The sequence below is a fragment of the Streptomyces sp. Y309 genome (assembly GCF_056712025.1).
In genome coordinates, this window is record NZ_CM160048.1 from 5,111,717 (window position 1) to 5,167,417 (window position 55,701).

Annotated in this window: 51 protein-coding genes and 2 pseudogenes (1 of these 53 running past the window's edge); 33 read left to right on the plus strand and 20 right to left on the minus strand. The window is 72.2% G+C overall.

Going from position 1 to position 55,701, the window contains the following annotated elements; translation table 11 throughout:
* Nucleotides 1-40 precede the first annotated feature (40 nt).
* Nucleotides 41-382 (minus strand): annotated as a pseudogene (locus AC0KTA_RS20815) (MarR family winged helix-turn-helix transcriptional regulator); the annotation flags it as partial.
* Between the two features lie 23 nt (nt 383-405).
* On the opposite strand from AC0KTA_RS20815, the pseudogene AC0KTA_RS20820 reads away from it, so the two are divergent.
* Nucleotides 406-636: pseudogene (locus tag AC0KTA_RS20820) on the plus strand (carboxymuconolactone decarboxylase family protein); the annotation flags it as partial.
* Here the strand turns inward: AC0KTA_RS20820 and AC0KTA_RS20825 are convergent.
* From AC0KTA_RS20825 to AC0KTA_RS20835, 3 genes are read right to left on the minus strand one after another with little or no spacing between them, the layout of a single operon-like run.
* Nucleotides 620-1,918, minus strand: coding sequence for a DUF418 domain-containing protein (locus AC0KTA_RS20825; RefSeq protein WP_481049718.1), 1,299 nt, complete (start codon nt 1,916-1,918; stop codon nt 620-622). The pseudogene AC0KTA_RS20820 and the gene AC0KTA_RS20825 sit on opposite strands and share 17 nt — an antisense overlap.
* A 48-nt stretch (nt 1,919-1,966) precedes the next feature.
* Nucleotides 1,967-2,221 (minus strand): DUF397 domain-containing protein, encoded by a 255-nt coding sequence (locus tag AC0KTA_RS20830; protein WP_481049719.1) that lies wholly within the window; start codon nt 2,219-2,221, stop codon nt 1,967-1,969.
* Complete coding sequence (locus tag AC0KTA_RS20835) at nt 2,218-2,994, minus strand: helix-turn-helix domain-containing protein (protein WP_481049720.1); 777 nt, start codon at nt 2,992-2,994, stop codon at nt 2,218-2,220. Before AC0KTA_RS20835 ends, AC0KTA_RS20830 begins: the two co-directional genes overlap by 4 nt.
* A gap of 119 nt (nt 2,995-3,113) precedes the next feature.
* Between AC0KTA_RS20835 and AC0KTA_RS20840 the strand changes: the two genes are divergently transcribed.
* The 3 genes from AC0KTA_RS20840 to AC0KTA_RS20850 all read left to right on the plus strand — a co-directional run bounded on the left by AC0KTA_RS20840 (nt 3,114) and on the right by AC0KTA_RS20850 (nt 6,347).
* Complete coding sequence (locus AC0KTA_RS20840) at nt 3,114-3,533, plus strand: hypothetical protein (RefSeq protein WP_481049721.1); 420 nt, start codon at nt 3,114-3,116, stop codon at nt 3,531-3,533.
* A 106-nt stretch (nt 3,534-3,639) separates the two neighbouring features.
* Nucleotides 3,640-4,590, plus strand: a complete 951-nt coding sequence (locus AC0KTA_RS20845; RefSeq protein WP_481049722.1) for a hypothetical protein — start codon at nt 3,640-3,642, stop codon at nt 4,588-4,590.
* Between the two features lie 137 nt (nt 4,591-4,727).
* Complete coding sequence (locus AC0KTA_RS20850) at nt 4,728-6,347, plus strand: carboxylesterase/lipase family protein (protein ID WP_481049723.1); 1,620 nt, start codon at nt 4,728-4,730, stop codon at nt 6,345-6,347.
* A gap of 94 nt (nt 6,348-6,441) precedes the next feature.
* Here the strand turns inward: AC0KTA_RS20850 and AC0KTA_RS20855 are convergent, their stop codons facing one another.
* Together AC0KTA_RS20855 and AC0KTA_RS20860 are read right to left on the minus strand one after the other, a co-directional pair.
* Nucleotides 6,442-7,884, minus strand: a complete 1,443-nt coding sequence (locus tag AC0KTA_RS20855) for an FG-GAP-like repeat-containing protein (protein ID WP_481049724.1) — start codon at nt 7,882-7,884, stop codon at nt 6,442-6,444.
* A gap of 106 nt (nt 7,885-7,990) precedes the next feature.
* Nucleotides 7,991-8,989: a cupin domain-containing protein gene (locus AC0KTA_RS20860; protein WP_481049725.1), complete on the minus strand. Its 999-nt coding sequence runs from the start codon at nt 8,987-8,989 to the stop codon at nt 7,991-7,993.
* A 183-nt stretch (nt 8,990-9,172) separates the two neighbouring features.
* Here AC0KTA_RS20860 and AC0KTA_RS20865 point away from each other — a divergent pair, with 183 nt between their 5' ends.
* A complete protein-coding gene (locus tag AC0KTA_RS20865; protein ID WP_481056506.1) occupies nt 9,173-10,042 on the plus strand; it encodes an MBL fold metallo-hydrolase in 870 nt (289 codons plus the stop codon).
* A 19-nt stretch (nt 10,043-10,061) separates the two neighbouring features.
* Here the strand turns inward: AC0KTA_RS20865 and AC0KTA_RS20870 are convergent, their stop codons facing one another.
* On the minus strand, nt 10,062-10,742 hold the full coding sequence (locus AC0KTA_RS20870; protein WP_481049726.1) for an SGNH/GDSL hydrolase family protein: 681 nt from the start codon (nt 10,740-10,742) through the stop codon (nt 10,062-10,064).
* 112 nt (nt 10,743-10,854) lie between these two features.
* Here AC0KTA_RS20870 and AC0KTA_RS20875 point away from each other — a divergent pair, with 112 nt between their 5' ends.
* A complete protein-coding gene (locus AC0KTA_RS20875; RefSeq protein ID WP_481049727.1) occupies nt 10,855-11,874 on the plus strand; it encodes a TolB-like translocation protein in 1,020 nt (339 codons plus the stop codon).
* A 120-nt stretch (nt 11,875-11,994) separates the two neighbouring features.
* On the opposite strand, the gene AC0KTA_RS20880 is transcribed toward AC0KTA_RS20875, so the two are convergent.
* Nucleotides 11,995-12,426 carry a PPOX class F420-dependent oxidoreductase gene (locus tag AC0KTA_RS20880; RefSeq protein ID WP_481049728.1) on the minus strand — a complete coding sequence of 144 codons (432 nt, stop codon included), beginning with the start codon at nt 12,424-12,426 and terminating at the stop codon, nt 11,995-11,997.
* Nucleotides 12,427-12,457: 31 nt separating this feature from the next.
* Nucleotides 12,458-13,210 (minus strand): TetR/AcrR family transcriptional regulator, encoded by a 753-nt coding sequence (locus AC0KTA_RS20885; RefSeq protein ID WP_481049729.1) that lies wholly within the window; start codon nt 13,208-13,210, stop codon nt 12,458-12,460.
* An 85-nt stretch (nt 13,211-13,295) separates the two neighbouring features.
* Here AC0KTA_RS20885 and AC0KTA_RS20890 point away from each other — a divergent pair, with 85 nt between their 5' ends.
* A complete protein-coding gene (locus AC0KTA_RS20890; RefSeq protein ID WP_481049730.1) occupies nt 13,296-14,303 on the plus strand; it encodes an ATP-binding cassette domain-containing protein in 1,008 nt (335 codons plus the stop codon).
* Nucleotides 14,300-15,163, plus strand: a complete 864-nt coding sequence (locus AC0KTA_RS20895) for an ABC transporter permease (RefSeq protein ID WP_481049731.1) — start codon at nt 14,300-14,302, stop codon at nt 15,161-15,163. The genes AC0KTA_RS20890 and AC0KTA_RS20895 overlap by 4 nt, the downstream gene beginning before the upstream one ends.
* 74 nt (nt 15,164-15,237) lie before the next feature.
* Here AC0KTA_RS20895 and serC read toward each other — a convergent pair whose 3' ends face one another.
* Nucleotides 15,238-16,356: a phosphoserine transaminase gene (gene serC / locus AC0KTA_RS20900; RefSeq protein WP_481049732.1), complete on the minus strand. Its 1,119-nt coding sequence runs from the start codon at nt 16,354-16,356 to the stop codon at nt 15,238-15,240.
* Between the two features lie 191 nt (nt 16,357-16,547).
* Here serC and AC0KTA_RS20905 point away from each other — a divergent pair, with 191 nt between their 5' ends.
* The gene (locus AC0KTA_RS20905) at nt 16,548-17,117 is read left to right on the plus strand and encodes a DinB family protein (RefSeq protein WP_481049733.1); all 570 of its coding nucleotides are present in this window, start codon (nt 16,548-16,550) and stop codon (nt 17,115-17,117) included.
* 51 nt (nt 17,118-17,168) lie between these two features.
* Here the strand turns inward: AC0KTA_RS20905 and AC0KTA_RS20910 are convergent, their stop codons facing one another.
* Nucleotides 17,169-18,086 (minus strand): EamA family transporter, encoded by a 918-nt coding sequence (locus AC0KTA_RS20910; protein WP_481056507.1) that lies wholly within the window; start codon nt 18,084-18,086, stop codon nt 17,169-17,171.
* 330 nt (nt 18,087-18,416) lie between these two features.
* Nucleotides 18,417-21,248, minus strand: coding sequence for an FAD-binding and (Fe-S)-binding domain-containing protein (locus AC0KTA_RS20915; RefSeq protein ID WP_481049734.1), 2,832 nt, complete (start codon nt 21,246-21,248; stop codon nt 18,417-18,419).
* A 170-nt stretch (nt 21,249-21,418) separates the two neighbouring features.
* On the opposite strand from AC0KTA_RS20915, the gene AC0KTA_RS20920 reads away from it, so the two are divergent.
* The 6 genes from AC0KTA_RS20920 (at nt 21,419) to tgmC (ending at nt 26,251) form a co-directional block, all read left to right on the plus strand.
* A complete protein-coding gene (locus AC0KTA_RS20920) occupies nt 21,419-22,621 on the plus strand; it encodes a helix-turn-helix domain-containing protein (protein WP_481049735.1) in 1,203 nt (400 codons plus the stop codon).
* A gap of 94 nt (nt 22,622-22,715) precedes the next feature.
* Nucleotides 22,716-23,219: a hypothetical protein gene (locus tag AC0KTA_RS20925; protein WP_481049736.1), complete on the plus strand. Its 504-nt coding sequence runs from the start codon at nt 22,716-22,718 to the stop codon at nt 23,217-23,219.
* Nucleotides 23,216-23,680: a hypothetical protein gene (locus tag AC0KTA_RS20930; RefSeq protein ID WP_481049737.1), complete on the plus strand. Its 465-nt coding sequence runs from the start codon at nt 23,216-23,218 to the stop codon at nt 23,678-23,680. Before AC0KTA_RS20925 ends, AC0KTA_RS20930 begins: the two co-directional genes overlap by 4 nt.
* Nucleotides 23,677-24,090, plus strand: coding sequence for a putative ATP-grasp-modified RiPP (gene tgmA / locus AC0KTA_RS20935; RefSeq protein WP_481049738.1), 414 nt, complete (start codon nt 23,677-23,679; stop codon nt 24,088-24,090). The genes AC0KTA_RS20930 and tgmA overlap by 4 nt, the downstream gene beginning before the upstream one ends.
* Nucleotides 24,091-24,101: 11 nt before the next feature.
* On the plus strand, nt 24,102-25,055 hold the full coding sequence (tgmB, locus tag AC0KTA_RS20940) for an ATP-grasp ribosomal peptide maturase (protein WP_481049739.1): 954 nt from the start codon (nt 24,102-24,104) through the stop codon (nt 25,053-25,055).
* A complete protein-coding gene (gene tgmC, locus AC0KTA_RS20945; RefSeq protein ID WP_481049740.1) occupies nt 25,052-26,251 on the plus strand; it encodes an ATP-grasp peptide maturase system methyltransferase in 1,200 nt (399 codons plus the stop codon). The genes tgmB and tgmC overlap by 4 nt, the downstream gene beginning before the upstream one ends.
* Here tgmC and AC0KTA_RS20950 read toward each other — a convergent pair.
* Complete coding sequence (locus AC0KTA_RS20950) at nt 26,199-26,996, minus strand: ArsR/SmtB family transcription factor (protein ID WP_481049741.1); 798 nt, start codon at nt 26,994-26,996, stop codon at nt 26,199-26,201. The two genes, tgmC and AC0KTA_RS20950, sit on opposite strands and share 53 nt — an antisense overlap.
* 230 nt (nt 26,997-27,226) lie before the next feature.
* On the opposite strand from AC0KTA_RS20950, the gene AC0KTA_RS20955 reads away from it, so the two are divergent.
* From AC0KTA_RS20955 to AC0KTA_RS20985, 7 genes are read left to right on the plus strand one after another with little or no spacing between them, the layout of a single operon-like run.
* The gene (locus tag AC0KTA_RS20955; protein WP_481049742.1) at nt 27,227-28,060 is read left to right on the plus strand and encodes a TIGR03084 family metal-binding protein; all 834 of its coding nucleotides are present in this window, start codon (nt 27,227-27,229) and stop codon (nt 28,058-28,060) included.
* Nucleotides 28,057-29,781: an acyclic terpene utilization AtuA family protein gene (locus AC0KTA_RS20960; RefSeq protein WP_481049743.1), complete on the plus strand. Its 1,725-nt coding sequence runs from the start codon at nt 28,057-28,059 to the stop codon at nt 29,779-29,781. The genes AC0KTA_RS20955 and AC0KTA_RS20960 overlap by 4 nt, the downstream gene beginning before the upstream one ends.
* Nucleotides 29,782-29,797: 16 nt before the next feature.
* The gene (locus AC0KTA_RS20965; RefSeq protein ID WP_481049744.1) at nt 29,798-31,399 is read left to right on the plus strand and encodes an acyl-CoA carboxylase subunit beta; all 1,602 of its coding nucleotides are present in this window, start codon (nt 29,798-29,800) and stop codon (nt 31,397-31,399) included.
* 39 nt (nt 31,400-31,438) lie between these two features.
* On the plus strand, nt 31,439-33,370 hold the full coding sequence (locus AC0KTA_RS20970; RefSeq protein WP_481056508.1) for an acetyl/propionyl/methylcrotonyl-CoA carboxylase subunit alpha: 1,932 nt from the start codon (nt 31,439-31,441) through the stop codon (nt 33,368-33,370).
* Complete coding sequence (locus AC0KTA_RS20975) at nt 33,367-34,530, plus strand: acyl-CoA dehydrogenase family protein (protein ID WP_481049745.1); 1,164 nt, start codon at nt 33,367-33,369, stop codon at nt 34,528-34,530. Before AC0KTA_RS20970 ends, AC0KTA_RS20975 begins: the two co-directional genes overlap by 4 nt.
* A gap of 25 nt (nt 34,531-34,555) precedes the next feature.
* Complete coding sequence (locus tag AC0KTA_RS20980) at nt 34,556-35,317, plus strand: enoyl-CoA hydratase family protein (RefSeq protein WP_481049746.1); 762 nt, start codon at nt 34,556-34,558, stop codon at nt 35,315-35,317.
* Nucleotides 35,305-35,913 carry a TetR/AcrR family transcriptional regulator gene (locus AC0KTA_RS20985; protein WP_481049747.1) on the plus strand — a complete coding sequence of 203 codons (609 nt, stop codon included), beginning with the start codon at nt 35,305-35,307 and terminating at the stop codon, nt 35,911-35,913. Before AC0KTA_RS20980 ends, AC0KTA_RS20985 begins: the two co-directional genes overlap by 13 nt.
* Nucleotides 35,914-36,286: 373 nt before the next feature.
* Here the strand turns inward: AC0KTA_RS20985 and AC0KTA_RS20990 are convergent, their stop codons facing one another.
* Nucleotides 36,287-37,369, minus strand: a complete 1,083-nt coding sequence (locus AC0KTA_RS20990; RefSeq protein ID WP_481049748.1) for a citrate synthase 2 — start codon at nt 37,367-37,369, stop codon at nt 36,287-36,289.
* 390 nt (nt 37,370-37,759) lie between these two features.
* On the opposite strand from AC0KTA_RS20990, the gene pdxH reads away from it, so the two are divergent.
* Entirely contained in the window at nt 37,760-38,434 is a 675-nt protein-coding gene (gene pdxH / locus AC0KTA_RS20995) for a pyridoxamine 5'-phosphate oxidase (protein WP_481049749.1), read from the plus strand.
* Nucleotides 38,435-39,068: 634 nt separating this feature from the next.
* On the opposite strand, the gene AC0KTA_RS21000 is transcribed toward pdxH, so the two are convergent.
* Nucleotides 39,069-39,935, minus strand: coding sequence for an alpha/beta fold hydrolase (locus AC0KTA_RS21000; RefSeq protein ID WP_481049750.1), 867 nt, complete (start codon nt 39,933-39,935; stop codon nt 39,069-39,071).
* Nucleotides 39,936-40,538: 603 nt separating this feature from the next.
* A complete protein-coding gene (locus tag AC0KTA_RS21005) occupies nt 40,539-41,231 on the minus strand; it encodes an iron-dependent transcriptional repressor DtxR (protein WP_030361523.1) in 693 nt (230 codons plus the stop codon).
* Nucleotides 41,232-41,420: 189 nt separating this feature from the next.
* Here AC0KTA_RS21005 and AC0KTA_RS21010 point away from each other — a divergent pair, with 189 nt between their 5' ends.
* Complete coding sequence (locus AC0KTA_RS21010; RefSeq protein ID WP_481049751.1) at nt 41,421-42,221, plus strand: SIS domain-containing protein; 801 nt, start codon at nt 41,421-41,423, stop codon at nt 42,219-42,221.
* A 24-nt stretch (nt 42,222-42,245) separates the two neighbouring features.
* Here AC0KTA_RS21010 and AC0KTA_RS21015 read toward each other — a convergent pair whose 3' ends face one another.
* Nucleotides 42,246-43,874, minus strand: coding sequence for a sensor histidine kinase (locus AC0KTA_RS21015; RefSeq protein ID WP_481049752.1), 1,629 nt, complete (start codon nt 43,872-43,874; stop codon nt 42,246-42,248).
* Nucleotides 43,871-44,539, minus strand: coding sequence for a response regulator transcription factor (locus AC0KTA_RS21020; RefSeq protein WP_481049753.1), 669 nt, complete (start codon nt 44,537-44,539; stop codon nt 43,871-43,873). The genes AC0KTA_RS21015 and AC0KTA_RS21020 overlap by 4 nt, the downstream gene beginning before the upstream one ends.
* Before the next feature lie 140 nt (nt 44,540-44,679).
* On the opposite strand from AC0KTA_RS21020, the gene AC0KTA_RS21025 reads away from it, so the two are divergent.
* From AC0KTA_RS21025 to AC0KTA_RS21040, 4 genes are read left to right on the plus strand one after another with little or no spacing between them, the layout of a single operon-like run.
* A complete protein-coding gene (locus AC0KTA_RS21025) occupies nt 44,680-45,192 on the plus strand; it encodes a hypothetical protein (RefSeq protein ID WP_481049754.1) in 513 nt (170 codons plus the stop codon).
* Nucleotides 45,189-46,259 (plus strand): efflux RND transporter periplasmic adaptor subunit, encoded by a 1,071-nt coding sequence (locus AC0KTA_RS21030; protein ID WP_481049755.1) that lies wholly within the window; start codon nt 45,189-45,191, stop codon nt 46,257-46,259. Before AC0KTA_RS21025 ends, AC0KTA_RS21030 begins: the two co-directional genes overlap by 4 nt.
* Complete coding sequence (locus tag AC0KTA_RS21035) at nt 46,256-47,080, plus strand: ABC transporter ATP-binding protein (RefSeq protein WP_481049756.1); 825 nt, start codon at nt 46,256-46,258, stop codon at nt 47,078-47,080. Before AC0KTA_RS21030 ends, AC0KTA_RS21035 begins: the two co-directional genes overlap by 4 nt.
* A 4-nt stretch (nt 47,081-47,084) precedes the next feature.
* Entirely contained in the window at nt 47,085-48,293 is a 1,209-nt protein-coding gene (locus tag AC0KTA_RS21040) for an ABC transporter permease (RefSeq protein ID WP_481049757.1), read from the plus strand.
* A 216-nt stretch (nt 48,294-48,509) separates the two neighbouring features.
* Here AC0KTA_RS21040 and AC0KTA_RS21045 read toward each other — a convergent pair whose 3' ends face one another.
* Nucleotides 48,510-49,877 (minus strand): PAS domain-containing protein, encoded by a 1,368-nt coding sequence (locus tag AC0KTA_RS21045; protein ID WP_481049758.1) that lies wholly within the window; start codon nt 49,875-49,877, stop codon nt 48,510-48,512.
* 448 nt (nt 49,878-50,325) lie between these two features.
* Here AC0KTA_RS21045 and AC0KTA_RS21050 point away from each other — a divergent pair, with 448 nt between their 5' ends.
* Complete coding sequence (locus tag AC0KTA_RS21050) at nt 50,326-52,194, plus strand: AfsR/SARP family transcriptional regulator (RefSeq protein ID WP_481049759.1); 1,869 nt, start codon at nt 50,326-50,328, stop codon at nt 52,192-52,194.
* Here AC0KTA_RS21050 and AC0KTA_RS21055 read toward each other — a convergent pair.
* Nucleotides 52,154-52,915, minus strand: coding sequence for a TetR/AcrR family transcriptional regulator (locus AC0KTA_RS21055; protein WP_481049760.1), 762 nt, complete (start codon nt 52,913-52,915; stop codon nt 52,154-52,156). The genes AC0KTA_RS21050 and AC0KTA_RS21055 overlap by 41 nt on opposite strands.
* Nucleotides 52,916-53,005: 90 nt before the next feature.
* Here AC0KTA_RS21055 and AC0KTA_RS21060 point away from each other — a divergent pair, with 90 nt between their 5' ends.
* The 4 genes in view from AC0KTA_RS21060 to AC0KTA_RS21075 are tightly spaced (at most 15 nt apart) and all read left to right on the plus strand, a layout consistent with a single transcriptional unit that may run on beyond the window.
* Entirely contained in the window at nt 53,006-53,962 is a 957-nt protein-coding gene (locus AC0KTA_RS21060) for an ATP-binding cassette domain-containing protein (protein ID WP_481049761.1), read from the plus strand.
* The gene (locus AC0KTA_RS21065) at nt 53,959-54,714 is read left to right on the plus strand and encodes an ABC transporter permease (protein ID WP_481049762.1); all 756 of its coding nucleotides are present in this window, start codon (nt 53,959-53,961) and stop codon (nt 54,712-54,714) included. The genes AC0KTA_RS21060 and AC0KTA_RS21065 overlap by 4 nt, the downstream gene beginning before the upstream one ends.
* 15 nt (nt 54,715-54,729) lie before the next feature.
* Nucleotides 54,730-55,380 carry a dTDP-4-dehydrorhamnose 3,5-epimerase family protein gene (locus tag AC0KTA_RS21070; RefSeq protein WP_481049763.1) on the plus strand — a complete coding sequence of 217 codons (651 nt, stop codon included), beginning with the start codon at nt 54,730-54,732 and terminating at the stop codon, nt 55,378-55,380.
* Nucleotides 55,377-55,701 carry the 5' end (the start) of an NAD-dependent epimerase/dehydratase family protein gene (locus AC0KTA_RS21075; RefSeq protein ID WP_481049764.1) on the plus strand. It continues 707 nt past the right edge of the window, so 325 of the gene's 1,032 nt are visible here — the first part of the coding sequence; the start codon lies at nt 55,377-55,379; its stop codon lies beyond the right edge, outside the window. The genes AC0KTA_RS21070 and AC0KTA_RS21075 overlap by 4 nt, the downstream gene beginning before the upstream one ends.

Below are 55,701 nucleotides of genomic sequence, written 5' to 3' on the forward strand. Positions count from 1 at the left end.
GCCGCAGCCGCGCAGTACAACGATACGCACGGAGGCAAGGTCACGCCCCGCCCAGCCACCCCGCCGCGTCCAGCCGGAACGCCTCCGGCGGGACGACCGTGCGCAGGTCGACCTCCAGGGCCCGCACCCGTTCGGGGCCCAGGGACGCCGCCCACTCCGCGCGCAGCTCGTCGAAGATCGCCGCCGAGCGGGCCAGGGCGTCCAGGCCGTGCGGGGTGAGGCGGAGCAGTTTGCGGCGGGCGTCGGTGGGGTCGTCGGCGCGTACGGCGTAGCCGAGGGCGACGAGGCGGTCCACCGTCTTGCCGGCCGCCTGCTTGGTGACGCCGAGGCGGCGGCCGACCTCGCTCGCGCTCGTCCCGCCCGCGCCGATGGCTTGCATCGCGGGGACGGGATGTTCACCGCAGGCTCGTGGCGGCGCTCCGGGAGGGCCGGGAGCTGCCCGAGGGGCATGAACGCCTCGAAGCGGTACGGCAGTTCACGCTCCGGGTCGTCGAGCGCGCGGGCGGTGTGGACGACGGCGACCTGAAAGCGTTCCTCGGCCACGGCTACACGGAGCGGAACGCCCTGGAGGTGGTGATGGGCATCGGTACGTACACGATGTCGACGCTGGCCAACCGCCTCACGCGAGCGGTCTGAGTTCTGAGTCGGGCCGGCGGCCGCCATCCGGTGGCCGAAGCTGCCGCTGCCGACGGCCTCCGTACATGAGGCGCCGCAGCACCGCCTCGGCGGGCCCGCGCTTCCCCCGCACCTCCAGGGCGTACGCGCCCGCGACTGTCACCAGCCACACCCCCACTGCCACGAGCACCATGCTCGCGCTCGTCAGGTGCTCGCCGAGGCCCAGGCCCCAGGCCGCGAGGAGCGGGGCGAAGAGGAGGGAGTGGGCGAGGTAGCAGGACAGGGACCGCTTGCCGACCGCCGACACCGCCGTGACCGCCTTCACGCCCCGGGTACGCGGCCGCCGCGTCCACCAGTGCGCGAACAACGCGACCAGGGCCACGTACCCGAGACCGGCCGCGTTGCCCGTCACGTCGCGCAGGACGGTGAGCGCGCCCGTCTCGCTCTCCGCGTCCGCCGGTACGTCGAGCCAGCCGACGTGGGCCATTGCCGCGGGCAGCGCGCCCAGCCAGCCGACCGCTATGCCCAGCACCGCTGTGCGGCGGAGCAGCTTCAGGTACTTCCCCGGCTCCTCCAGGACGCGGCGCCGTGCCGCCCAGAACCCGATCAGGAAGATGACGCAGCCACCGGAGACCAGCACGAGGGGTGCGGCGACGCCTATCAGGAAGAGGCTGGTGGACATGCGGGTGCCCGCCGCCGTGAGCCAGCTCTCCTCGTCGGCCCCGTACGCCGAACTGCCCGGGTCCGCGCCCGCGTCCCCCAGCGAGCCCAAGTCGCCCTGCAGCGCCGCCGATATGACGGATTGCGCCGACACCACCACGAACAGGGTCGCCGCTATCCCGATCCACCACTTCAGCGCGCGGTCGCTCCGCCGCAGGAACAGCCAGCCGAGGGCCAGGCTGATCAGCCCGTAGTAGCCGACGATGTCCCCCGCCATCAGCAGGCACGCGTGCGCGAACCCGATGACGATCATCCACAGGCTGCGCTTGCGCAGCAGCGTGGTCGCCTTCCGCTCGGAGGTGCCGCCGGCCGTCTGGCGCAGGTACATCTGCGTCATGCCGTAGCCGAAGAGGAACGCGAACAGTGGGTAGATGCGCAGGTCCAGGCCCACGATCATCCCGAACTGCACCGTGTGGTCCAGCCACGAGCCGTTCACCGGCTGCCAGCCGGACGGCCCGTACTCGGAGTTCCACAGATGGAACGCCGTGTTCGACATCGCGATGAACAGGAGCATCAGCCCGCGCCCGAGGTCCGGCGCGAGGGCGCGCTCGGCGGCGCGGATGCCTGTGGGCAGTTGCGTCATGTCATCGACGCTAGGGATCACCCCCGGGCGCGGGGATCGTCCATATGGCTATGGACGGCTACCCGAAGGAGAGTGTGCGGCGAGGAAGGCGGTCCAGGTGGCCCGCTTTATGTGGACGGTCGGACCGGCGGGGTTCTTGGAGTCGCGTATGTGGACGGCGGTGGGGCGGAGGGCTACTTCGAGGCATTCACCGCCCTGCTCGCTGCTGTAGGAGGCTCTGGTCCAGGACCAGGCCACTTCCAGGCATTCCCCGCCTTGGCTGCCGCTGTAGCTGCTCTTGAACCAGTTCAGGTCGGTGCTCATTGGGCCAGTGCCACCTGTTCGATGAGTTTGGCGGACTCTTCGGGGCTGAGAGCCTGAGCTCGCAGAATGCCATACCGTGCGAACAGGTTTCCCAGCTCGGGGTGTTCGCTGACGAAGTAGCTGCCGCTCGGGCCCTCGACGTAGGCGAGGTGCTTGTGCTCGTCGGTCTCCAGCAGAATCATCGGTCCGTCCAGCCCGGCGTGTACTTGCCGGTCGTGCGGCATCACCTGGATCTCGACATTGCGCCTGCGCCCGACGTCGAGCAGATTCTCCAGCTGCCCTTTGAGGGCCTGTCGGCCACCGAGCGGGCGGGTGAGCGTGGTCTCTTCCAGAACGAAGCCGACCATTGGCGCGGGCTTGCGACGCAGAACGTGCTGGCGCTCCAGCCGAGCCGCTACTCGGGCGTCGATCTCCTCGTCCTCCATGGGAGGGCAGTGGCTGCCGAAGATCGCCCGCGCGTATGCCTCGGTCTGGAGCAAGCCCGAGATCACGTGGTTCGCGTACATGTAGATGCCGACTGCCTTCGCCTCCTCGTCGGCGTAGTCCTCGAACCATGCAGGGAAACGGCTGACCTTCAAGTTCGCGCCCGCAGCGAGAAGTGCACCTTGTGCACCCAACACGTCGTCCGCGATCTCCACGAACTGCCCCTTCGGCGGCCGCTCGCCCCGCTCCACCATGGCCACTTGGGACTTGGAGTACTTCACGTACGCCCCGAGACCGTCCTGGGTCATCCCGGCCCTCTCACGGAAGAAGCGCAGCAACGCGCCGAACATCTTGAGGTTCCCCGAACCTCGTTCACCGGAGTGCACAGCGTCCTCCCCAGGTGCACAACATCGCACGGCCTTCACCAGGCCCTGGTCACAGTATGTGAGCGGTCGTAACCATGTGCCGTATGAACTTGGAAAATCCCCCCGCCCTCGTCCACCCCTGGATCCCGGTCCACGGCCATGCCCTGCGCCACACCGGCATCCACTTCGACGCGATCCGGATCCCCGGCGCGCTGGGCGACCAAGTCGCGTACGAACTCATCCAGTTCACCGACTTCAAGGCGGGCCCGATCATCCGCGAGGCCGCAGGCGCCCGGAACATGTACTTCGTGCTGCGCGCGGGCACGGCCGCCCTGCACGTCTGGCGCGGTGGCGCCCGGGCCCTGGGCCGTGACAGCCGGGGCGTCGCCTTCGTCGGCGTACCCGCCCTGGACGGCAACACCTGGCCGCTGGACTGGCGGTCGTTGCCGACCTGGGAAGCGCCGTTCGTGGAGGGGGAGTTGCTGCGACAAATGGTGGAGCGGGTCTTGGCTGCGGTACGGTGACCGCGCAATCACGCTCTGTGCAGTTGCGCGCATGGGGCGGTCCTCGGAGGTGCTAGCAACACCACCCGAGGACCTTCACCACCGAGTGGATCTGGAGTCCATCGGGATGCTTCGGCATGCTATCGCGCCCTCGCGGCGCTACACGAAGGCTTCGCACGACGTCGTACGGCATCCGTGCCTGAACAGCGACGCGAAGATTCTGCTCCTGTACGTGCAGGGGCTCCCGGACGCGGACGCGTCGGCCAAGTCGCTGAGCGAGCACGCGGCTCGCCTCGGGATCACGGGACGGGCCTACCAGCGGGCCAAGCAACTCCTGGCTGACGGCGGCTACTTGCACGAGTGGCGCTGGCAGGGGGAGCGGGGGCGTTGGATCACGGACCAGTTGCTGGCGAACGTCACTCTCACGCGTGAGGGGGCGGGGGCGGTTCGGGAGGGCGGTTGCCCCGAGCCGCCCGAGCTGCCGAAGCCCCCGGTGCCACCGGTGTCGCCGAGTACGCAGCGACGGACGGTCGGTCGGCCGAGGGGTCGGGAGGTCGGTGGCTCTTACCCGGACAAGAACGTGGGGGAAGATCTTTCCCGCCTCCCACCCGAAGTGAAGCCAGAAGTCGCGGAGGCGGAACGGGTGTTGCTTTCGCTGCGGCACGTCAGCAGGGAGTTGCTGCTGGGGGTGCGGGAGGCCAGAGGGCTCGCGGACGCGGCGGCGGAGTGGCTGCGTCGGGGTGTGTCGGCGGCGGAGCTGAGGCTGGCGCTGACGGCCGGGTTACCGGTGGAGGGCGTGCGGTCGGCTGCTGGCTTCGTACGGCATCGGCTGGAGCGGAAGCTTCCGGCGGCGGGGGAGGCGGTGCCCGTGGCCGGGTCCGAGGCGGGAGTTGGGGCTGGGGCGCTGGTGACGTGTGAGGGGCCCGGGGATGAGCACGTGTTTCGGCGGGTGGGGGAGGAGCGGGAGTGCGGGCGGTGCCGGGTGGAGCGGGCGGGGGTGCTTGCCGGGCAGGCGGGGGTGCGTGCGGGGCGGACCGTGCCGTGGCGGGAGCGGTTTCGGGCGGGGGTGGCCTCGTAGCCCCGGTGATGGCCGCGGGGTAGTCGGTGATGGTCACGCGGCGGTCCGGGATGCTGCCTCAGGTGTACGCAGCACCACCCCTCGCTCGGAGGCTCGCCGGATCGGCGCACGGACTCCAACTCCGTAACGTCATCGGCATGTTGAAGCGCACAGCACACACAGCCATCGCCGTCACTCTCGCCGCCGGTGCCCTCGGCCTCACCTCCACCGCGGTGGCGGCGGAGCCCACCGGCACCTCGTCCGCGCACCACGGCACGTACGTGCGGACCGACAAGGGTGTCGTGCGCGGCACGGTGACCGGCACCACCCGCACCTTCGAGGGCGTTCCGTACGCCGCCCCGCCCACGGGGGAGCGCCGCTGGGCGCCCCCCGCGCCCGCCGGGAGGTGGGCCGGTGTCCGGGACGCCACCAAGCCGGGGCCCGCCTGCCCGCAGACCGGTGCCATCCCGCCCGCCGGCCGCTTCTCCGACGACGAGGACTGCCTGAGCGTCAACGTGACCACCCCGCGCGGCGTCTCCACAAGACCTCGCCCGGTGATGGTCTTCCTGCACGGCGGCGACCACAACGACGGGGAGGGTGCCCTCCAGGGCGCGCGGCGCCTGGCCGCCCAGGGCGACGTGATCGTGGTGACCGTCAACTACCGCCTGGGCGCCCTGGGCTATCTGGCCCACCCCGACCTGGAGAAGCGCGGCGAGTCCGGCAACTACGGCTTCCTCGACCAGCAGGCCGCCCTGCGCTGGGTGCAGCGCAACGCCGCAGTGTTCGGCGGCGACCGGGACAACGTCACTCTCTTCGGCCAGTCCGCGGGCGGCTACAGCACCTGCGCCCACCTGGTGGCCCCGTCCTCCGCCGGTCTCTTCGACCGGGTCATCACCCAGAGCGCGCCCTGCACGGCGGACATGGGCCGACGCGGCCGGGCGGAAGCCCTGGAGAAGGGGGAGGAGGCCGCCGCCGCCATCGAGGAGAAGGACGCCGCCGAGGACGAGAACGGCGTCGGGGACTGGCGCACGGCGGACCCCGAGCACATGGTGTACCCCCTCGGCCGGGGCCCGGAGTACACGCCCGTGTACGGCGGGAAGCTGCTGCCCCGCACCCCGCAGCAGGCCTTCGCCACCGGCGAGTTCAACAAGGTCCCGGTCCTGCAGGGCATCAACCGCGAAGAGGAACGGGCCATGGTGTACGGCCAGGAGCAGGCCAAGAAGCACGGCCCCGACGGCCCGGACGCCACCCTCGACGAAGCCGACTACCGCGACGCTCTGGAGCGGGAGTTCGGCAAGGAGCGGGCCGCCGCCGTCGCCGCCCGGTACCCCGTCGTCGCGTACGACGACAGCCCGGCTCTGGCGCTCGCGGCGGCCCTGACCGACGGCAAGTGGGCCCGCCCCACCGTCGGGACCGCGGGCGCCCTCGCCGCCCATGTCCCCGTGCACACCTACGAGTTCGCGCCGGACGAGACTCCTTGGTACGCCGACCAGGACATGTACCCGAAGTCGTCCTTCCCTGCAGGGGCAGGGCATCTCTTCGAGCTCCCGTACCTCTTCGAACTCGACGCGTGGGAAACCCTCACCGCGGAGCAGCAGAAGCTGTCCGACGCGATGATCCGGATCTGGTCGGACTTCGCCCGCACGGGCGACGCGGACTGGAAGCGCGGCAGTGCGACCGCGGTGAACGCGCAGTCCCTCGGCTCGGGCCCGGGTGGCATCCACCCGGTGGACTTCGCCAAGAACCACCGCTACGGCTTCTGGAAGTCCCTGAGCTGAGGTGAGCCGAGGCCATCGGCGGGCGTTCCACCAGGGGCGTGAGAACGCAGAGGGACGTGCCGCCCGGGCGCTCACGCACGCGGGCGGTACGCGCCTACTTGGCGAAGTACTCCCCGAAGTGCGCGGAGCCGTATCCGCCGCCCAAGTTGAAGCTCTTGGCGCCGGTGCCGGTCACGCCGGCGCTGTCGGTCTGGAGCTGCCAGACGCGGCCGACCCACTTGTCCTCGCCGTTGCCGCCCACGTAGACCTCGGGGTGGCCGTTCTTGTCGGCGTCGAGGACGGTGACGGCCTCGCCGAAGTGGTCCTGTGTCTCGGAGGTGCTGGGGACGCCCTTGGAGTTCTGGGTGAGGACCTTGGCGCCGGTGGTGGTGACGCCGGACTTGCTGCCGCGCAGGACGGTGATCGCACCCGACGTGGCCGTGTCGGCCGCCGTGGCGGACTCCCAGGGCGCCCCGACCACGATGTCGGCGTAGCCGTCCCGGTCCACGTCGCCGACGGACATGTCGGCGCCCCAGCGGTCGTTCTTCTCGTCGACGCCGGGGACGCCCGGGCTGTTCTGGTCGTAGACGCGGGCGGGCAGCGTCTTGCTCACGCCGTCCGGGCCGCCGTAGGTGACGCTGATGGCGCCGCTGTTGTTGGCGTCGTACTCCTGCGGGGTGCCGACGAAGTCCTGGTAGCCGTCGCCGTTGAGGTCGCCGAAGGAGCCCGCGTGCCGGGAGTTGATCTTTCCGCCGGGGACCAGGCCGGTGCGGGTGCCCTTGAGGACGCGGGCCTGGAAGCCGTCGGACGGGGTCCTGCCGGTGCCCATGGCCACGACGTCGTCGATGCCGTCGCCGGTCATGTCCCCGATCTTCGCGCCGCTGACGGCCACCCCGTCCGCGGCCTTGGTGTCCCGGAACTCGGCGGAGGCGGGCTTGCCGGTGGTGCGGTCGAAGGGGCCGTACTGCAAGCCCAGGCCCCAGTTGGAGTCGCCGAAGCCGGCGCCGACCTGCGCGGCGCCCACGATGTCGGCCTTGCCGTCGCCGTTGACGTCGCCGATGCCGTGCCAGGCCGAGCGGAAGGCGGGGGACTGCTCGGTGCCCTCGCCGGCGGGAATGTCGGTGCCTCCGGAGATGCCGTCCTTGCCGCCCCACAGCACCAGCATGGTGCTGTCGCTGATCAGCAGGTCGTCGTAGCCGTCGCCGTCGAGGTCGCCGTGGCTCGCCTGGCTGCCCCAGCCGTAGTAGGTGGGCTTGGCCTCGCCGGGGACGCCGGGAGTGTCACGGCTGACGAGCTGCTGCTTGTCGTAACGGAGGCCGGTCAGGGAGCCGTAGACGATGGAGACGAGTCCGGCCCGCTTGTGGCCGTTGACCGTGGCGCTGGGCGCTCCGACGGCCAGGTCCGCGTAGCCGTCGCCGTTGAAGTCGGCGGCCGCCTTCGCGGGGGCAGGGGCGGCGGGCGCGGCCTGGGCTGGGGCGGTGGCGCTCAGCAGCGCGGCGGCACAGGCGGCAGCCGTGACGTACGTGGTTCTGCGCGTGACGTAGGTGGTTCTGCGCAAGAGAAAGACCCCCGAGATGTGTGGTGTCGGGCCGGACGTTCGTGTCCGGCCGTGATCCTGGTGCTGGGTTGACCAGTGGGGGAGCCCGATGGTTGGTGTGACGTGGTTAACGATCGCCGTTCGCGCGCGCCCGGTAGCGTCCCGGCGTCGTGCCGAACTCCCTGCTGAACGCGTGCGACAGCGCGTACGGCGAGCCGTAGCCCACGCGGCGGGCGATGGCGTCCAGCGGGGACTTGCCCTCGCGCAGCAGCGCCGCCGCCCGCGTGACGCGCCACCAGCTCAGGTACGCCATCGGCGGGCGGCCCACCAGCGGCGTGAACCTGCGGGCCAGCGTCGCGCGCGAGACGCCCGCGCGTGCCGCCAGGGCGTCGTTCGTCCAGGGGTGCGCCGGATCCGCGTGCAGCAGCCGCAGTGCCGTCGCCACCACCGGGTCCCCCAGCGCGCACGGCCAGCCCGGCGTCCCCGCCTCCGCGTGGTCGGCCAGCCAGGCGCGGATCGAGTAGACGAGGAGCAGGTCCAGAAGGCCCGGTACGGCGATGTCGCCTCCCGGGCGGCCGTCCGTCGCCCCCTGTGTCTCGCGTGTCTCGTGCGCCAACAGGCCGAGCGCCGCGCGCAGTTCGGGGTGGCGGTCCGGGCGCGCCGGCAGGTGCACCACGTCCGGCAGCTCGGCCAGGAGCGGGTGCGCCTGCGCGCGGTCCAGGCGGTATTTGCCGCACATGACCTCGACGGAGGCCGGGGGCGCGTCGGCGTCGACCTCGGCATCGGTATCGGCGTCGACCTCGGTCTCGGCCCCGAGGGAGGTCGGCCGCGTCGCCAGCCACCGCTCGAAGTCCACCGCCCGCTCCGCCGCCACCGGCCCCTCCGCCCCCGCGTCCGCCAGCAGGTGCGCCGAGCCGTGCGGCAGCAGCACCAGGTCGCCCGGCCCCAGCGGGATCCGGCGGCGCCCCTCGTCGAGGAGGAGCTGGCAGCTGCCCGCAAGGACCACGTGGAAGCCCGCCCCTTCGTACGCGGACAGCCGGGCGCACCAGCTCCCGGACGCCCGCACCCGGTTCGCCGAGGGGCTGCCCACGCGTACTGCGGAGATCGCGTCGCTCACCACGTCCATGTGGAGAGAGCGTACGGGACGGTGAGACGCTCGCGTATCCAAGTGAGGCTCCAGGGCATTGAAGCGCTCATCTCCGCTTCCTACCGTGAGGTGCAGTCGTAGAGAGTCGTGGACAGCCAGGGAAAAGGGGACGCCGTGGAGCGGTTCGTGCTGGGGGACGTCGAAGTGCTGCGGGTCGAGGAGATGCGGGGGCGGTTCGGGTCCGGGCGGGTGCTCGTGCCGGGCTGTCCGCCCGAGGTGTGGGACGCCAACGCCGGTTGGCTGGCGCCGGACTTCTGGGAGCCGGAGGCCGACCAGGTCGTCGGCGTCGTACAGACCTGGGTGCTGCGCAGCGAGGGGCGTACGGTCCTCGTCGACACAGGTGTCGGCAACGGGCGGCGGCGGCCCGGCTCGCCGCACTTCCACGGCCTGGAGACGGACTACCTCGGCCGGCTCGCGGCGGTCGGCGTGCGCCCCGAGGACGTGGACGTCGTCGTCAACACCCACCTGCACGGGGACCACGTGGGCTGGAACACCCGCGCGGAGGGCGACGACTGGGTGCCCACGTTCCCGAACGCCACCTACCTCATGCCCGCCGCCGACCACGCCCGCTTCTCGCCCGAGGGCGCCGCCGCGCTGCCCGCGCCCCGCGACCCCGCCGAGCGCGGCCGCCGCGAGGACCACCGGAACGTCTTCGCGGACAGCGTCGCACCGGTGCTGCGGGCCGGGCAGGCCGAGCTGTGGGAGGACGCGTACCGCATCGACGGCCAGCTGACCCTCGAACCCGCCCCCGGCCACACCCCCGGCTCGTCCGTCCTGCGCCTGGCCTCCGGCACGGACCGGGCCGTCTTCGTGGGCGATCTGCTGCACACCCCGGTGCAGATCCTGGAGCCGGAGTGCAGCAGCTGCCTCTGCGAGGACCCGAAGGCCGCGGCCGTCAGCCGGCGGCGGGTGCTCGAACGGGCCGCCGACGAGAGGGAGTTGTTCGTGCCCGCACACTTCGGCGGCGCGGGCGCGGCCGAAGTCCGGCGCGAGGGCGAGAAGTTCGCCGTACGACAGTGGCGTACTGGCTAGAACGCTCTATCTAGCGCGACTACATGGTGAAGTCCGCGGGCCCGCCCAAGTCCCACGCCTCCCACATTGCCCCCGCGAACGCCGCCGCCAGCTTCCGCTCGCCGTGCTCGTTCGGGTGCGTCCCGTCGTACGTGTCGAGATGGATGTCGTACGCGGGCGGCGGCGAGGCCAGGAGCAGCGCGGAGGCGGCCGTGTCCAGGTCGGCGACCGTCTTGGCGAGGAGTTCGTTGAAGCGGTCGACCTCGGCGGCGAAGTCGGGGTCGTCCGCGGCGCGGACGTTCGGGATGACGGGCAGCACGGCGAGGGCCACGCGCGGGTTGGCGCGGCGGGCCTCGGCGACGAAGCGGCGCACGTTGTCGGCGGTCTGCTCGGCGTTGGTGTAGAAGCCCAGGTCGATCAGGCCGAGGGAGACGAGGACGACGTCCGCGCGGTGCGCGGTGACGGCGTCGCCGATCAGGGGGACCATGTGCTGCCAGCCCTCGCCCCAGCCCGCCAAGTGGCGGCGCGGGAAGTCGGGTTCGGCGTACTCGTACGACGTGGGGGCCTCGGTGGCCTTGTCGTACAGCGTCTCCCGAGGGCCGACGATCTTGAAGGGGGCGCCGTGGGTGGCGCACAGGTGGCGCCACATCCAGTAGCGCCAGGTGTGTTCCCCGGCGCTTCCGATGGTCATCGAGTCGCCGACGAACATGAACCTGAGCATCCGCTCATCATCGCGCCACCGCGGGGGCTCCGGCCGCCGTACCGCGTGTGAGGCTGAGCACGCCGTGTGGGCCCGGGACTGGCCGCGCCGCGGGGGTGGCACGCTTGAGGCCATGCGTTCGCTTCCGCCCCTTGCCCCCGGTGCCGCCGCCACCGCCGTCGCCGTGTGCACGGTGCTCGCCCTCACCGCCCCCGCGGCCCGCGCCGACGACAAGCCGGGCAACGAAGGGTTCTCCATCAAGGACCCCCGCATCACCGAGTCCAGCGGACTCGTCGCCTCCCGCGCCCACCCCGGCATCTACTGGACCCACAACGACCAGGACAAGGGCGCCTTCCTGTACGCGGTGGACAGCAGGACGGGCAAGACGGTCGCCACGATCACCATGACGGGCGTCGGCACCCCGCGTGACGTCGAGGCCATCTCCATGGGGCCCGACGGCCAGCTGTACGTCGGCGACATCGGCGACAACCTCGGCGGCAAGTGGTCGTTCGTGTGGGTCTACAAGCTGCCCGAGCCGCAACAGCTCAAGGACCAGTCGATCCGCGCCAAGCAGTACGTCGTGAAGTACTCCGACGGCCCGCGCGACGCCGAGTCCCTGATGGTCCACCCGAAGACCGGGCGGATCTACATCGCCGACAAGAAGGAGGACGGCGAGGGCAGCCTGTACGAGGGCCCGCCGCCCGCGCAGCTGTCCACCTCGGGGACCAACGTCTTCAAGCGCGTCGCCGACATCGACCTGTGGGCGACCGACGGCGCCTTCTCGCCCAACGGCAAGCAGCTCGCCCTGCGCGGCTACCTCGGCGGGGTCACCTATCGGTGGGAGGGCCCCGGCGGGAAGATCAAGCGCGAGGGGCGGTTGAGTGTGCCGCTCCAGCGGCAGGGGGAGTCCCTGGCGTTCAGCCCGGACGGGAGTCGGCTGATGTTCGGGACCGAGGGGCAGGAGAGCGATGTTGAGCCGCGGGACGTCGAGGGTGCCGGGTCGCCCGGCGGCTCGTCGTCCGACGGTTCGTCGTCCGACGGCGACAGCGACGGCCCGCTCGGCGGCGGGTACAAGGGGGGCGCCCTTGCGCTGGCGGCGGTGCTGCTTGCCTTCTTCGGCCTGAAGCGGTTGTTCCGGCGTCGGGAAGGCTAGGTGCTCTGCTGTTTGTGATTGACCTGCGGCCCGGTGGGGGCTGGTCGCGCAGTTCCCCGCGCCCCTAAAAACAACGGGGCTCGGCTCGCAGTCGGGTGCCCCGCGCCCCTTTCGGGGCGCCTACTCCTGCGTCAGGCGTACCTCGTAGTGCAGCGTCGCGTCCCTGCGCAGTTTGTGTGTGAGGGGTACGAGGACGCCCTGCTGCAGCGGGTACTTGCGGGCGATCAGCTTCGCCGCGCGCCGGTACTCCGCGGTGCCCTTCTCAAGAAGGCGCACCCGGGCCGCGACCTCGGGCCCGGTGGGCTTGCCGCCGAGGGTCGAGGGGGCGATCTCGATCTCGGGGTTGTTGCGCAACCGTTTGACCTTGCCCGCGCGGCCGTAGGTGCGGAAGTAGGCGTGGTCGCCGTCGACCGCGATGTGCACGGGCGTGCCGACGCCCTTGCCGTTCTTGCGGTGGCTGGTGAGCAGGACGGTCTTCTGTTTCACGAACCGCGCGAGCTCCGGGCTCGCCGGCGGAGCGGGAGCAGGCTTCCTGTCTCCATGCAGATTCATGTCTCCATACAGACACTGATCGCCCGCTCTGTCACCTCCGCGCGCGCTGCTCCACGAGCACCTCGAGCCCGTCCAGGATCCGCTGCAGACCGAACTCGAAGTGGTCGAATTCCGAGCCGAACGAGTCCTCGGAGAGCCCCGCGATCAGCGGATACTTGCCGCTCTCCATGATCCGCTCCAGGACCGGTCGCTGCGCGTCCCAGAACGCCTCGTCCGTCAGCTCGGTCTCCTCGGCGGCCTGGGCCGCCTGCACCTGGGTGCGCGCGACCCCGGCGACGTACCCCTCGATCACGATCAGCACGGAGATCAGCTCGACGTCGCGCAGCCCCATCGGCTTGATGAACGACAGCACCCGCTCCAGGCCCTCGACCACGCTCGGGCCGAGCACCGGACGCGCCTGGTTGACCTGGAGCAGCCAGGGGTGTTTGCGGTGCTGCTCCAACGTCGCGCGCGCGTGGGCCTCCAGGGCCGCGCGCCAGTGGCCCGTGGGCGTGGCGCTCTCCTCGCCGGGCGCCTGTACGTGGTTGAGCATCAGGTCGAGCAGTTCGGCCTTGCCGGGGACGTACCGGTACAGCGACATCGTGCCCGTGCCGAGCTCCGTGGAGAGTCGGCGCATGGACACCGCGGCGATGCCCTCGGCGTCGGCGAGGCGCACGGCGGTGCTGACGATCCGCTCCAGGGTCAGCCCCGGTTTGGGTCCGCGTGTGGGGCGCTCGCCGCTGCCCCACATCAGTTCCAGGCTGCGTGTGACGTCGCCGCTGCCGCTGGTCTCCGTGGTCGCCATGGATCTCACGATAAGCCCTTGGGGCGAAACTGGGTACGGTGTACTCTCGATTGGGTACGGTGTACTCAGCGCACTTGGAGGGGTAGTGAGCAGCAGCGACCACGCGGTCTTCGCCCGCGGCCTGGAGAAGCGGTACGGCGACAAGCGGGCCCTCGACGGCTTCGACCTGACCGTCGAGCACGGCACGGTGCACGGCCTGCTCGGGCCGAACGGCGCGGGCAAGACCACGGCGGTGCGCGCCCTGGCGACGCTGATCAGGCTCGACGGCGGCCGGGCCACGGTCGGCGGCGCGGACGTCGGGCGCGAGGCCCGCCAGGTCCGCTCCCGCATCGGCCTCACCGGTCAGTACGCCGCGGTGGACGAGATCCTCACCGGCCGGCAGAACCTGGAGATGTTCGGCCGCCTGTTCCACCTGGGCGGCCGGAACGCCGCGCGCCGGGCGCAGGAACTGCTCGAGCAGTTCGGCCTGGAAGCCGCCGCCGACAAGGGCGCCGGGCAGTACAGCGGCGGCATGCGGCGCCGCCTCGACCTCGCCGCCTCGATGATCCTCGCCCCGTCCGTCCTGTTCCTGGACGAGCCGACGACCGGCCTCGACCCGCGCGGCCGCAGCGAAGTCTGGGATTCCGTACGCAACTTGGTGACGGGCGGAACGACCGTTCTGCTCACCACGCAGTATCTGGAGGAGGCCGACCGGCTCGCCTCCCGCATCACCGTCATCGACCAGGGCCGCGCCATCGCCGACGACACCCCCGACGGCCTCAAGGCGACCGTCGGCGGCAGCCACCTGGAGGTCGTGGTCGCCGAGGCCGCCGACCTGCCGGCCGCCGAGAAGGCCGTCGCGCGGGTCGCGAAGGGCGCGCCGGAGACCGTGCACGCGGAACGGCGCGTGCAGGCCGCGGTCACCGACCGCGTCGCCGCGCTGACCGACGTCGCCCGCACCCTCCAGGACGAGGGCATCGCCGTCGAGGACATCGGGCTGCGGCGCCCGAGCCTGGACGACGTGTTCCTGCAGCTGACGGGGGACCGGCCCGCACAGGACCGCGACGCGGACGGCGCGTACGCCACGTACGAGAAGGCGGAGGCGGCGGCATGAGTGACGCGACGACGTCGCTGCCCGAAACGCGGGCCGGAGCGTCCCCGGCCCTCGCGGGCCCCACCCGCGGGCGGGCCCACTGGGCGCTCGCCGACACCCTCAACATCACCCGCCGCTACCTCACCCACTTCCAGCGCCAGCCGATCACCATCGCCTGGCAGCTCGGCTTCCCCATCATCAGCGTGCTCCTGTACGGCTTCGTCTTCGGCGAGGCCATGAAGACCCCCGGCAACGAGGGCGACTACAAGCAGTTCCTGATGCCCGGCATGTTCGTGATGACGATGGCCTTCGGCTTCATGAACACCGCGATGGGCGTCGCGATGGACGCCTCCAAGGGCGTCATCGACCGCTTCCGTTCCATGCCCATGGCGCCGTCGGCGGTGTCGGCCGGACGCGGTCTGTCCGATCTCGTCGTGGCCTGCGCCGAGTTGACGATCCTCGCGCTGACGGCCCTCGCGATCGGCTGGCGCCCCGGCAACGGCGTCCTGAACACGGTGGCCGCCTTCGCCCTCCTGCTCCTTCTCCGCTTCAGCCTGATCTGGGTGGGCGTCTGGCTCGGCCTGGTCGTGCCGACCCCGCAGGCGGCGGGCAGCCTGTACGGGGTGGCGTTCCCGCTGACCATGATCTCCAGCGTGTTCGTGGCCCCGTCCCTGATGCCGGATTGGCTGGGACCGATCGCCGCGTGGAACCCGGTGTCGTCCACGGGCACGGCGGCCCGCGAACTCTTCGGCAACCCCGGTGCGGGCGGCTCGAGTTGGATCGAGCAGAACGCGGTGCTGATGGCGGTGGTGTGGCCGCTGGTGGTGACGGCGGTGTTCCTGCCGCTGGCGGTGCGGAGGTTCAAGCGGCTGAGCCGCTGAGTCCGGCAACGCAAGAGGGCCTGGTGCGCGCGGCGTACCAGGCCCTCTTGTTCACGTACGTACGTTGCGTACCGCTACAGCTTCTCGATCACGTAGTCGACGCACTTCGTGAGCGCCTCGACGTCCGCCGGGTCGATCGCCGGGAACATCGCGACGCGGAGCTGGTTGCGGCCCAGCTTGCGGTACGGCTCCGTGTCCACGATGCCGTTGGCGCGCAGCGCCTTGGCGACGGCGGCCGCGTCGACCTCGTCGGAGAAGTCGATGGTGCCGATGACCTGCGAGCGCTTGGCCGGGTCCGTGACGAACGGCGTCGCGTACTTGGACTCCTCCGCCCAGCCGTACAGCGTCCGCGCGGACGTCGCGGTGCGGCGCACCGACCAGTCGAGGCCGCCCTGGCCGTTGATCCAGTCGAGCTGCTCGGCGAGCAGGAACAGGGTGGCGAGCGCGGGGGTGTTGTACGTCTGGTTCTTGCGGGAGTTGTCGATGGCCGTGGGCAGGCTGAAGAACTCCGGTACGTGGCGGCCGCTCGCGTGCACGCGCTCGGCGCGCTCGATGGCGGCCGGGGAGAACGCGGCCACCCACAGGCCGCCGTCCGAGGCGAAGGACTTCTGCGGGGCGAAGTAGTAGACGTCGCTCTGCGCGATGTCGACGGGCAGGCCGCCCGCGCCGGACGTGGCGTCCACGAGGACCAGGGCGCCGTCGTCGGCGCCCGCGACCCGCTCGATGGGGGCGGCCACGCCGGTGGACGTCTCGTTGTGCGTGAACGCGTACACGTCCACGCCCTGCTCGGCCTCGGGGTCGGGGTGCGTGCCCGGGTCGGAGGTGATGACGGTCGGCTCCGCCAGCCACGGGGCGAGCTTGGCCGCCTTCGCGAACTTGGAGCTGAACTCCCCGAAGGAGAGGTGCTGGGACTTGTTCTCGATCAGGCCGTGCGTCGCGATGTCCCAGAACGCGGTGGAGCCGCCGTTGCCGAGGACCACCTCGTAGCCCTCGGGGAACTGGAACAGGTCGCGCACGCCCTCGCGGACGCGGCCCACGAGGTTCTTCACCGGGGCCTGGCGGTGGGACGTGCCAAGCAGGGAGGTGCCGGTGGCGGCCAGGGCGTCCAGCGCCTGTGTCCGCACCTTGGAGGGGCCCGCGCCGAAACGGCCGTCGGCGGGCTTGATGTCAGCGGGAATCTGGATCTCAGCCACGGAAGGGAGCGTAGCCGCTCGGGGAGATCTTCGGCGGCCCCGTTCCACCCCGCGAGACGGCCCGTCCCGGGCGCGAGCCGGGCTTGAGCCGGGGTTGACCGGACTTGATCCGGGGTTGAGCGGCGCGGACGCCTTCAAGTACTGGCGGTCCGGCATTAAGCACTGGCGGGCCCGGCCCCCCACGGACGACGATGGCCCGCATGAGCGATCAACCCGCACGATGGACGCAGGCGACCGTCTACCCCGACATGTGGGCCGACCCGGACGACGACCCCCGCAACAGCGAGGGCACCGCCCCGGACGGTGAGCTGCCGACGCTCCTCGACTTCCTGTCGGGGTACCGCATGACCCTGCGGATGAAGTGCGAGGGCCTGGACGCGGAGCAACTGGCCCGCCGTTCGGTGCCGCCGTCGACGATGTCGCTGCTCGGCCTGGTCCGGCACCTCGCCGAGGTGGAGCGGGACTGGCGCAACTGGATCACCGACGACGACCCGCTGCCGAAGCTGTACGGCGAGCGGGACGCGGACTTCCACGGCGCGCTCGCCGACCAGGCCGTCGTCGACGCCGCGTACGCCGACCTGGAGCGCGAGCAGGCCGAGACCGACGCCGCGCTGGCCGGGCACCCGGACCTGGGCGAGCGCCGGGGGAAGGACGGCACCTCGGTGCGGGAGCTGATGGTGCACCGGATCGAGGAGTACGCCCGGCATTGCGGGCACGCGGACCTGCTGCGCGAGTGCGTGGACGGGCGGGTGGGGCAGTGACGCGGGCCGCGGGGGGCGGCGCTCCACGGTGACGGTCGGGGGGGTGCCCGGCTACTCGGAAGACGCCCCCGGGCTCCCCCGCCCGGCCGCCCCCGCCGGCGGCACCTTCGCCTTCCCCCGTCCCACCTGAGTCCGCACCGCCCCCATGCTCGCCGCGATGACCAGGGTGATCGCGGCCGCCTCCACGAGCGCCAGGCCCTGGTCGAGGATCAGGAAGCCCGCGATCGCGGCGATGGCCGGTTCGAGGCTCATCATGACCGCGAACGTGGACGCGGGCAGGCGGCGCAGGGCGAGGAGTTCGAGGGTGTAGGGCAGGACGGACGACATGACGGCCACGGCCGCGGCGAGGCCCAGCGTGCTGGGGACCGTGAGCTTCGAGCCCGACTCGATGATGCCCAGGGGCAGGACGATGATCGCCGCCACCGCCATGGCCAGGGCCAGGCCGTCGGCCTGCGGGAAGCGGCGGCCCGCGCGGGCGCTGAAGACGATGTACGTCGCCCACATCGCGCCCGCCCCCAGCGCGTACGCCACCCCGACCTTGTCGAGCGCCCCGAAGCCGCCGCCCCCGCCCAGCAGGAAGACACCGCACAGGGCGAGGCCCGCCCAGACGACGTTGACCGCGCGGCGGGACGCGATGACCGAGAGGGCCAGCGGGCCGAGGACTTCGAGGGTGACGGCGGGGCCCAGCGGGATGCGGTCGACCGCCTGGTAGAAGAGGCCGTTCATCGCGGCGAGCGTCGCGCCGAAGGCCAGCACCGTGCCCCAGTCGGCGCGCGAGTGCCCGCGCAGCCGGGGGCGGCAGATGACGAGAAGGACGATCGCGGCGAAGAGGAGGCGGAGGGTGACGACGCCGAGCGCCCCGGCGCGCGGCATCAGGCTGACGGCGATCGCCCCGCCGAACTGCACGGAGACGCAGCCCGCGAGGACCAGGCCGATGGGAGCGAGCGCGGCGCGTCGGCTGCCGCCCATACCGTCGGCCGCCGCCGCGTCGGCCGCTCCCGCTTCGGCCGCCCCCGCGACCTCCGGCTGCCCGACCGTCGCCGGGGCCTCCACCGCTGCCGGTACGGCGCCCGGGGCCGGGGCACCGCCGCCCTCGACCGCAGCCGACCCGTCCGTACGCGAGATGTTCACGCCAAGCCTTTCCCGCCGTCGCTGCCGCGACGAACCTTCCGTACAGTCCAACCTCATGCACTCCGTCGTCCAAGGTAATGGACTGCGTCAGGGTTGTGAAACCCCTTTACGGCTTACGAGGGCGGAGTGTGGCGAGGCGTACATCTCACCGGTCACCTCACCGGCATCTCACCGGTCATCTCCCCGGTCAAGGCCTTCGGCCAGTACCTCCGCGAGGTGCCGCGCCCGCACCCCCGCCAGCTGCTCCAACTGCGTACGGCACGAGAAGCCGTCCGCCAGCACCTCCGCCCCGGCAGGCGCCCGCCGCACGGACGGCAGCAGCTGCTCCTCCGCACACGCCGCCGACACCTCGTAATGCCCCTTCTCGAAGCCGAAGTTGCCCGCGAGGCCGCAGCAGCCGCCGGTCAGGTCGCCGTCCAGGCCCGCGGCGGCGCGCAGCCTGCGCTCGGCCGCGTCGCCGAGGACGGCGTGCTGGTGGCAGTGGGTCTGGCCGACGACGGGGCGGGCCAGGCGCGGCGGGCGCCAGTCGGGGGCGTACTCCTCCAGGGTCTGGGCGAAGGTGCGGACGGAGGCGGCGAGCGTGTGCGCGGAATCGGACCCGGCCAGTTCCACCAGGTCCGTCTTCAGGGCCGCCCCGCAGCTGGGCTCCAGGACGACGAGCGGAGTGCCCTCGCCCAGGCGCTCCAGGAGCGGACGCATCAGCTCCAGGGTGTGGCGCTGCACGGCACGGGCCTGGTCGAGCTGCCCCGTGGAGACGTACGTCAGGCCGCAGCACACGCCGTCCGGCGGCAGCACGACCGTCAGGCCCGCGGCTTCGAGTACGCGTACGGCGGCACGCGCCACGGACGGCGAGAGGTGGTCGGTGAAGGTGTCGGGCCACAGGACGACGGTGCGGCGCCCGGGGCCAACGCCCGGAGCGGGCGTCTGGCCGCGCCCCCGCCACCACCGCCGAAACGTCCGCGGCGCCACCCGCGGCAGCGCCCGTCGCGGCTCGATGCCGCCGATGCGCTTGGCGAGTGCGGCCAGCGGGCCCACGGACGCGAGCAGGTTGACGAGCCGGGCCGTGCGCGTCGCGGCCACGGCGCGCAGCCAGCGCGGCAGGCCACCCATCGTGTAGTGCGCGGCGGGCCTGCGCCGCCCGGCGTAGTGGTGGTGCAGGAACTCGGCCTTGTACGTGGCCATGTCGACGCCGACCGGGCAGTCGGAGCGGCAGCCCTTGCAGGACAGGCACAGGTCGAGCGCGTCGCGTACCTCCGTCGAGCGCCAGCCGTCCGTGACCACCTCGCCCGCCAGCATCTCGTGCAGCAGGCGGGCGCGGCCGCGCGTGGAGTGCTCCTCCTCGCCGGTCGCGCGGAAGGAGGGGCACATGACGCCGCCGCCCGAAGCGGCCGTCGGCGTACGGCACTTGGCGACGCCCACGCACCTGCGGACGGCCGCCGAGAAGTCGCCGCCGTCGTGCGGGTAGCCGAAGGCGACGTCGACGGGTTCGCGCGGGAGGGGTGTGAAGCGGAGGTTGGTGTCGAGGGGGGCCGGGCGGACCAGCATGTCGGGGTTGAGGAGGCCCGCCGGGTCCCAGAGGTCCTTGACCTGCTCGAAGAGGCCGACGAGCGCGGGGCCGTACATCTTCGGGAGCAGCTCCGCGCGGGCCTGGCCGTCGCCGTGTTCGCCGGAGAGGGAGCCGCCGTGCGCGACGACGAGGTCGGCGAGGTCTTCGGAGAAGCGGCGGAATCGGCCCACGCCCGCATCCGTGAGGAGATCGAAATCAATCCGTACGTGGATGCAGCCGTCGCCGAAGTGTCCGTACGGAGTGCCGCGCAGGCCGTGCTCGGCGAGCAGCGCGCGGAAGTCCCGCAGGTAGGGCCCGAGTCGGGCGGGCGGCACCGCGCAGTCCTCCCAGCCGGGCCAGGCCTCGCTGCCGTCGGGCATGCGGGTTGCTGTGCCGGAGGCGTCCTCGCGCACCCGCCACAGGGCGCGCTGCCGTGCCGGGTCGCCGACGACGACGGCGTCCACGCAGTCCGCGGCGCGCACGATCGCGGTGGCGTGCGCCTGTGCCTCTTCCGTCGTGTCGCCGCCCGTCTCCACGAACAGCCAGGCGCCGCCCTTGGGCAGGCCGCGCGTGTAGCGCACGAGGTCGGCGGCCATGCCCTCGATGGTGAGGGGGTGGTGCGGGAGCAGGCCGGCCGCCGCCTCGGCCGCCGCGCTCTCGTCGGCGTACCCGAGGACGGCGAGCGCCCGCGCGCGCGGCGCCTCGACGAGACGGACGGTGGCCTCGGTGAGGATGCCGAGGGTGCCTTCGCTGCCGCAGAAGAAGCGGGGCAGGTCGGGGCCGCGTTCGGGGAGGAGGGCGTCGAGGGCGTAGCCGGAGATGCGGCGGGGGAGGTCGGGGAAGCCGGTGCGGAGGTCGGCCAGGTGGCCTTCCACCAGGGCTTTGAGGCCTGCGGGGGCGCCGTCCCAACTGCCGTGGGCGAGCGTGCGCGGAGTGCCGCCCTCCCCGCTCACCACCTTGAGTTCGTGGACGTTGTCGGCGGTCGTGCCCCACGCCACCGAGTGCGAGCCGCAGGAGTTGTTGCCGATCATGCCGCCGAGGGTGCAGCGGCTGTGGGTGGAGGGGTCGGGGCCGAAGGTGAGTCCGTGGGCGGCGGCCGCGTCCCTGAGGGTGTCGAGTACGACACCGGGTTGCACGCGGGCCGTCCGCCCCTGGGGATCCAGATCGAGGATCCGGTCCATGTGGCGGGTGAAGTCGAGGACGACGCCGGTGCCGGTGGCCTGGCCGGCGATGGAGGTGCCGGCGCCTCTGGCGACGACGGGCACGCCGTGGTCGCGGCACGCGGCGAGGGTGGCCGCGACGTCGGCGGTGTCGCGCGGGGCGACGACGGCACGCGGGACGCGGCGGTAGTTGGACGCGTCCATGGTGACCAGGGCTCGCCCGGTCACGGAGAAGTCCACGTCCCCGCGTACTGCTTGCCGCAGGGCCTGCTCCAGGTTGTTTCCGTTAGCCATGCCTCAGAGGGTGCCCAGCGGCGCACGCCTACGCACTGCGGGACGCGCGCTCGCCTTTCGCCGGGCCGTGGGGTGCGGACCCGGGCGGGGCGGAGGAAGGCGAAGACGGCACCCTGAGCCGGGACTTACCATCGGAGTACATCAGCCTGAGCGAACGCACTGGGGTGACCGTGAGCAACTGGGCCGACTTGACGAGCGGCAAGCGGATCAAGCACCTGCGGGGCTCGGATCTGACGCAGCAGGGGCTCGCCGAGGCTGCTGGGCTGTCCCTCGCGTTGGTGCAGAAAGCCGAGCAGGACCGCGGTGAGCTGTCGGTCGGCTCGCTGCTCAGGCTCGCGCACGCGTTGAACACGGACGTATCCGTGATCCTGGGGCAGCAGGCTCCGCGCCGGGGCATGAGCCGGGATGTCAGGACTGCTGTACGACGGCTTTCCGATGCCGTGCACGACAGTGCCCTCGGTGACTGGGACGGCATTGAGGACCCGAGCACGCTCACCGAGCTGACGACCGCTCATGATCGTGTGTGTGTCACCTACTGGCGAGGTGAGTACGGGGAGTTGAGCGAACTCATCGCCAAGGTGCTGCTCGAAGGGACCGTCCGGCACGGGCAAGCGACGGGCAGTGAACGTGTACGCCTGGGCTCGGTCCTGGCGAGCACTTACCAGTTCGCGTCCTCGGCCGCGATCCTGCTCGGGCAGCGGGATCTCGCCTTGAGCGCGCTCACTTCCGCGCGCCATCTGGCAGAGGACTCCGGTGACGCTGTGCTCGCCGCGCTCCTGGAGTCGACGTTGTCGTGGATTCACCTGCGGAGCGCGAAGGTTCCCCGGGCGGTCGCCGTCGCGGAACGGGCAGCCCTGCAGATCGAGCCGTCGTTCAGCAGGGCGGCCCGCCCCCAACTGATGGCGTACGGGCGGTTGATGATCTCCGCGGCCGTAGCTGCCTCGCGCAGGGGAGACGCCGCGTCCGCGGACGACTACCTGTCGCAGGCCCACGCGGCAGCGGCCCGGCTCGGCCGCGACGAGGCGATGTACGGCACGCATTTCGGCCCTACCGCGGCGAACACCGAGGCGGTGGGCATCGCCGTGGCACTGGGAAACCACGGCAAGGCACTGAAACTGGCCGCGCAGACTCAGCTGCCTGCTTCCATGCCCAAACTCGCCCGCAACCGCTACAAACTCGACGTCGCCCTCGCGCAGTGCTCCGCCGGACTCCACGACCAGGCCGGAGACACCCTGATCGAAGTGGGCCTCGATGCCCCGGAGTGGGTCAGGCACCAGGCGCTGCCCGGCGTCATCGGGAAGCGCCTCGCGAAGGTCTCCACGGCACGTGTGCGCCGCATCAGCGACCTGATCGGCGTACCGCTGATCGCATAGGCCCTACGGAGCGTACGAGTTGGGCTCGGGCAACCTCGCCCAGCCGTACGCCTCGTCACTTCACTCTGCGTGATCGTGCAGGCACGCTTGCCGCATGGTCGGTTTCGACAGCGAACAGAGGCAGGAGCGGGCAGGGACCCGCCGGACCGAGGGTGACGTGCGGCGGCGCCGGGCACTGGCCGACGCGGCGGCGGGCGTCGCACCGGGCGAGGCCGGCGTACCGGCTCGGGCCGCGAGGATAGGTCGCTTCCGCTGTGTGATCTACCTGTGCGGTGCCGCGAACACGGACATCGTGACGCCTCGCAAGGAGTGCACCGAGTACGCCGAGGCGTTCGGGTGGGAGATCACGGACGTGATCGAGGAGTACGCCGGGCTGCTGCCACCGTATGGGCGTGAGGGACTGGCGCAAGCCATCGAGCGCATCAACTCCCGCGCGGCGGGAGCCGTACTCACGGCATGGCGCTCGATGATCTCGCCGGTCGCCCAGGAGTACGACGAGGTGGCGCGCGAGATCGAGAAGGCGGGGGGTTTCCTGCACGTCAAGGAGCCGGCGCACGGCGGGCTGGGCGGCGCGATGACGGGCAGGGATGCATCGTGAACCTCCACGAGAACAGAGCGATCTCCGACTGGCTGGCGCACGCCCACCCCGTCCCCGCCCAAGCCCGCGCGGAGTGGTCGCACCACGGCATCGCCCTGCTCCCACTCGGCCACCGCTTCGACGCCGTACGCGTCCCCGCCGACCGCGTCCACGCCGCCGTGGGCAGCGACGAATCCCGAACAGTGGCCGCCGCCCTGGCCGATTGGCTGCACGGCCCGGTCATCCGGGACACCCGCAGCGGCGACCGGCCGTACTACGTGCTGGTCGCCCCGTCCGCCGACTGGCAGGGCGACGAGGAACGCCTCGGCACCGACACCTACCTCGGCGTACCCCGCCCCGGCTTCCTCTCACTGCTCGCGGCCTGGGTGGTCCCACCCCAGCACCCCGGCAACCTCTGCGACCCGGCACACTTGCGCGCCCTGCTCTCGACCGCGGACGCCCTGAGGAGGGTTGAACCATGAGCCTGCCCCACCCCACCTCGCCCCTGCCCGACGACGAGGCGTCCCGCCTCTTCGCCGCCTACATGCAGCACCTTCGCCACTGCCCGCAGGACCACATCACGATCCAGTGCGCCGAGGGCACCCGCCTGCGCCGGACGTGGCGCGAGGCCGAAAGCGAAGCAGCACGGACGGCGCCCGCCCCGTGGGCCCTGCGCCGAATGGCTCCGCTGCGCAACGGCTCACCCTCGCCATGGCGGTACGCGGGCCTGGACGCGGCGACGCAGACCGGCCGCTGGATCGGCGAGGGCGGGAAGGCACTGCCCGCCGAACTCGGCAAGCACGGTACGAGCGTCGGCACGTACCCGCCCACGCAGGTCGGCAAGGACGGCAAGGTGGACGCGGACACCGGCCACGATGCCGAGCAGGACTGAGGAGCGGCGTCATGGACGACCGCCCGGTGCTGGTCTCCACGCAAGCCGAGGACGCGACCGCCGATCTGGTCATCGCCGAGCTGAACCGGCGCCGTGTGCCGGTCCTCCGGGTCGACCCGGCGCAGGACTTCCCTGCCCGAGCGGTGCTCACGGCCCGCCTGGGGTCCGCCGGTTGGGAGGGAGGGCTCACGGTCGGGGAGCGCACGGCCGAACTGCCTGCGGTGCGGGCGCTGTACCACCGGCGCCCGAGCCCCTACCCGACCCATTGCGGGCAGCAGGCAGCTCGGTTCGTCGCCCAGGAGAGCCGACGAGGGCTGGGCGGCGTACTGGGTGCGCTGCCGGAGTGCCTCTACTTGAGCCACCCGCAGGCCATCGCGCGAGCGGAGTACAAGCCCGCGCAGCTTGATGCGGCCGTCCGCGAAGGGCTCAAGGTTCCGGACACGCTGATCACGAACGACCCGGTGAAGGCCAAGGAGTTCTGTGCCGAACAGCCCACGGTCTACAAGCCGTTGCACGCCGGTGCGTACGAGGTGGGGGGCGAGCCCGCCGGAATCTGGGCGGCCCCGGTCGAGCCGGGCGACCTCGACGACTCGGTCGGCCACAGTGCTCACCTGTTCCAGGCCCGGGTGCCCAAGGTGGCGGACGTGCGCGCGGTTGTGGTGGGCGAGCAGGTGCTCAGCGCGCGGATCACCGCGCCGCCCGGCGTCATCGACTGGCGCGCCGCGTATCAGGATCTCGCCTACGAGTCGGTCACGTGCCCGGACGGGATACGCGAGGCTGTCGGCTTGTTCCTCGCCCGATTCGGGCTGGCCTTCGGCGCCTTCGACTTCGCCGTGACCGCCGACGGAGCATGGTGGTTCCTCGAAGTGAACCCGAACGGGCAGTGGGCCTGGCTGGAGGAGGCGGCCGGGCTGCCGATCACGTGCGCCATCGCCGACCTGTTGGAGAACGGAGCCAGCTCGTGACCGACCCCCTGCCCTCGGCACACCTGCGTGCGGACCTCGCCCGGCGCTTGTCCGAGACCGGCACTCTGCGCAGCCCGCGATGGGAGGCGGCCGTCCTGACCGTTCCCCGTGAGGCGTTCCTCTCCCACGGCTGGTTCGAGTACGACGGGGACGGCTGGTACCGGCCCGCAGCAGGGAGTTCCGAGGCCCGGCTCGCTCGTGTCTACGAGGACGACACCCTTGTGACCCAGGTGGCCGGAGCTGTCTTCCCCGACCAAGTCGAGGGCCGCATCGCCGCCGCTCCCTCGTCGTCGTCCACCTTGCCGAGCCTCGTGGTGCGGATGCTCGAAGACCTGCGCGTCGGCAAGGGCGCACGGGTCCTGGAGATCGGTACGGGCACGGGTTACTCGACCGCGTTGCTCTGCCACGTCGTCGGCGAGGACAACGTGACGACGGTCGAGGTCGACGCGGAGGTGTCCGCCCGCGCCGGGATCGCGCTCGCCGGGGCGGGGTACTGGCCCGGCCGCGTGGTCGGTGACGGCCTGGAGGGACACGAGGAAGGCGGCCCGTACGACCGCGTGATCGCCACCTGCGGGGTGCACACGGTGCCGGCCGAGTGGCTCGCGCAGACCCGGCCCGGCGGGCAGCTCCTGGTCACGGTCGGCGGCTGGATGCACGCATCCGAACTCGTACGGCTCACGGTCGCCGACGACGGCACGGCGAGCGGCCCGGTCCTCGGCGGGGGCGTCACCTTCATGCTGGCCAGGCCTCATCTGCCGCCCCCGCTAGGGGTGTTGCCAAACTTGAACGCGGGCGAGGCCGTGCCCGCGCGGCTCGGTGCGGACGTGCTCGACGACTGGACGGCGCGGTTCGTCGCGCAGTCCGCCGCGCCGCGGGCACAGCGGCTCACCTTGGAACGCAACGGTCGGACGGAACACGTCGTGATCGATGTGGAGGCCGAGGCGTGGGCCGTCGCCTTCCAGGAGGGTGCGCGGTGGATGATCCGGCAAGGCGGCTCCGTCCGCCTGTGGGACCGAATCACGGAACGCATCTCGCAGTGGCAGGCCTGTGGGCGTCCGTCGGCCGATCGCATGAGCCTGCATGTCGGCCCCGACGGACAACACCTCACGTGGCCGGAGCACCACCCGCCCACGCAGGCAGCGGTCAGCCTTCGTCGGAGTCCGGGAGCGGTTCGCCGGTTTCCAGGAGGCTCTTGAGGCTGGACAGGATGGGCGGCCAGCCCTGGCTGCACATGGAGTGCAGGGTGCCGTCGGGGTCGAACTCGTGCGTGACGGTGAGCTTGACCTGGTCGCCGCCCTGGGGGTCGAGGTCGAAGGTGACCCGCGAGCGGCGCTCGGCCGCGAGCCGGCCGCGCAGCTCCTCGCTGATGCCGACCGCCTCGGCCCATTGCGGGGTGAAGGTGTGCCAGGTGTAGGCCAGGCGGCGGTGGGGCTCGTAGGCGAGGACGACTTGCTCGGGGTCGGAGATCTCGATTCCGCCCTGCGTCCACGCGAGAGGTGAACCCTCGGCCCAGTCGGTCGTGAAGCGCACGCCCCAGTAGCGGTCGGTGAACGCCGGGTCGGTCAGGGCCTGCCAGAGCCGCTCGGGGGTGGTGCGGATGTACGTCGTGTACACGAACGTCTTGCTGTCCATGGGAGGTTGCTCCAATGCTCTCTTCAGGTCCGCGAGGGCGTTCACCCGCTCCCGGTCGAACCGGCTGATCCAGCGCTCCGCGAGGGCGTTGATCGGGGCGGCGTTCAGGTAATGCAGCTTCTCCCGCCCCTGCCTCACCGTGGTCACCAGTTCGGCGGCCTCCAGCACGGCCAGGTGCTTGCTGACCGACTGCCGGGCCATCCCGAGGTCCGCGCACAGCTCGCGCAGGGTCTGCCCGTTGCGGTCCCTGAGGCGGTCCAGCAGCCGCCGACGGCTGGGGTCGGCCAGCGCCTTGAACACCATGTCCATTGATTGTCACCCTCGGTCATGCAGCTAAACAGCTGCTCTTTTAGGATGGGCAGCCGTGTGGCTGCATGTCAACCCGGGAGGGGTGGTGGAGCCACCGGGGAGGGTGGCGGAGCGCTGTGGCTGGAAATCGGGATGCCGCCGCCAAAAAATAACCAAGCACGCTTGCTTGTTTCTGCTCCCGCTGCCATGCTCCAGGGCACACCGCCGCCGTCCCCCGAGGGGAGCGCTCCGTGCCCGACGTGCCCAAAGCTTCCGGCGCCGCCGCCACCGCCGCCGTGCTCGGCGACCTGCGCGACGAGAGCGCCGAACTCGACCGTATGGTCGGCGAGTTGGACAGTGAAGGGTGGGCCCGGCCCACCCCCGCCCCCGGCTGGACCATCGCCCACCAGATCGCCCACCTCGCCTGGACCGACCAGGCCGCCCTCCTCGCCGCCACCGACCCCGACGCGTTCACCGCGCATGCCGCCGTCGCGCTGAAGTCGCCGGACACCTTCGTCGACGACGGCGCCCGCGAAGGCGCCGCGTTGCCGCCCGCCGAGCTGCTCGCCCGCTGGCGGGACGAGCGCGACGAACTCCAGCGCGTGCTCCGGGAAGCCCCCGCCGGCGCCCGCTTCCCCTGGTACGGGCCGCCCATGTCCGCCGCCTCCGTCGCGACCGCCCGCCTCATGGAGACCTGGGCCCACGCCCAGGACGTCGCCGACGCCCTCGGCGTCCACCGCGAACCCACCGACCGGCTCCGCCACGTCGCCCGCATCGGCGTCCGCGCCCGCGACTACGCGTACGGCGTACGAGGCCGCACCCCGCCCGCCGAGGACTTCCGCGTCGAACTCCTCGCCCCGAGTGGTGACTTGTGGGTGTACGGGCCTGATGACGCGGCCCAGCGCGTCACCGGGCCCGCCCTCGACTTCTGCCTCCTCGCCACCCGCCGTGCACACCGCGACGACCTCGCCCTGCGCGCCGAAGGGCCCGACGCCGACCAGTGGCTCGACATCGCCCAGGCCTTCGCCGGGCCGCCCGGCGACGGGAGGAAACCGGCCGGGGAGGCCAAGGGGGCGGGGGCGTGAGCGAGCGGACCTCCGCCCAAAGAACCCTCCGCATCGGTAACTCCAGCGGCTTCTACGGCGACCGCCACACCGCCGTACAAGAAATGCTCACCGGCGGCCCCCTGGACGTCCTCACCGGCGACTACCTCGCCGAGCTGACCATGCTCATCCTCGGCCGCGACCGCCTCAAGGACCCGGCCCGCGGCGGCTACGCGAAGACGTTCCTCAAGCAGATGGAGGAGTGTCTCGGTGAGGCGACCGCCCGCGGCGTCCGCGTCGTCACCAACGCGGGCGGCCTCAATCCGGCGGGATTGGCTAGCGCGCTGCGGGAGTTGGCCGACCGCCTCGGCCTCGACGTACGCGTCGCCCACGTCGAAGGCGACGACCTCGGACCCCGCCACCCCGACGCCCTCACCGCCCACGCCTACCTCGGCGGCTTCGGCATCGCGGCAGCCCTGCGCGCGGGCGCCGACCTCGTCGTCACCGGGCGCGTCACCGACGCCGCCCTCGTCACCGGCCCCGCCGCCGCCCACTTCGGCTGGGGGCCCGGCGACCACGACCGGCTCGCGGGCGCCGTCGTCGCCGGGCACGTCCTGGAATGCGGCACCCAGGCCACCGGCGGCAACTATGCCTTCTTCGACGAGTTCGACCCCGCTGCTCTGGTCCGGCCCGGCTTTCCCCTCGCCGAGATCCATGCCGACGGCTCTTCCGTCATCACCAAGCACCCCGGCACCGGCGGCGTCGTCGACGTCGGCACCGTCACCGCCCAGCTTCTGTACGAGACCTCCGGCGCCCGCTACGCCGGGCCCGACGTCACCGCCCGCCTCGACACCGTCCGCCTCAGCCAGGAGGGCCCCGACCGCGTCCGCGTCGACGGCGTACGCGGTGAGGCACCGCCGCCCACCCTCAAGGCCGGACTCACCCGCCTCGGCGGGCACCGCAACGAAGTCGTGTTCGTCCTCACGGGACTCGGCATCGAGGCGAAGGCCGATCTCGTCCGTGCCCAGATCGAGGACGCGTTCGATCAGGTCAATTCCTGTCCTGGTTACGTGCATTGGGAGCTCGCCCGCACCGATCACCCCGACGCACCCACCGAGGAGACCGCCAGCGCCCTGCTGCGGCTCGTCGTGCGCGACCCGGACGCGGACGTCGTCGGCCGGGCCGTCACCGGAGCCGCGATCGAGCTCGCGCTCGGCAGCTACCCCGGGTTCCACGTCACGGCCCCGCCCGGCAAGGGGACTCCGTACGGCGTCTTCGAGGCCGTGTACGTCGACGCGACCTCCGTCGACCACGTGGCGGTCCTGGCGGAGGGCGGGCGCCGCGTGCACATCCCGGCGCCGAGCGACACGCGGGAGCTGGCCGACGTCCAACCGCCGCCGCTGCCCGAGCCCTTGGCGTACGAACACGACCGGACCCGCCGCGCCCCTCTCGGCCTCGTCGCCGGAGCCCGCAGCGGCGACAAGGGCGGGGACGCGAACGTCGGGGTGTGGGTGCGCACGGACGAGGCGTGGCGGTGGCTCGCCCACACCCTCACCGTCGAGCTGTTCCGTGAACTCCTTCCAGAGACGGCGGACTTGGCCGTGCGGCGACACGTCCTGCCCAATCTGCGTGCCCTCAACTTCGTCGTCGAGGGCATCCTCGGCGCGGGCGTCGCCTCGCAGGCCCGCTTCGACCCGCAGGCCAAGGCCCTCGGCGAGTGGCTGCGCGCCCGCCACGTCGACATACCGGAGGTATTGCTGTGACCGTGGAGGTGCAACCGTGACCGTGCTCGCGTCCGCGCTCGACCCCGCGAGCCCCGAGTACACCGCCCACCGCGAGGCCATGCTCACCAAGCTCGCCGAGCTCGACGCCGAGCAGGCCAAGGCGCTGGAGGGCGGCGGCGAGAAGTACGTCCAACGGCACCGCGACCGGGGGAAGTTGCTCGCCCGGGAGCGGATCGAGCTGCTGCTCGACCCCGACACGCCGTTCCTGGAGCTGTCCCCGCTGGCCGCCTGGGGGAGCGACTATGCGGTCGGGGCCTCCATGGTGACGGGCATCGGCGTCGTCGAAGGCGTGGAGTGCCTGATCACGGCCAATGACCCGACGGTACGCGGCGGTGCCAGCAATCCCTGGACGCTGAAGAAGGCATTTCGCGCGCACGAGATCGGGCATGCCAACCGGCTGCCGTCCATCCATCTCGTCGAGTCCGGGGGTGCCGATCTGCCCTCCCAGAAGGAGATCTTCATCCCGGGCGGCGCCCTGTTCAAGCACCTCACGCAGTCCTCGGCGGCTGGGATACCGACCATCGCCGTCGTCTTCGGGAACTCCACGGCGGGCGGCGCCTACGTGCCCGGCATGTGCGACCACGTGATCATGGTCAAGGAGCGTGCGAAGGTGTTCCTCGGCGGGCCGCCGCTGGTGAAGATGGCGACCGGCGAAGAGAGCGACGACGAGTCGCTGGGTGGCGCCGAGATGCACGCCCGCACCTCTGGCCTCGCCGACCACCTCGCCCAGGACGAACACGACGCCCTCCGCCAGACCCGCCGCGTCGTCGCCCGCCTCAACTGGCGCAAGGCGCACGCCGATCCGGCCACGCCCGCGGAGCCCCCCAAGTACGACGCCGACGAACTTCTCGGCGTCGTCCCCGGCGACCTGCGCACCCCCTTCGACCCGCGCGAGGCCATCGCGCGCCTCGTCGACGGCTCCGACTTCGACGAGTTCAAGCCGCTCTACGGCAGCAGCCTGGTCACCGGCTGGGCGAGCCTGCACGGCTACCCCCTCGGCATCCTCGCCAACGCGCAGGGCGTGCTGTTCTCCGAGGAGTCGCAGAAGGCCGCCCAGTTCATCCAGCTCGCCAACCAGCGCGACATCCCGCTCCTCTTCCTGCACAACACCACCGGCTACATGGTCGGCAAGGAGTACGAGCAGGGCGGCATCATCAAGCACGGCGCCATGATGATCAACGCGGTGTCCAACAGCCGAGTGCCGCATCTCTCCGTCCTGATGGGCGCTTCCTACGGCGCCGGGCACTACGGCATGTGCGGGCGCGCCTACGACCCCCGCTTCCTGTTCGCCTGGCCCAGCGCCAAGTCGGCGGTGATGGGGCCGCAGCAGCTCGCGGGCGTCCTGTCGATCGTCGCCCGGCAGTCGGCGGCCGCGAAGGGCAAGCCGTACGACGAGGACGCCGACGCGGCGCTGCGCGCGATGGTGGAGCAGCAGATCGAGTCCGAGTCGCTGCCGATGTTCCTCTCGGGGCGCCTTTACGACGACGGGGTCATCGACCCGCGTGACACCCGCACCGTCCTCGGCATCTGCCTGTCGGCGATCCACACGGCCCCGGTCGAGGGCGCGCGCGGCGGCTTCGGCGTCTTCAGGATGTGAGGCAAGGTGACTGAATCACTCATGGTTTCCGAATCACCCGTGATCTCCAAGCTGTTGGTCGCGAACCGGGGCGAGATCGCCTGCCGCGTCTTCCGTACGTGCCGTGAGCTGGGCATCGCCACCGTCGCCGTGCACTCCGACGCCGACGCGGACGCCCTGCACGTACGCGAGGCCGATGAGGCCGTACGCCTTCCGGGGGCGGCGCCGTCCGAGACGTATCTGCGCGGCGAGCTGATCGTGAAGGCCGCGCAGGCGGCGGGCGCCGACGCCGTCCATCCCGGCTACGGGTTCCTCTCCGAGAACGCCGAGTTCGCGCGGGCCGTCACCGACGCGGGCCTGGTGTGGATCGGGCCGCCTCCGGAGGCCATCGAGGCGATGGCGTCCAAGACGCGCGCGAAGGAGCTGATGGGCCTCGCACCGCTCGCCGCCGACGCGGTCACCGAGGCCGACCTCCCGGTGCTCGTGAAGGCGGCGGCCGGTGGCGGCGGGCGCGGGATGCGAGTCGTACGGGAACTCGCCACGCTGAAGGGCGAGTTGGAGGCCGCGCGGGCCGAGGCGGTCAGTGCCTTCGGTGACGGTGAGGTGTTCGTCGAGCCGTACGTCGAGGGCGGGCGGCACATCGAGGTGCAGGTCCTCGCGGACGCGCACGGGACGGTGTGGCCGCTCGGGACGCGCGACTGCACGCTCCAGCGCCGCCACCAGAAGGTCGTCGAGGAGTCCCCGGCGCCCGGCCTCGCCGACGAACTCGTGCGCAGGCTTGATGAATTGTCTGCGCGCGCCGCCCGCGCCACCGACTACCGGGGCGCGGGCACCGTGGAGTTCCTCGTCGCCCCCGACGGCACCCCGCACTTCCTGGAGATGAACACCCGCCTCCAGGTCGAACACCCCGTAACGGAGGCCGTGTTCGGCCTCGACCTGGTCGCCCTGCAAATCCGGATCGCGGAGGGCGAGCCGCTGGACGGCCCCGAGCCGCCGCCCGCGCGCGGGCACGCCGTCGAGGCCCGCCTGTACGCCGAGGACCCGGCGGCCGGCTGGGCCCCGCAGACCGGCACCCTGCACCGCCTGTCCGTGCCGGACGGGGTGCGCCTGGACACCGGGTACGCGGACGGCGACGCCGTCGGCGTGCACTACGACGCGATGCTGGCGAAGGTCGTCGCCCACGCGCCCACCCGGGCCGAGGCCCTCCGCAGGCTCGCGGGCGCCCTGGAGCGGACCGTGGTGCACGGCCCGGTCACCAACCGGGAGCTGCTCGTACGCTCCCTGCGGCACCCGGAGTTCACGGCGGCCCGCATGGACACGTCGTTCTACGACCGCCACCTCCCCGAGCTGACGGCGGCCGACCCCGGCCCGGCGGCCCGCCACGCCCCGCTGGCCGCCGCGCTCGCCGACGCCTGCGGCCGCTCCCGCTTCGGCGGCTGGCGCAACCTGCCCTCCCAGCCGCAGGTCAAGCGGTACCGGACCGAAGCGGACGGCGTCGAGCACGAGGTCCGGTACGAGCACCGTCGTGACGGCCTGACGGCGGCCGGCGTCCGGGTCGTGCGTGCCGCGCGCGACCTCGTCGTACTCGAAGTGGACGGCGTACGACGGGAATTCACGGTGGCCCGGTACGGTCCCTCGGCCAACGGCGAAGACCGCGTGTACGTCGGGAACGTGGCCCTCACCGCGCTGCCGCTGCTGCCCGAGCCCGCCCTGCGGCAGGAGCCGGGCTCGCTGCTCGCGCCGATGCCGGGGACGGTGCTGCGGGTGGCGGACGGCCTGGCGGAGGGCGCGCGGGTCGAGGCCGGGCAGCCGGTCGTCTGGCTGGAGGCGATGAAGATGGAGCACCGCGTCGTGGCTCCCGCCTCCGGAGTGCTCACGGCGCTGCACGCGGAACCGGGCCGGCAGGTCGAGGTGGGCGCACTGCTCGCGGTGGTCCAGGAAGACGTACAGCTCTCCGTGGTCAAAGAAGACGTACAGGAGGATCGACTGTGAAGGCTCCCGTGCTCGAAACCGAGGAACACAAGGCCCTGCGCGCGGCCGTCGCCGCCCTCGGCAAGCGCTACGGCCGCACCTACATGACCCGCGTCGTCCAGAGCGAGGGCCACCCTGACGAACTGTGGGCGGACGCCGCCAAGCTGGGCTATCTGGGCGTGAGCCTGCCCGAGGAGTACGGCGGCGGGGGCGGCGGCATCGCGGAACTCTCCATCGTCCTGGAGGAGTTGGGCGCGGCGGGCAGCCCTCTCCTCATGCTGGTGGTGTCCCCGGCGATCTGCGGCACGGTGATCGCGCGCTTCGGCACCGGGGCGCAGAAGCGGGAGTGGCTGCCGGGCCTGGCCGACGGCACCCGCACGATGGCGTTCGGCATCACCGAGCCCGACGCGGGCTCCAACTCGCACCGCATCACCACCACCGCCCGCAGGGACGGCGACGACTGGATCCTGACCGGCCGCAAAGTCTTCATCTCCGGCGTGGACATCGCCGACGCGACCCTCGTCGTCGGCCGCACCGAGGACGCCCGCACCGGCAAGCTCAAACCCTGCCTGTTCATCGTCCCGCGCGACGCGGCCGGCTTCACACGCCACCGCATCGACATGGAACTCCAGGCCCCGGAGAAGCAGTTCGAGCTGGTCCTCGACGACGTGCGGCTGCCCGCGGACGCGCTCGTCGGCGACGAGGACGCCGGCCTGCTCCAGCTCTTCGCGGGGCTCAACCCCGAGCGCATCATGACGGCGGCGTTCTCGCTGGGCATGGCGCGGTACGCGCTGTCGCGGGCGGTGGAGTACGCGAAGGAACGCACCGTGTGGCAGCAGCCCATCGGAGCCCACCAGGCCCTGGCCCACCCCCTCGCCCAGTCGCACATCGAGATCGAGCTGGCCCGCCTGATGATGCAGAAGGCGGCCCGGCTGTACGACGACGGCGACGACATGGGCGCGGGCGAGGCCGCGAACATGGCGAAGTTCGCGGCGGCCGACGCGTGCGTGAAGGCCGTGGACCAGGCGGTGCACACCCTCGGCGGGAACGGCCTGACCAAGGAGTTCGGGCTCGCCTCGCTGATCGTGGCGTCCCGGGTGGCGCGGATCGCGCCGGTGAGCCGGGAGATGATCCTGAACTACGTGTCCCACCAGAGCCTGGGCCTGCCCAAGTCGTACTAGGAGTTCTGATGGCCAGGGAGTTCTGATGGCAACCCGGACAGGTCCTGTCCTGGTCGCGGCGCCGGACCGGGGCATCGTCACCCTCACCCTCGACTCGCCCGCCAACCGCAACGCACTCTCGGCGGCGCTGGTCGGCGAACTGGCGTCCGCGCTGGAGGATGTGCGCAAGGACAACTCCGTACGAGCCCTCGTCCTCACCCACACCGGCACGACGTTCTGCGCGGGCGCGGACCTGCGCGAACCGCCGGACCCGGGGGCGTTCGTGGCGCTGCTGCGGCAGGTCGTGGAGCTGCCCAAGCCGGTGGTGGCGCGGGTGACGGGGCACGTACGGGCGGGTGGGCTCGGCCTGCTCGCGGCGTGCGACATCGCGGCGGCGGGCGGCACGGGCGCGTCGTTCGCGCTGACCGAGGTGCACATCGGTGTCGTACCGGCGGTGATCTCGCTGACCCTGCTGCCGCGCCTGGACCCGCGCGCGGCGGGCCGCTACTACCTCACCGGGGAGCGGTTCGACGCGGCGGAGGCGGCACGGATCGGCCTGATCACGGCGTACGCGACCGAGGCCGAGGACGTCGACGGGGTGCTCGCCCCCATCCTCGACGGGCTGCGCAAGGCGGCTCCGGGGGCGCTGGCCGACGCGAAGAGACTCGTCACGGCTAGGGTGCTTGACGCATTCGAACAGGAAGCGGACGCCCTCGTCGCCCTCTCGGCGCACCGCTTCGGCTCGGCCGAGGCGCGGGAGGGGATGGCGGCGTTCCTGGAACGACGGGAGCGTTCATGGGCGCTGTGACCGAGGCCGACCGCGCGCCCAAGCAGGACCGCAGCCGCGTCACCCGGCAGCGGCTCCTGGAGGCCGCCGTGTCCTGCCTCGCCGAGCACGGCTGGGCCGGATCGACGGTGTCCGTGGTGGCCGAGCGGGCCGGGGTGTCGCGCGGCGCCGCCCAGCACCACTTCCGCACCCGCGAGGAGCTGTTCACGGCTGCGGTGGAGTACGTCGCCGAGGAGCGGTCGGCCGCGCTGCGCGGGCTGTTCCCCGGCGGCGCCGACGCCGGGGCCGACCGGGCGGCGGTGATCGGCGCGCTCGTCGACCTCTACACCGGCCCCTTGTTCCGGGCCGCGCTGCATCTGTGGGTGGCGGCGTCCCACGAGGAGCAACTGGGCGGCCGGGTAGCCGAGTTGGAGGCCCGTGTCGGGCGGGAGACGCATCGCATTGCGGTGGAGCTGCTGGGTGTGGACGAGTCGCGCCCCGGCGTACGGGAGACGGTCCAGGGGCTCCTGGACATGGCGCGGGGGCTGGGCCTGGCGAACCTCCTCACGGACGACGCCGCGCGACGGAAGCGGGTTGTGGCGGAGTGGGGGCGGCTGGTGGACGAGGCGCTGCGCTGAGCCTTCCCCGCTGCGTCCATTAGCGCGCTCCGCGCGCGGGCACCCCTTCCCGAAACCGGGGGCTCCGCCCCCGGACCCCCGCTCCTCAAACGCCGGAGGGGCTATTTCCCCACCCGCCCGCCCTTACTACCTGCCGGAACAGCCGGTGAGGTTTCAGCCCGCGCGGCGGAATTTCAGCCCGCCCGGCGCTTGAGGACGAGCCGCAAAGCGGCGATCGGCGGGGGCCGTCCCACCCACCCGCGACCCCCACCCCTCCCAGCCCGTCCGGCGATTGAGGACGAGCCGCGGAGCGGCGACAGCGGGGGTCCAGGGGGCGGCAGCCCCCTGGTTACGGGAAGGGGTGGGATTGGGGAGAGCCCCGCAGGGCCCCGCCTCAGCCCGAGATCTCCCGAGGGCTCCGCGCCGCGGGCCCCACATACCGGGCGGAGGGCCGCACCAGGCGGCCGGTGCGCTTCTGCTCAAGAATGTGCGCCGACCACCCAGCAGTCCGCGCACACGTGAACATCGACGTGAACATGTGCGCCGGCACCTCCGCAAAGTCAAGGACGATCGCCGCCCAGAACTCCACGTTGGTGGCAAGCACACGATCCGGCCGACGGGCGTGCAACTCGTCAAGGGCCGCCTTCTCCAGGGCCTCGGCAACCTCGAAGCGAGGGGCACCCAGCTCACGGGCGGTACGCCGCAGAACACGGGCACGCGGATCCTCCGCGCGGTACACCCGGTGCCCGAAGCCCATCAGACGCTCACCCTTGTCCAGGGCCTGCTTGACGTACGCGACGGCGTCACCGGTGCGCTCGATCTCCTCGATCATGCCGAGGACACGGGAGGGCGCGCCACCGTGCAGCGGCCCGGACATGGCCCCGACGGCACCGGACAGCGCGGCGGCGACATCGGCGCCGGTGGAGGCGATGACGCGGGCGGTGAAGGTGGAGGCGTTCATGCCGTGCTCGGCGGCCGACGTCCAGTACGCGTCGACGGCCTGCACATGGCGCGGATCGGGCTCCCCGCGCCAGCGCCGCATGAACCGCTCGACAACGGTCTCGGCCTTGTCGATCTCGCGCTGCGGAACCATCGGCAGGCCCTGTCCGCGCGCGGACTGGGCGACGTACGAAAGCGCCATGACGGCGGCGCGCGCCAGGTCGTCGCGGGCCTGGGCCTCGTCGATGTCGAGGAGCGGGCGCAGGCCCCACACGGGGGCGAGCATGGCGAGCGCGGACTGCACGTCGACGCGGATGTCGCCGGAGTGCACGGGGATCGGGAACGGCTCGGCGGGCGGCAGGCCGGGATCGAAGGCGCCGTCGACGAGCAGCCCCCACACCTTGCCGAAGGAGACTTGGCCGACCAGGTCCTCGATGTCGACGCCCCGATAGCGCAGGGCACCGCCTTCCTTGTCCGGTTCGGCGATCTCCGTCTCGAAAGCGACGACTCCTTCAAGTCCGGGTACGAAGTCGGACATCAGGCGGCTCCTCATGATGTGTGCGACACGGTGTGTACGACGGGATGTGTACAGGATGTGTACGGGATGTCCGCGACCCGAGGCCTGGGCACTTGGGTCCGGGGTAACCCGGTGATGCCCCGCGCGGCCGGAGGTCACCCAACCGACACGGATTCGGAACGATAACCCTTGGTGCCACCCTTGGCGATGGACTGCGGCACCCAGTGCCACACATCACCTCTTGATGGGGGCGCGCGCCCGCCGACTGCCGCCGTGTGACGGGGTGTTCGTATACGGCAAGATGACCGCGTGACCGACTTCCGTGCCACTGCCTCCGACGCTTCCGGCGCATCCGACGCCTCTGACGCATCCGACGCCTCTGACGCATCCGAAGTCCCGAGTTCCGCCGGCGTGGCGGACGCCGCGGATCTGGCCGCCATGCGCGCGCACTATGTGGCCGAGGGCATCTCCGAGGCCGACTGTGCCGCCGATCCCGTCGAGCAGTTCGGGCGCTGGTTCGCGCAGGCGGCCGCCGAGGCGGCGGATCCCGCCGGGGTGATCCACGAGCCGAACGCCATGGTCGTGTCGACGGCCGACGCGCAGGGGCGGCCGAGCTCCCGCACGGTGCTCCTGAAGGGGTACGACGCGCGCGGCTTCGTCTTCTTCACGAACTACGAGTCCCGCAAGGCGCGGGACATCGACGCGAACCCGCATGTCTCGCTGCTGTTCCCCTGGCATCCGATGGGCCGCCAGGTCATCGTGACCGGCACGGCGGTGCGGACCGGGCGGGACGAGACCGTCCGCTACTTCCGCAGCCGGCCGCACGGCTCCCAGCTCGGGGCCTGGGCCAGCGCGCAGTCCTCCGTGATCGGCTCGCGCGACGAACTCGACGCTTCGTACGCCGAGTTGGCGGCGCGCTATCCGGAGGGCGAGCAGGTTCCGGCGCCGCCGCACTGGGGTGGCTACCGGGTCGTCCCGCTCGCCGTCGAGTTCTGGCAGGGGCGCACCAATCGGCTGCACGACCGCCTGTGCTATATCCGCGAGGACGTTTCCGCGGGGTGGACGCTGCGGCGCCTCTCCCCGTGACACGGCCCCGAGGCTATGCGGCGGGTCTCTCCCACCCGCCCGCCCGTTTCCAGTCGAACTGGGGTTCCGGGCCCGAAGCGCCCGCACTGCCAACCGGACGCGTGCCCGGCACCGGGCTTCCGGTGCCGCGTACGGCTGCCCGGCGTCGCTGAGCTCCGTTTCGGCGGGTTTCTCCCGCCCGCCCGTTTCCAGTCGAACTGGGGTTCCGGGCCCGAAGCGCCCGCACTGCCAACCGGACGCGTGCCCGGCACCGGGCTTCCGGTGCCGCGTACGGCTGCCCGGCGTCGCTGAGCTCCGTTTCGGCGGGTTTCTCCCGCCCGCCCGTTTCCAGTGGGACTAGGGTTTCGGGCCCGAAGCGCCCGCACTGCTCGCCGCCCTCGCGCCCGGCACCGCGCTTCCGGTGCCGGGCGCGGCTGCCTGGCGTCGCTGAGGTCCGTTTCGGCGGGATCGGCTCGTGGTGCCGGGTGTGGTCGTCCGGCGTTGCCGAGATGGTTTCGGCAGGTAGTGAGGGCGGGTGGGTGGGGGAAAGCCTGTCCGGCGTTTGAGGACGAGGCCGTTCAGGCCGATTCGGGGGTCCGGGGGCGGAGCCCCCGGCAGGAGGCTCCGCCCGCGCCGGGCGTCGGGTCGGGCGGGGCTACGAGCCCGCCAGGACCCCGTCCAAGAACGGCTCGATTGCTTCGCGCCAGCCGTCCGGGCGGTCGTAGTGGACGAGGTGACCGGCGTCGGGCACCTCGGCGTAGGCGCCGCGGGGGAGGACGCGGACCATTTCCTGGGCCTCGGCGCGGCCCAGCTCGCCGTCGAGGCCGCGGACGACCAGGGCGGGGCACTGGACCTGGACGAGCTCTTCCCAGTGCGCGTCGTACACCCAGGTCTCGCGGGACTTCAGCATCTGGGAGGGGTCGAAGACGGGGCGCCAGCCGTCCGGGCCCTCGGCCATGATCTCGGAGAAGAAGGCACCCCGCGAGGGGTTGGGCCGCTCCACCCACGGATCGTCCTCGCCGAACCACTTCCGCACGTCCGCGAGCGTCGCGAACGGCACCGGCCAGGACTTGAACCAGGCCTCCCACTCCCGCTGGGACGCGGCGCCGAGCGCCGACGCGCGCATGTCGCAGATGATCAGGCCCCGGACCAGGTCCGGGCGGCGCGCGGCGAGCTGCCAGGCGGTGAGCGCGCCCATGGAGTGCCCGATGAGCACCGCGGGGGCGAGGCCGAGCTGCTCCAGGGCGGCCTCGGCATCGTCCACGTAGGCCTCGCGGTTGAAGGGGCCCTCGGCCGGCTTGTCGCTCTGGCCGTGCCCGCGCTGGTCGAGCGCGACCGCGCGATGCCGCTCGGAGAGCCAGCGGGCGGTGCTCGCCCAGTGCGAGGCGCGGCCCATCAGGCCGTGCAGCAACAGCACCCCGCCGGGGGACGAATCGGCCTCCCTCGACTTGGGAGGGTCGGCATACTCCCAGGCGGCAAGGCTCACGCCGCCCGCGCCGGTCACGTCGATGCGCCGCACCATGGTCCCAGGCACCCCCCTTGATTCCGATCGGGACGTTCACTCACGCACCCCGGCACGCTATCGAACCCTCATTCGAAAACGGCCGTCTTGCCGCCAACACCCCTCGTTCGGGTGACCACTCTCAAGGATTGACCGCCGCCGCCGAGGGGAGATCTTCAACGGGGGGCGGGCCGCTCGGGGAAATCGGTCCGAGGGGGGTGACCCTGGGAGCTCGGGGCTCCGGGTCAGAACAGGGGAGGACAGGCCCCGGCGCTCAAGGGCGCCGGGGCCCTCTGCGTGCGGGGCGTGCGGGAGGTGCGCGGCGCGCGGCCTGCCACGCCCCGCGCGCGTCCGTTCACCAGCCGGGCACATCGTCTGCCCCCTCTCCGGCCCGCGGCCAGGACCCGGTGAACATCCGGCCAAGTCCCGATGCCGGCACGGTCAAGAGCCCTCAGGTCATATGCCTCTCGCGACAGCCTCGCACGCAAACCGTCCCCGCGCTGCGATTCGGCACACTGAATCTTGGGCTCCGGCGGGTCTCGGACTCGTCTCAACTGCCCCTGTCATAACGCCCGTTGACAGTGACGACGAGACCGGGACCCGGCCCGGAGCCGGACGCCGATCTCAGCGCTTGGCGACGAACACGTGCGACGCGACGTCCGCCGCGAGCTCGGCGGCCTCGCCGCTGCTGCCCACGAGCACCCCCCCGGCGGACTCCGTCACGCTCACGACCGAGCCGGGCTGCACGCCCGCGCGCCGGAGCGTGTACATGAGCTGGGCGTCCGTCTGGATCGGCTCGCCGATCCGGCGCACCACGACCGTCTTGCCGTCCGTGCCCGGGTCGAGGTCGATCAGGGAGACCATGCCCTCGTCCAGGAACGGGTCGGCGCCGTCCTTCTCGCCGAGCTCTTCCAGGCCCGGGATGGGGTTGCCGTACGGCGACTCGGTGGGGTGGCGCAGGAGCTCCAGGACGCGGCGCTCCACGGCCTCGCTCATCACGTGCTCCCAGCGGCAGGCCTCGGCGTGCACCTGCTCCCACTCCAGGCCGATCACGTCGACCAGCAGGCACTCGGCGAGGCGGTGCTTGCGCATCACGCGCGTGGCGAGGCGACGGCCCTCCTCGGTCAGTTCCAGGTGCCTGTCGCTGGCGACGGCCACCAGGCCGTCACGCTCCATCCGCGCCACCGTCTGGCTCACCGTCGGACCGCTCTGGTCGAGCCGCTCGGCGATCCTGGCGCGCATGGGGACGACACCCTCCTCCTCCAGCTCGAGGATGGTGCGCAAATACATCTCAGTGGTGTCAATAAGCCCCGACATGGGTGCCCCTCAGAATTCGCTCGTGCGCTGGCCCTGCCCTTAATTCTGACGCATACCACTGACAAGCGGGTTGCGCCGGGGAAACAGGCTCTACAGCGGCGGCCAGAGGCCGTATTGACAGGGTGCTGGTCCAGACCGCACCGTGATCGGCGACACGACGGGACACGGCGGGACGAAGGGGTTTCGCGGATGAGCCAGGGACCGAGCCGGAGACCGCTCCAGGGACCGGAAGACGGCGGCGGCGAGCCGCTGGCCGCGCGCTACCTCGACGCCGCCATCGACCTGCTGCGACGGGTCCGGGACGAGGAGTCCGGGGCCATCACGGCCGCCGGCGAGCTGATCGCCGACGCCGTCGCCGCCGACGGCCGCCTCTTCGCCTTCGGCGCGGGCCACTCCTCGCTGGCCGCCCAGGACGTCGTCTACCGCGCGGGCGGCCTCGCCCTGATGAACCTGCTCTCCGTGCCCGGTGCCGTCGGCGTCGACGTGATGCCCGCGACGCTCGGCTCGGCCCTGGAGCGCGTCGACGGCCTCGCGGGCGCCGTCCTCGACTCCAGCCCGGTCCGGCCCGGCGACGTCCTAGTGATCATTTCCCTCTCCGGGCGTAATTCGCTGCCCGTGGAAATGGCCATGAACGCCCGCGCGCTCGGCCTGAAGGTCATCGGCGTGACGTCGGTGGCGTACGCGACGGAGACGAAGTCGCGGCATGTTTCCGGGACCTTCCTCAAGGACCATTGCGACCTCGTCCTCGACTCCAAGATCGCCGTTGGGGACGCGGAGCTGAACGTCGACTCCGTGGACGCGCCGTTCGGGCCCGCCTCCACGATGGTCGCCAGTGCGCTTATGCAGGCCATGATGGCCTGCGCCGCGGGCGCTCTGGCCGCGCGGGGGATTCAGCCGCCCTTGCTGCGTTCCGGGAACGTGGACGGGGGGCATGACTGGAACGGGCGGGTTTTCGCTGAGTACGGGGATCGCATTTTCTACCGGCGTTGAGGGCTCCGCTGGTGGGGCGGTGTTTCACCTGCGGGCCGGTGGGGGCTTGTCGCGCAGTTCCCCGCGCCCCTGACGGGGCGCTCCTTGCCGGGCCGGAAACCGCACGGTCACCCGTAGTCCGCCGCCCGCTCCGTTCGCCTTTGCCTCCGCCTTGGCCCCGTGTGCCCGCGCGATTGCCGCCACGATCGACAGGCCCAGGCCCGCGCCCTCGTCGTGGGCGTGGGTGCGTTCGCGTAGGCGGCGGAACGGTTCGAAGAGGTGGGTGACGGTGTCGGGCGGGATGGCGGGGCCGGTGTTGGTGACCGTGACCGCGTCGGACGTCGTGGTCACCTCGACGTGGCCGCCGGGCACGTTGTGGCGTACGGCGTTCGCGACCAGGTTGTGTACGAGGCGCTCTAGCAGGACGCCGTCGCCGTGGACGGTGAGCGGGTTCGCCCGCACGGCGACCGTGACGTCGCGCCGGGCGGCCTCCTCCGCGAGCGCGTCGGCCACCTCGCGGGCGGTGACGTCCAGGGCGACGGGTTCGTGTCGCTCCAGGGTGCGGCCGTGGCCGGGGCCGTCGGGACCGGCGGTGGTGGCGAGCAGCAGTAGCCCCTCGATGAGGCGCTCGCTGTCGTCGGCGACGGAGATGAGCTTGGTGCGGATGCGGGCGACCCGCTCGGGCGCCGGGTCCCCGGCGAGCCCGATCTCGGCGGCGGCCCGCTGCACCGCCAGCGGCGTACGCAGCTCGTGCGCCGCGTTGGCCGCGAACCGCTGCTGCGCGCCGACGAGCCGCTCGATGCGGTCCAGCATGGCGTCGAAGGTGTCGGCGAGCTGCTTGAGCTCGCCCGGGGGCGCGTCCAGGGCGATGCGTTCGTGCAGGTTCGTGCCGGACAGGCGGCGCGCGCTGTCGGTGATCACGGCGACGGGGCGCAGCACCCGCCCCGCCATCCACCAGGCCAGGGCGACGGACAGCACGGCGTACGCGGCCAGGACGATCACGGACACCGAAAGGAGGCGGCCGAGCGCGGCCTCGCCCGCGGCGTCGCTGAGCCGGGTCACCGCCTGCGCGGGCACGGTGTCGACGGGCAGCATGGGCCGCGTGGGAGCGGCCGCCACCCCCTCCGTCGGCAGGGTCGCCCACGGCGGGTGCAAGGCGTCCCGGTCGACCCTGGTCCCGGGCACGGCCGTGGTGACCGCCGTACTGATCGACGAGTACAGGCCCTGCTGCACGAGCAGATACACCACGCCGGTGAGCAGCGCCCCGGCGAGGACGAGCAGGACGCCGTAGAGGGCGGTGAGCCGGGCCCGCTCGCCGTGCATGCCGAGACCGCGACCGAGACCGCGACCGAGATCGCGGGGCGCGCCGAGGCCGCCGGGTGCGCCGAGGCCGCGGGGTGCGCCGAACCTTCGGGTAGTGCTGAGCCCGCGCAGGCGGCGACCGAGACCGGGACCGAGCCTGTGACCGCGACCGCGGGGCGCGCCGAGGCCGAGGGGCGCCCCGAGCCTTCGGCCGGCGCCGAGCCCGCGCAGGCCGCGGACGCGGGCGCGGGCGCGGACGCGGGCGCCGGGCTCGCGCGGCGCGGCGGCCGCCCCCGCACCCGGGCCGCCCGGGACATCCGCGACGCCCGCGACGCCCGCGACGCCCGGGGCACCCGGGACATCCGCCCTCACAGCGAAAGCCCCGATATCCGGTACCCCGCCCCCGGCACCGTCTCCACCACCCCGGGCTCCCCGAGCTTCGCGCGGAGCTTGGAGAGGGTGACGCGGACGGCGTTGGTGCGGTAGCTGGTGTCCTCCTCCCAGACCTGTTCGATCAGGTCCTCGCCGCTGACGACCGCGCCGTCGGCGCGCAGCAGCGCCTCCAGGACGGCGAATTCCTTGCGGGACAGCGACAGGTGCCGGCCGTCGCGGCTCGCCTGGCGCCGTGCGGTGTCCAGGACGATGCCCGCCCGCTCGATGACCGGCGGCAGCGCGGGCCGGGCGCGCCGCCCGAGGGCGAGGACGCGGGCGAGCAGCTCGTCGTACGCGAACGGCTTGGTCAGGTAGTCGTCGGCGCCGAGACCGAGGCCCGCGACCCGCTCGCGCACCGTGCCCGCCGCCGTGAGCATCAGGACGCGGGTGAGGAGGCGCTGGCGTACGACACGGCGGCACACCTCGTCGCCGTGCACGCCCGGCAGGTCCCGGTCGAGCACGAGCACGTCGTACTCGCCGAGCTGGAGCTTGCGCAGCGCGGTCAGGCCGTCCGCCGCCACGTCGACCGCGAGCGCGTCGCGGCGCAGCCCGTCGGCGACCATCTCGGCCAGGAATTCCTCGTCCTCCACCAGCAGTACGCGCATGCCGCCCTGTGTACCCGAGAGCGGCATTTCGCCGGTGTAAAGGTTTGCCGTGAGAGAGACGAAACCCCGCTTCCCGTGAACCTGTGCCGCAGCGGCCGCGATCAGCGCCGGCCGCCGGTCACCGGACATCAGGGGAAGCCATGACACGTACGCCGGCCCGTAGCCGTACCCGTTCAGCCGCGCTCGCCTCCGCGGCCGCCGCCCTCGCGCTCTTCGCGACCGCCTGCTCCGGCGGTGGTGACGGCGGCGGTGACGGCGGCGGCAAGGAGGACACCGGCGGCAAGGAGAACGCCGCCGACAAGGCCTTCAAGGAGCGCGAGTGCCTGCGCAAGCACGGTCTGAAGGTCGCCGAGCCGAAGTCGGGCGAGGACACCAGCGGCATCACCATCGGCGGCGATCTCAGCAAGGAGAAGATGCAGAAGGCCCTCAAGGAGTGCACCGGCAAAGGGCCGGGATCGGCGGGCGGCGGCGGGATCTCCCAGGCCGACAAGGACAAGATGCTCAAGTACGCCCAGTGCATGCGCAAGAACGGCTACAACATGCCCGACCCGAAGTTCGAGGACGGCATGGCGCGCGCGATGCCCGCGCCCAAGGGCGCCGAGATGAAGAAGATGGAGAAGGCGGCCAAGGCGTGCAAGGGCATCGTCGGATGAGGCGGCGCACGGCAGTCGTCTCGGCGGTCGTCGCGCTGCTCGCGGTCACCGGCGCCGGTGTCGCCGTCACCGGCCTCACCGGGTCCGGCGGCGACGACGGCGGACCGGCGCGCGGAGCGGACCTGCCGCCCGCCACCGCGTCCGTCGAGCGCGGCGACCTCAGCAGCGGCACCCAGGTCGACGGCACCCTCGGCTACGCCAAGGAACGCAAGGTCAACACGGGCGGCGCGGGCATCCTCACCTGGTCGCCGGGCGCGGGCGACACGGTGCGGCGCGACGGGCGGCTGTACGAGGTCAACGGCACGCCCGTGCGCCTGATGTACGGCACCCAGCCCATGTACCGCACCCTCAAGACGGGCTCCGAGGGCGAGGACGTACGGCAGTTGGAGCGGAACCTCCAAGCCCTTGGGTACGCGGCCGGGCTCGCCGTCGACGACACGTACACCGCCGGCACGGCGGCCGCCGTCAAGCGCTGGCAGAAGGCGCACGACCGTCGGCAGACGGGCCGGGTCGGGCCCGGCGACATTGCCTTCTCGCCGGCCGCGGTGCGCGTGAAGTCCGCGGACACGGCGGTCGGCGACCAGGTGTCGCCCGGCAGGCCGGTGCTCACGACGACCGCCTCTGAACGGGTCGTACGTTTCCAACTCGACGTGTCCGAGGGCAAGTTGGCGAAGGTCGGCACGAAGGTCGAGGTGGCGCTGCCGGACGGGTCTTCGGCGTCGGGCAGGGTGGCCTCGGTCGGCCGGACCGCGAAGCCCGGCGACGACCCGGCCGACAAGACCCCGAAGATCCCGGTCACGGTGTCCTTCGACGACCCGTCCGAGGTGGGCGGCTTCGACCAGTCCCCGGTCACCGTGAACCTCACCGGCGAGACCCGCGAGGACGTCCTTTCGGTGCCGGTCAACGCGCTGCTCGCGCTGCCCGGCGGCGGGTACGGCGTGCAGGTCGTCGCGGACGGCCGGGCTCGGCAGGTGAAGGTGAGGCTCGGCATGTTCGGTTCGGGCCGGGTGGAGGTCAGCGGCCCGGGGCTGCGGGCGGGGACGAAGGTCGGGGTGCCGAAGACATGAGCACGCAGCGAAGGGTTCCGGCCGTGGGCTCCGGTGCCGCAGAGGCCGCGCACTGCGGTGTCGAAGACGTGGCCGCGGGCCCCGGCGCCGACGTCCGGGCCCGCCCGGGGACCGGCCCCCGCCCCGTCGTCCGCCTCGCCGGTGTCACCAAGGAGTACCCGGGCGGTGTCGCCGCCCTGCGCGGGGTCGATCTGGACGTCGGCGAGGGCGAACTCCTCGCCATCGTCGGCCCGTCCGGCTCCGGCAAGTCCACGCTCCTGCACATCGTCGGCACCCTCGACCGGCCCACCGCGGGCACCGTGGAGATCGCCGGGCACGACGTGGCCGCGCTGTCCGACCGGAGCCTGTCCGCGCTGCGGGCGCGCCGCATCGGCTTCGTCTTCCAGGCCTTCCACCTCGTCCCGGGCGTCAGCGCCCGCGACAACGTGGCCGAGGGCCTGCTCTACTCCGGCCTGCCACGCGCCGCGCGCCGGGCCCGCGCCGCCGAGGCCCTGGACCGCGTCGGCCTCGCCGACCGCATGCGGCACCGGCCGCACGAACTGTCCGGCGGCCAGAAGCAGCGCGTCGCCATCGCCCGCGCGGTCGTCGGCGCACCGGACCTGCTGCTCGCCGACGAACCCACCGGAGCACTCGACTCCGCCTCCGGCGAGGCGGTCATCGAACTCCTCCACGGCCTCAACTCCGAGGGCGCGACGATCGCCGTCATCACGCACGACGCGCAGATCGCGGAGCGGCTGCCCCGGCAGGTGCGGATCCGGGACGGGCGCGTGGTCGGCGACGTACGAGCGACGTACGAACGCCGTACGAGCAGGGAGCTGTGACGCGATGACCGGTAACCCTACGAAGCGGCTGCGCGCCGCCCGGCTGAGTCCCCGAGACGTCGCCCACGTCGGCGCGTCCGGGCTGCGCAGCCGGCCGATGCGCGTGGTCCTCTCCGCCCTCGGCATCGCGATCGGCATCGCCACGATGGTCGCCGTGGTCGGCGTATCGGCCTCCAGCAAGGCCCAACTCCTGGAGCGCCTCGACACGTTGGGCACGAACATGCTGGTGGCCGCGCCCGGCGACCCGATGTTCTCCGGGGAGAAGCTGACGCTGCCGAAGGGCGCCGTGGGCCGGGTGTCCCGGATCGAGGGCGTCGAGGACGTCGGCGCCACCGGCGACCTCGACCGCACGGTGCGGCGCAGCGAGAAGATCCCCGAGGGCGAGACGGGCGGCATCGCCGTCAAGGCGGCCACGGAGGGCCTGTTGGAGGTGTTGCGCGGCAAGATGGCGAGCGGTACGTGGCTCAACGCGGCCAACGCCCGCTATCCGTCGGTCGTGCTCGGCCATGTCGCCGCCCGGCGCCTCGGCATCACGTCGCCCGGCCAGCAAGTCTGGATGGACGACCGGTACTTCACGGTCATCGGCATCCTCGCCCCGCTGCCGCTCGCGCCCGACGTCGAACGCGCGGCGCTCACCGGCTGGTCGGCGTCGACGTCGCTGCTCGGCTTCGACGGCCACCCGACGTCGGTGTACGAACGCTCGGCGGACGCGGCCGTCCACGACGTACGCGAGCTGCTCGCCCCGTCGATCTCGCCGCAGAGCCCGCGGGACGTGCAGGTCACCGACCCGTCGGCGGCGCTCCAGGCGAAGGCGGCGACGGAAGGGGCCTTCTCCACCCTCCTGTTGGGCCTCGGCGGCATCGCCCTGCTGGTCGGCGGCGTGGGCGTGGCCAACACCATGATCATCTCGGTGCTCGAGCGTCGCTACGAGATCGGTCTGCGCCGTTCCCTCGGCGCGACCCGCGGCCAGATCCGGGTCCAGTTCGTCACCGAGTCCCTGATGCTGTCGGGTCTCGGCGGCCTGGCGGGCGTCGCGCTCGGCGCGGCGGCGACGGCCGCGTACGCGGCGTCCGGGGACCTGCCGTGGGTGGTGCCCCTGTGGTCGGTGACGGCGGGCTTCGGCGCGACGCTGGCCATCGGCACGGTGGCGGGCCTGTACCCGGCGGTACGGGCGTCCCACCTCTCACCGACGCTGGCGCTGCATGCGGCGTAGGCGGGGCCCTGCCGGGGGCTCCCCAATCCCACCCCTTCCCGAAACCGGGGGCTCTGCCCCCGGACCCCCGCTCCTCAAACGCCGGAGGGGCTGGATTTCCCGCCCGAAGGGCGAAAAGGGCGGGTGGGTGGGGAAAAGCCCGTCCGGCGTTTGAGGACGAGGCGCGGAGCGCCGATCAGCGGTGCCCCAGGACAGGCCCGGACCGGGCGCAGGCGGTCACCCCTCCAGCGCCCCCGCCAGGTCCAGCGCCGCCGCAACCCGCGCAGCCACGCTCTCCGCGTACGTCGCGTCCGCCCGATCGAACTGGGTGCGGGCCGCCCCCCGCAGGAACGTCACCACGCCCAGCGTCCGCCCCCGGCTGCGCAGCACCGCGCACAGGGCGTGGACGGAGGACTCCGGCCACTGCCGGGCGCGGGCCCAGTCGCGGGCGCGCTCGGCGGCGGCGAGGCCCGCGCTGGCCCGCACCGACCCGACGCGCTCTACGCACTGCGGCGCCGGATGACCCTCCATGTACCGCACGGGCAGGAGGGCCTTGCCGGCGGGCAGGCAGGGGCCGGGGGCGCCGGCGGGAGTGGCGGCGGCGCGCACCAGGCGGGTGTCGGGCTCCTCGCCGACGAGCACATCGATCAGGGCGTGGTCGGCGAACCCGGCGAGGGCGAAGTCGAGTTGGACGGTGGCCGCCTCCATGGGGTCCTCGCACTCGGCGGCGGCGCGGGCCGCGCGGTGCAGCTGCTGGGACCGGAACCGGAGCTGCGCGGCCTCCTGCTCGGTCTGCTTGGCCTCCGTCACGTCCTGGAAGAGCCAGCCGACGCCGAGCGGAACCGGCTCCTCGGCGAGCGGCGAGCCGAGCCGCAGGAACCCGCTGCGCCAGCAGCGCCGTTCGGGCTCGCCGGCCTCGCCGCGCACGGCCACCCACATCTCGGCGGGCGCGGGCGGCGCGCCTTCCGCCAGCACATGCGTGAGCGCGCTCTCCAACTCCTCGACGCCCTGGGCGAGCACCTCCCCGAGCGGCCGCCCGAGCAGCGCCGTGCGCCCCATGCCCAGGGCGCGCGCGGCGTGTTCGTTCACCACCGCGGGCCGCAGGTCGGCGTCGACGAGGACGACTCCCCAGGAGGCGTTCTCGAACAGCGCCTCGCTCAGCGCGATGGACCGCTCCAGGTCGATCTGGGCGTGCACCTCGCTGAAGGCGCAGTAGACCCCGCTGGGCTTGCCGTCGCCGCCGCGGACGGCGGCGGACTGCGTCCGTACCAGCACCCGGCCGCCGTCCTTCGTGACGAGGGCGAACTCGTCGACCTGACGCCCCGGCGCGTGCATGGCGGACATCAGCCGCCCCTCGACCTCCTCCGCGTCGGCGCTGCGCACCGCCCAGCCCGCGAACCCGGGCCGGCCGACGGCCTCCTCGGCCGTCCAGCCGAGGATGCGCTCGGCCTCGCGGTTCCAGTGCGTCACGACCCCGTCGGCGTCGAACGCGCACAACGCGGCGTCCATCCCGTCGAGCAGCGCGGCGAGCAGCTCGGCTCCGCCGGGCTCGGGCTCTTCGGGACCCAGTTCGTCGGTGGTTCCGCTCTGTCGGGAAGCACTCACCCGGACCCCCCTGCAGGCCGTGTCCTCGTTGAATGAGTCGTCCATGTCCTCACGAACCGCGTGTTCCGCACGTCAGATCATTCAACTTGAACGTGACCCAGCCCACAGTAAGTTCCCGGAAGTCGAGGCAAATCATTTCGAAGATCACCGTAAGCCGGACAGGCGCGATCGCGCACCGGCGTTCCGCCTTATCAGTCGGTGCTTGATAGTTGAAGATTTTTTGCTTCTTGTTGAATCAATCAAGAATTATGCTTTACTTCACACGCGTGACATCGGGCCAGGATTCGAAAGTCCTGTACGCCCAAGTTCCGTATGTGCAAGGGAGGTTGAGCGAGCTCTGCTCGCGGATCACGGGGCTCGGTCATGACGGTCGGTGCGGCAGGACCGCCGTGCATGGCACCTCGCCGATGCGACGGAAAGTGACTTAAGCACGGGGGAGATCACAGTGTTGAAGATCAAGTTACTCGGACCCCTTCAGGTGCTCGACGACGAACGACCGGCCACACCCTCCGCTCCCAAGGTCCGCCAAGTGCTCACGCTGCTGGCGGTGCGGAGCAACAGCACGGTGCCGCAGCGGCAGCTCATCGAGGAGGTGTGGGGCGAGTTCCCGCCCCCCAGCGCCACCACCACGCTGCAGACGTACATCCACCACCTGCGCAAGCTCCCCGGACTCGGCTCCGGCGGGCGGCCGGGCCTCGACAGCGGGACAGCCGCGCTGCTCACCGTCCCGGGCGGCTATCACATGGTGCTGCCGCACGGGCGGGTGGACGTCCAGGAGTTCGACGAGCTGGCCTCCGTGGGGCGGCACGCGATGGAGGAGGGCGAGGTCCCCGAGGCGGCGGACGCCCTGCACCGCGCGCTGGCCCTGACCCGCGGCCCGGTGTTCAGCGACGTCGTGTGCGGCCCGGTGCTCAGCGTCGACGCGGTCCACCTGGAGGAGCGGAGGTACGAGGTCCTGGAGGCGCGGATCGACGCCGACCTGCTGCTCGGCCGGCACCACCAGCTCGTCAGCGAGCTGTCCGGCCTCGCCGCCGACAATCCCACGCGCGAGGGCCTGCACGGCAAGCTGATGATCGCGCTGTGCCGCGCCGGGCGACGCCCCGAGGCGCTGGACGTCTTCCGCAGGCTGCGCCGCGTGCTCGCCGACCAGCTGGGCGTGGAGCCCGGCCAGGAGCTGCAGGCGCTGCACCGCCAACTCCTCGACGGTGACCCGGCCCTGAGCCGGGTGGGTGCGCGCAGTCACCTGGTGCGCCACCTGGAGCCGCGCGCCTCCGCCGCGACGGCCACGCTGCCCGCGGTAGGCGAGCTGATCGGCCGCGACCGGGACAGCGCGCTGATCTCGGGCATGCTGACCGAGGGCAGCCCGCTGGAGGCGCCGCGCCGCGTCGCGGTCGCGGGGCCTCCCGGCTCCGGAGTGACCAGCCTCGGCCTGCACGTCGCGCACGGCGTCGCCGGGGCGTATCCGGACGGCTGCTTCTACGCGTCCTTCGGCGACCCCGCCGCGCCGCGCCCGCTCCGCGAGGTCCTCGGCAGCCTGTTCGGCAGCGCGGGCTTCCGCGGCACCGCCGTGCCCGACGGTACGGCGGAGCGCGTCCAACTGCTGCGGTCCTGGGCCAGGGGCCGGCGGGTGCTGCTCGTCCTGGACGACGTGGAGAGCGCCGAGCAGGTGGCCGAGCTGCTCCCCCCGGACTCCGGTTCCGCGCTGCTCATCCTGGCCCACCGGCGGCTGCGCGGGCTCGCGTTCGCACAGCGCATGGACATCGAGCCGCTGGACGCCCGGTCCGCGCTCGAGCTCGTGCGCTACGCCCTGGGCCAGCGCGGCCTGGCGGACCCCGCCGACCTGCGTGAACTGCTCGTGCTCACCGGCGGGTTGCCCGGCCCCATGCTGGCCGCCGTCGACCTGCTGACCCTGCGCCCTCACTGGTCCGTGCGGCAGCTCACCGGCTGGACCGAGCAGCGCCTGACGCGCGAGTCGGACCCGCCGCGGCACCAGCCGCTGCACAGCGTCCTGCGCCGGGTCGCGGGTCTTGAGCCGGAGGCCCGCACCGCGCTCGTCCAACTGGCCGGCCTGCCGGAGAAGGTCATTACCGTGGAGTCGCTGCGCCCCCTGCTCGGCCTGCACGCGGACGACACGGTGGAGCTGCTCGAAGGACTCGTCGAGTGCTTCATGCTCGACGCCGAACCGGCCATCAGCGGCACCACGTCCTGGTTCTTCCAGTACTGGATGTCCCGTCCCGTGCGCAGCGCGCTGCGCTCGCTGCCCGAGGAGCATCTGCTCAAGTTCCCTTCTCGCGACTGCTCTCCACGAACCTGCTGACCCCGTCGAGGACCCGCTGCAGGCCGAACTCGAAGTCGGTGCGCTGCTCGGTCGGGCCCAGCGCCTCCCACATCGCGGTGAGTGCCGGATAGCGCTCGAAGTCGACGAACTCCTCCAGGAGCGGGTCGTACCGCTCCCACCACTGCGCGGCACTGAGGCCCGTGCGCCGCTCCAGGAGGGCCACACCGGTCAGCGAGGTGGCCGCGCCGTGCACGTAGTCGTCGACGAGGTTGATCACGGCGAGCTGGTCCTCGAAGGACAGGCCGAGCCCGCCGACGGTGGTGAGCCTGGCCTCCAGGCCGGCCAGCACGTTCGGACCCAGCGGCGGGCGCCCCATGCTGACCTCGAGCACCCAGGGGTGGCGGTGGTAGATCCGCCAGCTCGTCCTCGCGTGCCGCTCCAGGCCGGCCCGCCAGTCCTCCCCGGGCGGGCCGGGCTCGGCGGACGGCTCGGCGACCCGGTCCACCATCAGGTCGACCAGCTCGTCCTTGCTCGGCACGTAGGAGTACAGGGACATGGCGGTGACGCCGAACGACTCGGCCACCCGCCGCATCGTCAGGGACGCCAGGCCGTGCTCGTCGGCGAGATCGATCGCCCGGCTCACCACGCGCTGCACGCTGAGCCCGCGTTTCGGGCCGCGCCGGGGCTGCGGTTCGGCCCCCCAGAGCAGTTCGAGCGCGCGCCGGGCGTCCCCGCTGCCCCCTGTGTGCTGTGCGGTCATCCTGCTCCTCCGATGCGGCGGTCCGGTGGAAACACTGTACGTGCTAAGGTGTTTTAAAACTCGATACAACGTAAGAAGTTTGGAGGCGTAATGATCACCGCCAGCGGACTGACTCGCACCTTCAAGGTCAAGGACGGTGTGGTGCACGCCGTCCGCGGCCTCGACCTCGACGTGGCGGAAGGGGAGTTCGTCGCGTTCCTGGGCCCCAACGGCGCCGGCAAGAGCACCTCGTTACGGATGCTGACCACGCTCCTGCCGCCCACCTCCGGCCGGGCGAGTGTCGTCGGCCGCGACATCCGCACCGACGCCGTCGAGATCCGCAAGAACATCGGCTACATCGGCCAGGGCAACGGCTCGGGCAACGAGATCCGGGTGGTGGACGAACTCACCTCGCACGCCCGCTACTACGGCATGAGCCGCCGCGCGGCCCGCGCCCGCGCGCACGAACTGATCGAGGCCATGGCCCTCGAGGGCCTGGAGAAGCGGGTCGCGGAGCGGCTGTCCGGGGGGCAGCGGCGCCGCGTGGACATCGCGCTCGGCCTGATGCACTCGCCCCGGCTGCTGTTCCTCGACGAGCCGTCCTCCGGCCTCGACCCGCACAACCGCGCCATGGTCTGGGAGCACGTCCGGGGCCTCCACCGCGACGGCATGACGATGTTCCTCACCACGCACTATCTGGAGGAGGCCGACCAGCTCGCCGACCGCGTCATCGTCGTCGACCAGGGGCGCGTCATCGCCGACGACACCCCGGAGCGGCTGAAGGCCGACCAGGCGGGCGACCTCATCACCTTCACCACCCACGACGACGCCGACGCCGTGCTCGTCGCGCACCACTCCGAGCGCGTCACGACCCGCGAGCGCGTCACCGTCGACGGCAACCAGGTCCGCGTCCGGGTCGCGCACGGGGACGAACTGCTCCCGGCCTTCCTGCGCCACCTCGACGCACTGGAGATCAAGGTGCGCGGAGTCACCCTCGACCGGCCCACCCTCGACGACGTGTTCCTGTCCATCACCGGCCGCAGCCTGGAGGAGGCGGACGCCCAGTGAAGCTCCTCAACGACTCGCTCGCCACCTTCGAGCGGGAGATCCAGCCGGTACTGCGCGAGCCCGTCGCGCTCGCCTTCGCCATGCTCCAGCCGCTGCTGTTCCTCGTCCTGTTCGGCCCGCTCCTCGACACCATGCCGGGCATGGAGGGCTCGGCCTGGGAGTGGTTCGTGCCCGGTGTCATCGTGATGCTGGCGCTCTTCGGCACCTCGCCCTCCGGTGCCAACCTGCTCTCCGAGATCCACACCGGCAGCTATGAACGCACCCTCGTCTCCCCGGCCCGCCGGAGCGCGTTGCTCATCGGGCGAACCGCCAAGGAGGCCGCCATCCTGCTCGGGCAGGCCGTGCTGATCACCCTGGGCGCGCTGCTGTTCATCGAAGTCGACTTCGATCTGCTGGGCATCCTCGCCGGGCTCGTCCTGCTGATGCTGTTCGGGCTCGGCGTGGGCGCGCTGTCCAATGCCCTCGCGCTGGCGGTCAACCGCCGCGACTACCTGTTCATCGTGGTCCAGCAGACCCTGCTGTTCCCCTTGCTGCTGCTCTCCGGGATGCTCCTGCCGATGGAGCGCGGCCCCGACTGGCTCAAGCTGCTCGCCGACATCAACCCGGTCACGTACATCGTGGACGCCGAACGCGCCCTGTTCACCGGGGACTTCGGCAGCTCATCGGTGGGCTGGGGCCTCCTCTCCGGCATCGGCATCGCCGCCGTCGGCCTCGCCCTCGGCATGCGCGGCATGCGGCGCGCCGGCGTCTGACGACGGGACACACTCATGACGGAACCCCACCCGCACCAGGCCGGCACCGACAGCACACCGACGATGCGGGCGCGCCCGCTCGCGATCGACGGTGCCTTCGAGTTCACCCCGCGTTCCTTTCCCGACGAGCGCGGCCGGTTCCTCTCGCCCTTCCAGGAACCGGCGTTCACCGAGGCGACCGGACACCGCCGGTTCCCGGTCGCCCAGACCAACCACAGCCACTCCCGCCAAGGGGTGCTGCGCGGCGTCCACTTCACCGCCACACCCCCCGGGCAGGCCAAGTACGTCTACTGCCCGTACGGCAGGGCGCTCGACATCGTCGTCGACCTGCGCACCGGCTCGCCGACGTTCGGCCGCTGCGACACGGCGCTCCTGGAACCCCGGTACCTCCGTGCCGTCTACCTCCCGGTCGGTGTCGGGCACGCCTTCGTCGCGATGGCCGACCACACGCTGATGATGTACCTCGTCACCAGCAGCTACGCCCCCGAGCTCGAACTCGCCCTCAACCCCTTGGACCCCGAGCTGCAACTGCCGCTGCCCGAAGGGCCCGAGCTGCTCATGTCCGAGCGCGACTGCGCCGCGCCCACCCTCGCCGAGGCCCGCGACCAGGGCATCCTGCCGCGGTACGCCGACTGCCTGGCACTGGCCGAGGAGCTGCACGCATGACCGGCCGCGGCACGACGGGCACCGAACCGCCCACGGTCGTCGTGCTCGGCGCCTCCGGGTTCCTCGGCTCCGCGGTCACCGAGGTGCTCGCCCGGCGGCCGGTGCGGCTGCGCGCTGTCGGCCGGCACGCCGAGCCGCGCGCGCCGGAGCGCGGGGCGGCCCGGTTCGAGGCCCGCACCGCCGACCTGGCGGTGCCCGGCCGCCTTGCGGGCCTGGTCGCGGACGCCGACGTGGTGGTCCATCTCGTCGCGCACACCGACGGCGGCTGGCGCAGCGCCGAGCGGGCCGAATCGGCGGCCGCGGCGGAGCGGGTCAACGTCG

Bases quoted from the DNA above. Each gene is read 5' to 3' on its own strand.
- AC0KTA_RS20825 (WP_481049718.1), bottom strand. From the start codon at position 1,918: ATGACGCAACTGCCCACAGGCATCCGCGCCGCCGAGCGCGCCCTCGCG.
- AC0KTA_RS20830 (WP_481049719.1), bottom strand. From the start codon at position 2,221: ATGAGCACCGACCTGAACTGGTTCAAGAGCAGCTACAGCGGCAGCCAA.
- AC0KTA_RS20835 (WP_481049720.1), bottom strand. From the start codon at position 2,994: ATGTTCGGCGCGTTGCTGCGCTTCTTCCGTGAGAGGGCCGGGATGACC.
- AC0KTA_RS20840 (WP_481049721.1), top strand. From the start codon at position 3,114: ATGAACTTGGAAAATCCCCCCGCCCTCGTCCACCCCTGGATCCCGGTC.
- AC0KTA_RS20845 (WP_481049722.1), top strand. From the start codon at position 3,640: ATGCTTCGGCATGCTATCGCGCCCTCGCGGCGCTACACGAAGGCTTCG.
- AC0KTA_RS20850 (WP_481049723.1), top strand. From the start codon at position 4,728: ATGTTGAAGCGCACAGCACACACAGCCATCGCCGTCACTCTCGCCGCC.
- AC0KTA_RS20860 (WP_481049725.1), bottom strand. From the start codon at position 8,989: ATGGACGTGGTGAGCGACGCGATCTCCGCAGTACGCGTGGGCAGCCCC.
- AC0KTA_RS20865 (WP_481056506.1), top strand. From the start codon at position 9,173: ATGCGGGGGCGGTTCGGGTCCGGGCGGGTGCTCGTGCCGGGCTGTCCG.
- AC0KTA_RS20870 (WP_481049726.1), bottom strand. From the start codon at position 10,742: ATGCTCAGGTTCATGTTCGTCGGCGACTCGATGACCATCGGAAGCGCC.
- AC0KTA_RS20875 (WP_481049727.1), top strand. From the start codon at position 10,855: ATGCGTTCGCTTCCGCCCCTTGCCCCCGGTGCCGCCGCCACCGCCGTC.
- AC0KTA_RS20880 (WP_481049728.1), bottom strand. From the start codon at position 12,426: ATGAATCTGCATGGAGACAGGAAGCCTGCTCCCGCTCCGCCGGCGAGC.
- AC0KTA_RS20885 (WP_481049729.1), bottom strand. From the start codon at position 13,210: ATGGCGACCACGGAGACCAGCGGCAGCGGCGACGTCACACGCAGCCTG.
- AC0KTA_RS20895 (WP_481049731.1), top strand. From the start codon at position 14,300: ATGAGTGACGCGACGACGTCGCTGCCCGAAACGCGGGCCGGAGCGTCC.
- AC0KTA_RS20905 (WP_481049733.1), top strand. From the start codon at position 16,548: ATGGCCCGCATGAGCGATCAACCCGCACGATGGACGCAGGCGACCGTC.
- AC0KTA_RS20910 (WP_481056507.1), bottom strand. From the start codon at position 18,086: ATGGGCGGCAGCCGACGCGCCGCGCTCGCTCCCATCGGCCTGGTCCTC.
- AC0KTA_RS20915 (WP_481049734.1), bottom strand. From the start codon at position 21,248: ATGGCTAACGGAAACAACCTGGAGCAGGCCCTGCGGCAAGCAGTACGC.
- AC0KTA_RS20925 (WP_481049736.1), top strand. From the start codon at position 22,716: ATGGTCGGTTTCGACAGCGAACAGAGGCAGGAGCGGGCAGGGACCCGC.
- tgmA (WP_481049738.1), top strand. From the start codon at position 23,677: ATGAGCCTGCCCCACCCCACCTCGCCCCTGCCCGACGACGAGGCGTCC.
- tgmB (WP_481049739.1), top strand. From the start codon at position 24,102: ATGGACGACCGCCCGGTGCTGGTCTCCACGCAAGCCGAGGACGCGACC.
- AC0KTA_RS20950 (WP_481049741.1), bottom strand. From the start codon at position 26,996: ATGGACATGGTGTTCAAGGCGCTGGCCGACCCCAGCCGTCGGCGGCTG.
- AC0KTA_RS20980 (WP_481049746.1), top strand. From the start codon at position 34,556: ATGGCAACCCGGACAGGTCCTGTCCTGGTCGCGGCGCCGGACCGGGGC.
- AC0KTA_RS20985 (WP_481049747.1), top strand. From the start codon at position 35,305: ATGGGCGCTGTGACCGAGGCCGACCGCGCGCCCAAGCAGGACCGCAGC.
- AC0KTA_RS20990 (WP_481049748.1), bottom strand. From the start codon at position 37,369: ATGTCCGACTTCGTACCCGGACTTGAAGGAGTCGTCGCTTTCGAGACG.
- AC0KTA_RS21000 (WP_481049750.1), bottom strand. From the start codon at position 39,935: ATGGTGCGGCGCATCGACGTGACCGGCGCGGGCGGCGTGAGCCTTGCC.
- AC0KTA_RS21005 (WP_030361523.1), bottom strand. From the start codon at position 41,231: ATGTCGGGGCTTATTGACACCACTGAGATGTATTTGCGCACCATCCTC.
- AC0KTA_RS21010 (WP_481049751.1), top strand. From the start codon at position 41,421: ATGAGCCAGGGACCGAGCCGGAGACCGCTCCAGGGACCGGAAGACGGC.
- AC0KTA_RS21020 (WP_481049753.1), bottom strand. From the start codon at position 44,539: ATGCGCGTACTGCTGGTGGAGGACGAGGAATTCCTGGCCGAGATGGTC.
- AC0KTA_RS21025 (WP_481049754.1), top strand. From the start codon at position 44,680: ATGACACGTACGCCGGCCCGTAGCCGTACCCGTTCAGCCGCGCTCGCC.
- AC0KTA_RS21030 (WP_481049755.1), top strand. From the start codon at position 45,189: ATGAGGCGGCGCACGGCAGTCGTCTCGGCGGTCGTCGCGCTGCTCGCG.
- AC0KTA_RS21035 (WP_481049756.1), top strand. From the start codon at position 46,256: ATGAGCACGCAGCGAAGGGTTCCGGCCGTGGGCTCCGGTGCCGCAGAG.
- AC0KTA_RS21040 (WP_481049757.1), top strand. From the start codon at position 47,085: ATGACCGGTAACCCTACGAAGCGGCTGCGCGCCGCCCGGCTGAGTCCC.
- AC0KTA_RS21055 (WP_481049760.1), bottom strand. From the start codon at position 52,915: ATGACCGCACAGCACACAGGGGGCAGCGGGGACGCCCGGCGCGCGCTC.
- AC0KTA_RS21060 (WP_481049761.1), top strand. From the start codon at position 53,006: ATGATCACCGCCAGCGGACTGACTCGCACCTTCAAGGTCAAGGACGGT.
- AC0KTA_RS21070 (WP_481049763.1), top strand. From the start codon at position 54,730: ATGACGGAACCCCACCCGCACCAGGCCGGCACCGACAGCACACCGACG.